The sequence below is a fragment of the Ruegeria sp. S263 genome (genome assembly GCF_056780525.1).
Genome location: NZ_CM165558.1, coordinates 57,672 through 112,884, shown reverse-complemented (window position 1 = coordinate 112,884; position 55,213 = coordinate 57,672). Strand labels below are relative to the sequence as shown.

Sequence of the window (55,213 nt, the reverse complement as noted above, 5' to 3'; positions counted from 1 at the left end):
TTCTTTTATGCGCCCGACCCTTCGTCGCAACTGGCCTGCGCGATTGCGGGGAATATTGCGATGAATTCAGGTGGGGCGCATTGTCTGAAATACGGCGTGACCACGAACAATCTGTTGGGCGTCACGATGGTCATGATGGATGGCAGCGTGGTCGAGATTGGCGGCGCGTATCTTGATGCGGGCGGGTTGGACCTGCTGGGTGTGGTCTGCGGGTCCGAGGGGCAATTGGGCGTCGTGACCGAGGCTACCCTGCGCATCCTGCGCAAGCCCGAGGGCGCGCGGCCTGTGCTGATGGGGTTCGATGATAACGAAGTCGCCGGGCAATGTGTGTCTGACATCATCAAATCGGGAATCCTGCCCGTGGCGATCGAGTTCATGGATACGCTCTGTATCAAGGCGTGCGAGAACTTTGCCCATGCCGGTTATCCCGATTGCCACGCCCTGCTGATCGTCGAGGTTGAAGGGTCCGAGGCCGAAATCGACTATCAACTGTCGAAGATCGTCGAGATCGCGAAGCGCCACAACCCCGTTGAGCTGCGCGAAAGCCAATCGGCCGAGGAAAGCGCCAAAATCTGGCTTGGGCGCAAATCGGCCTTTGGTGCGATGGGGCAGATGAACGATTACATGTGTCTTGACGGGACGATCCCTGTGTCTGCTCTTCCACAGGTGTTGCGCCGGATCGGAGAGCTGAGCACGGATTACGGATTGCCGGTAGGCAACGTGTTCCACGCGGGTGACGGGAATATGCATCCACTGATCCTGTTCGACGCCAACAAGCCCGGCGACCTTGAGAAATGCGAGGCGTTCGGGGCGGATATCCTCAAGCTGTGTGTGGATGTGGGGGGATGTCTGACCGGCGAACATGGCGTAGGGATCGAAAAGCGGGATTTGATGTCGCATCAATACGCGCCTGCGGACCTTGAGGCGCAGATGGCGGTAAAGGATGTGTTCGATCCAAACTGGCTTTTGAACCCGGCCAAAGTGTTCCCGCTGGATGTGTCCGAAGTTCGCAGGATCGCTGCTGAGTAGGGGCGCCGCCCCCATCGCGGCAGGCCGCGATTCCCCCGAAGTATTTTAAAACAGAAGAAGTGTCATGAGACCTGAAACAGAGGCCGAACTGGCCGAGATAGTGGCCGGACTGCAAGGGCCCGTGCGAATTGCCGGTGGTGGAACCCGAGGGATCGGCGGGCCGGATGACCTTGTTGAAACTAGCGGTTTGAGCGGGATTACCTTGTATGAGCCAGGCGCGCTGACGATCGTGGCGCAAGCCGGAACCCCCGTGACTGAGATCGAGGCCGCGCTGGACGCTGAAGGTCAACAATTGGCGTTCGAACCGATGGATCATCGCGGCCTGTTGGGTACCAATGGCACACCGACGATTGGTGGCGTCGTGGCCGCCAATATCTCGGGGCCCCGCCGGATTCAGGCGGGGGCGTGCCGCGATTTCCTGCTGGGCGTCCGTTACGTCGACGGTCGGGGTCAGATCGTAAAGAATGGCGGGCGGGTGATGAAAAACGTGACCGGGTATGACCTGGTCAAGTTGATGAGCGGTGCCTGGGGAACGCTGGGCGTGTTGACCGAGGTTTCGCTGAAAGTGCTGCCCAAGCCCGAGGCGATCGCAACGCTGCAAATCCCGGTCGCGGATGCAGGAACGGCAATTCAGGTGCTCTCTGCTGCATTGAAATCCCCGTTCGAGGTAAGCGGTGCGGCCTATGACCCGCAATCAGGCCGCGCGTTGCTGCGGCTGGAAGGATTTGCGGATTCGGTGGCTTACAGGGTGGAGCAGTTGAAATCCACACTGGCCGGTTTTGGCGCGCCAGAAGAGGTCGAGGGCTTGCCTGACTTGTGGCGCGACATTCGGGATGCCGCTGCGTTCCATGACAAGGAGGGCGATGTATGGCGTATCTCGGTCAAACCGACGGACGCGCCAGAGGTGTCCGCGCGTCTGGACGCAAGCCTGACTCTGTTTGATTGGGGCGGCGGATTGCTCTGGGCGCTTGTTCCCAAGGGCGTTGATCTGCGCGCACGTCTAGGTGCGTTCGACGGTCATGCGACGATTGTCCGAGCGGATACAGAAACCATCACAGCATTGGGCCGTTTCCAACCCGAAACAGCTGGTGTGGCGGCTCTAACACAAGGACTTCGGCAGAAATTTGATCCGCGTGGTTTGTTCAACCCGGGACTGATGGGATAGAAAAATGCAGACGACGTTTTCCGAAGAGCAACTGCGAGACCCGGGCATCAAACGCTCGAATGAAATCCTGCGCAATTGCGTGCACTGCGGGTTTTGCACTGCGACCTGTCCCACTTATCAGGTTCTTGGGGATGAGTTGGACAGCCCGCGGGGACGCATCTACCTGATCAAGGACATGCTGGAGAACGAGCGTGTTCCGGATGAAAAAACCGTCAAGCACATTGACCGCTGCTTGTCCTGTCTGGCGTGCATGACGACCTGTCCCTCGGGCGTGCACTACATGCATCTGGTGGATCATGCCCGCGAGTATATCGAACAGAATTACAAACGGCCCTTGTCAGATCGTGCATTGCGCTGGGTTCTGGCGCAAATCCTGCCCTATCCGATGCGGTTCCGCTGGGCGTTGATCGGTGCGAAACTCGGCAGGCCGTTCAAATTCCTGATGCCCGACGCGCGGCTGCGCGCAATGCTGGACATGGCACCGAAACATATCCCACCGGTGAGTCGTAACGATGATCCCCAAAGCTTTGCGCCGAAAGGTGCACGCAGAAAGCGCATCGCATTGATGACGGGTTGCGCGCAAAAGGCTCTGAATACGGATATCAACGATGCCACCATTCGTTTGTTGACCCGTATGGGCTGCGAAGTTGTCGTGGTTGATGGGGCCGGGTGCTGTGGTGCCCTGACTCATCACATGGGCAAATCAGACGACAGCCATAAGGCCGCTGCCGCGAATATCCGCGCCTGGACAGCCGAGATGGACAAAGACGGGCTGGATGCGATTGTCATCAATACCTCTGGCTGCGGCACGACCGTCAAGGATTATGGCCACATGTTCCGAAACGATGCATTGGCCGAAGACGCGGCGCGGGTGTCCTCTATCGCAATGGATATCAGCGAGCTGTTGGTGCAGCTTGACCTGCCGGACGGCACCGACAAGGACATGACCGTCGCCTATCATGCAGCATGTTCCCTGCAACACGGCCAAAAGATCAAGACGCACCCCAAAGACTTGTTGAAACACGCGGGTTTCACCGTGGTCGAGCCGGCGGACAGCCATTTGTGCTGTGGCAGCGCAGGCACCTATAACTTGATGCAACCTGAGATTTCTGGAAAACTTAAACAGCGCAAGGTCAGGACTCTTGAGGCGAAGAACCCTGATGTTATCGCCGCTGGCAACATTGGTTGCATGATGCAGATCGGTTCGGGCACCGACGTTCCGATCCTGCACACGGTGGAATTGCTGGACTGGGCAACCGGAGGTCCCGTGCCCCGAGCCATGCAACAGGATCGGAAGTCAGACCATGAGGTCCCGATCCTTAGATAGGTGTTGATGCGGCAACGCATCGGTTTCGGTCAGGAACCGCCTGTCATGTCAGCGCCCTATTTTCGCCTCACCCGGTGCGTAGGAAGATGCGTAGATAGCAACGCCGGAGAACCGCTTGCGAAACTGGATCAAGGCTCTAGTGCTGGCATGTTTGCCTATGACCGCCAACGCACAGGATTCCAGACTGAAAAGTCTGGACACCACCGATGCGGGGCGCGCTTGGATGGCTGTGGGTCGCCTCGATATTGGTGGCGCTGGGTTTTGCACGGGCACGCTGATATCCCCGACCTTGGTTTTAACTGCGGCCCACTGCCTATTCGACAAGGTCACAGGTCAACGTGTGGAACTGGCCCAGGTCGAGTTTCTGGCGGCTTGGCGGCTGGGGCGCGCGTCTGCATACCGCGCCGCACGCAGGGCCGTGATTCACCCTGACTACCAGTATGGCGAAGAAGCATCTGCTGCGCGTATCGGCAGTGATATTGCGCTGATCGAGCTTTGGCAGCCAATCCGCAATACGACCGTCATTCCCTTTGAAACAGGAAACCGCCCGGCAAAAGGCGAAGAGGTTGGCGTGGTGTCTTATGCCAAAGACCGGGCCGAGGCGCCTTCGTTGCAAGAAGTGTGCTCGGTCATGACCCGCAAATCCGATGTGTTGGTCATGTCCTGCGATGTCGAGTTCGGATCGTCTGGCGCCCCTGTCTTTTCCTTTGACGGGGATCGGCCCCGGATCGTGTCTGTTGTTGCGGCCAAGGCCGAACTCAACGGGCAGCGCGTGGCCGTTGGAACAGCGGTAGAAGAATCGCTGACCGTGTTGCAGGCTGAATTGTCGGCAGGGCGCGGGTTTATCGCCTCTACAAATTCGAACGGATCAGGCAACAACGTGGGCGCCCGTTTCATCAAACCATGATCCGCTTATTATTTTCTGTTCTTTGCCTTTTTTCTGTGACATTCGCCGCGTCTGCCCAAAGTGCGAAGCGCATACTGAATGATCGTGACGATCTTTATGGTTGGGAAGCTGTCGGTCGGTTGGATATTGATCAAGACGGGTTTTGCACAGGCACCTTGATCGCGCAGGACCTTGTGTTGACGGCGGCGCATTGCGCTTTGAACCGGGCTAGCGGGTCTCCTTATGAACCTGGTGAGGTTACTTTTCGCGCGGGGCTGAGTGATGGGAAGGCGCTGGCGGAGCGCAAGGTTGTCCAGATTGCTGTGCATCCCGATTACGCCCGACATCCGAACCTCTCGGCCGAGGCGGTTCGGGTCGACGTCGCGCTGATGAAGCTAGAGCAGCCGATCCCATACTCGGTTGCGGATCCTTTTGCATTGCACAGTGGCCGCGTTGCAGGAAACGAGGTGAGCATCGCCTCTTACGGGCGTGGTCGGTCCGAGGCGATCACGCGGGAACGCTCTTGCCGTATCCTCCAGCGTCGACAAGGGTTGATCACGTTCAACTGTGACATCACCTTCGGGTCGTCGGGATCGGCACTGTTGGCGCGAAACGGCCCGCGCTGGCAGATCCTCTCTGTCGTATCCGCAGTCGGGACAGATGGTCGCCAAAAAGTCGGGTTTGGCATGGAACTGTCTGGAATCGTGGCGGAATTGAAGTCGGTGCTGCGCCGTGACGCCCCTCAGCCCAAGGCTGCGATACGCCGTTTGCAGGTGGGTTCGGGAAAGTCCAGTTCAGGCGCTAAATTCATCAGCCCCGGCGGGGGTTGAACTCGGTCAAATCTCTACCCATGTGAACTGTATCGGGTCGCCACAAACGGGGCCTGATATCTCATCGCCCGTCCGAACTGGAGGGCACATCATAAATCGCTCAGACTTGAGGATATGACACATGCGTAGTTTTGACTTTGCACCGCTGCACCGCGCCACCATTGGTTTCGACCAGATCGCCGACATGATGGATCGCGTTCTGACAAATGACGTGGCCCAGCCCAGCTACCCGCCTTACAACATTGAAAAAACCGACGCCGACGCGTACCGGATCTCCGTCGCTGTCGCCGGTTTTGCCGAGGCCGATCTGTCGGTCGAAGTGAAGGAAAACGCCCTGATCGTGGCCGGCAAGAAAGCCGCCGAAGATAAGGACCGTTCCTACCTGCATCGCGGCATCGCCACCCGCGCGTTCGAGCGCCGCTTTGCCCTGGCCGATCACGTGCGCGTCACTGGCGCAAGCCATGAAAACGGTATGCTGAACATCGACCTGAAACGCGAGGTGCCCGAGGCGCTGAAACCACGCCGGATTCAGATTTCGTCCGGTCAGGCCATCGAAAAGGATGTGGTTGACGCCAAAGCCGTGAACTAAGGCGATCCGACCAAACAGCGATAATCGCGCCTCTCTCGATTATCGCACCATACGCCCCGCGTTCCTCCAGACGCGGGGCGTTGTTTTTGGATGGGGTTTCAACTTGGCATAATCCGCTGCGACCAAAGATACGTGTCGCTTGCGCCCTTGTTTCCCTTCATCCGTGGTGCCAAGGTGGAAACACAGGCTATTCCGCGATTTTTATGTTTCGTTGTTTCATCTCGACAGTGATTGTTCTTTGGCCGATCGTAACCAAGGCGGACGTTTTTCCTCCGGCCCTGAGCAGCGACTATTCCCATATGATTGCCACCGGTCCGACAACGAAAATCGGGCTTGTTCGAAACGGAAACTCTGCCGACAACACGCTTGGTGGAACACGTCTGGTGGACTCGTTTCGGGGTGCAGGGGGAAATGACGTTCTGATTGGGTACGACTCGGTTGATACCTACGCTTTTGAATTGGGCGACGGGGCAGATATTGTTGTCGATCACAGCGCTAACGGAAACAGGATAAAGTTCATTGATGTACCCGAAGGTGCGGTCCGGCGGTTCGAAACGCCCGGGCGTAACGGAGAAACCGACCTATTGATTACCTATGGAGACAATGATGCGATCCGCATTGTCGGGTGGTCGGAGTTGTCCGAGAACACGAAATCAGGCTGGGCTTTCGACCATGTCTTCCGCCCCAAACAAGAACCAGTCAAAGGCACGCCAAGCTCATTAGTTCTTATTTTGACGGATCCAATGTCGGCGCTAAAGCTGTTCTTGTTGCTTTTTCTAAGCTTTTTCCCGCTGGCCCGTGTTCTTTGGGTCCGGCGGCAGAAATCGAAGGAATAGTGTCCAGAGCGGCCTGTCTGACTGCCAGTCTCTTCAGCAAAGAGACCCTGCGCAACGGCTGCGCAGGGTCACTCTTTTAGGTTTTGACCTAGTTCCCAGCCGTCACCGACCCGATCGACCAGAACATCGTTTCGCCTGAGGCATCGTCGACGCCGTCATTGTCGGTCATCACAAACGCCTCGCCCGAGGGCAGGATCGCCAGGCCTTCGATTTTGTCCAGAACATAACCTCCGGTCGAGGTCAGGTCAGGCAGCAGGTCGCGGATCTCTTCTTTGCTGACGACGGGCAGGGGGTCGCCCAGCGGGGCCGGGGTCATCTCGGCCAGCGGGATGCGGTAGACCTTTTTGGTCACCGCGCGATGGTCGTGCTGATTGTCGCGCTCGATCACATAGACGTGGTCGCCGAAGGCCACGATTTCCGACAGGCCGACCCAACCGGTTTCCGGGTCTGCCTTGGGATAGTGCACGGCACCCCATTCTTTGGTCTCAAGGTTGTAGGCTACCAGTTTCACATAGTTTTCCGGATCGTCCTTCCATTCACGCTGAACGGCCATCCATAGGGTGTCGCCGACGCGGGTAATGCCTTCGAAGCCGAAACGTTTCTCGACCGCCATTAGTTCGGCAGGCAGGCCGATCTCACCCTTGCGGTCCTTGATCAGACCATCTGCGCTGACGTGATAGATCGCGTGCGGGATAACCCGGTCCGTGCGGCCTTCAGAGGCGACGTAGAAGCCACCCTTGCCGTCCAGCGTGATGCCCTCAAGGTCCAGCTTCTGCGCTGGGTTGCCATCCTGACGGTGGATGCGGATCACGTCCACGATGCGGGCGGGTTGCTGGCTGGGGTCGATCTTGAAGATCGACGGCTGGAAGCCATAAAAGCTGTCATTGACGGCATAGATCATGCCGTCCTCGTCCGCTACCAGACCGGACAGAGCACCCCATCCGATCAACTCATCCGCGCCTTCCGATGTCAGATGCGGGTAGGCGGCGGGGGCCTCTTGATATGCGAAGACCGACACATGCGCACGTGGGCCGCCATCTTCGATCAGATCTTTTTCGTTGGCCGAGATCAGCAGGTTCCGCTCAGGGATCGCCACATAGCCTTCCGGTCCAACGCCTGATGGCAACAGTTGTTTCAGAATCGGGTTCGCGGGGTCAGTGGCGTCATAGACACCCACGACCGAGGCGCGCTCCGCCCCGACAAAGATCATCGGCGTACCGCCAAAGGTGGCTGCGGTTACGCTTTCCGGCTCAACGCCTTTGCTGTCCGAGCGTTTGTCGGGGTAGTGCCCGATCTGGATGATCGCCTTCTCGAACTCGGTGCCGTTCTCATACACAACGGTGCCGTCCTTGTGGAAGATCGTCCAACCACGCGAGCCGCCCTCATAGTCGCCTTCATTGGCGGTGGCGAAGTGGTTGTCGTCGATCCATTTCACCGCGTCGGGTTCGCGCAGGCGACCCGGCTGGCTTTCGGTGAAGATCAGTGCGCCGCGCTCATCGGTGGCGTCGATGCCTTCCAAATCCACGCTTCCGGCCGAGAAATGGTTGAGCACGGTGCCATCTTTGGCAACAACCGCGATGTGGTTGTTTTCCTGCAGAGTGACGACGGTCTCGCCAAGGTTGTTGATGTCAACGAATTCGGGTTCGGGATCGGTGGGCGCAACCTCGGCCAGCCCGGTCAGAGAGGCCATGTCCATGCCCGAACAATCTAGCGCTCCATCTTTCAGCGGCACCAGTGCCAGTTCACCCGCAGGAAGCTGCGGGATGATGCCATCGTTCAGGTCTTCGTCCCGCTCGTTCTCAATCGCCACGGCGACAAAGCTGCCATCCGGCGCAATGGCAACGCTGTCGGGTTGACCGCCCAGATCGCAAGCACCAGTTTCCGCCTTGCCCGCAATATCGACCGAGATCAGCTTGCCCGATGGCGCAACATAGCTTTCCGAGGTGTTCACGCCGACAAAGGCGGTCGCGCCGACGATGCCCACGGACGTCGGTTCTCCACCCACGTCCATCGCACCCAAAGGCTCTGGGTTCGCCGGGTCGGTGATGTCGACCATGCCGATCAAGCCCAAAGGGCTGTCGGTATAGACCAGCGTCATGCCATCTGCGGTGGCCGCGATGATCTCGGGCGAGGTCTCGCGGGTCGTGTCCGCGCCGTCGGCCATGTTTTTCACCACGGGGAAGGACGCAATTCGGTTGAAATTCATTTCTGCCATGGCCTGACCGGCGGTCAGGGCAAAGGCAGATGTCAGGCAGACAGCGCGCAACGACATCGGTTGATTTCCTCTCACTGTTGGATGACAGGGGGATGAACCGGGATCGTTGCGGTGTTGTGACAGTTTGGCTTCAGTTTTGTGACAAACGCGGCCACCGCCGAAACGGTGGCCGACAAAGATCAGACCGACATGCAGATGTATTTCATCTCAAGGTAGTCTTCCATACCGTGATGGCTGCCTTCGCGGCCCAGACCAGATTGCTTGACGCCGCCGAACGGACCCAGCTCGGTTGAGATGATGCCGGTGTTCACGCCGACGATGCCATATTCCAGTGCCTCGGCCACTTTGTAGACGCGGCTCAGGTCCTTGGCATAGAAATACGAGGCCAGACCAAAGATCGTGTCATTGGCCATGGCGATCACGTCATCTTCGTCCTCGAACTTGAACAACGGGGCCAGCGGGCCAAAGGTTTCTTCCTGCGCGACCTTCATGTCCTGCGTCACGCCGGTGACGATGGTGGGTTGAAAGAAAGTGCCACCCAGATCATGCGGCAGGCCGCCTGTCACGACCTGCGCACCCTTTGCGGTGGCGTCCGCGATATGGTCCTGCACCTTGGCTACGGCTTTGTCATTGATCAGCGGCCCGGTGGTGACACCATCGGACAGGCCGTCCCCTACCGACAGGGCTTCGGTCGCGGCTTTCAGCTTTTCGGCAAAGGCATCATAGACACCGGCTTGTACATAGATTCGGTTGGCGCAGACACAGGTCTGACCGTTATTGCGGAATTTGCACATCATCGCGCCTTCGACGGCTGCATCCAGATCGGCGTCGTCAAACACGATGAAGGGCGCATTGCCGCCCAGTTCCATCGAACATTTCATGACCTGATCTGCGGCCTGCCGCAGCAGGATGCGCCCCACCTGGGTCGAACCGGTAAAGGTCAGCTTGCGCACGCCGGGGTTTTCGCAAAATTCCTTGCCAATCTCGCTGGCATTGAGGGACGGCAAAACGTTGAACACACCCGCCGGGATGCCCGCCTGATCGGCCAGAACCGCCAGAGCCAGCGCAGACAGGGGCGTTTCCTCGGACGGACGGGCGACAAAGGCGCAGCCCGCCGCAAGTGCCGGCGCAGCCTTGCGGGTGATCATCGCATTGGGGAAGTTCCACGGCGTGATCGAGGCCGCCACACCAATTGGCTGTTTCAGCACTGTGATCCGCTTATCGCGCTGATGGCCGGGAATGGTTTCGCCGTAAATCCGTTTCGCCTCTTCCCCGAAAAACTCGATGAACGATGCGCCATAGCCAATCTCTCCTACGGCTTCGGCCAGCGGTTTGCCTTGCTCGGCTGTCAGAATACGGCCCAGATCCTCGGCGTTTTCCATCATCAGGTCATACCAGCGGCGCAGGATCGCTGCGCGCTCTTTCCCGGTCAGCTTGGCCCATTCCTTTTGCGCGGCCTCGGCCTGTGCGATCGCCCCTGCCACCTGTGCACGGCTAAGGTCTGCAACTTCGGCTACCACATCACCGCGCGCGGGGTTGGTGACGGCAAAGTTGCCATTGTCGCCATCCACCCACTGCCCGCCAATATAGGCTTGGGTCGCCAGCAGATCGGGGTTCTTGAGGATAGATTTCAGGTCGGTCGTTGCGTCCAGCATAGGTCAGCCTCCGGCAGGAATTTCGGTCGTCGCACCCAAACAGGTGGTACGCAGAATGTCTATGTCCACTGTCCGTCGCAGATCAATCCAAATTTGATCAAAAACTCCGGCATTTGCTGCCCGTGTGGTGCCTATCTTTTTCAGGTGGAGTTTGCCAAAGTTCCGGGGAATTTTGGACGCAAGGGGATGTAAATGGCCATAACATTCCCTATCTTATTGGGTAATTGGACAAAAAAGGGGATAGTGCAGATGTCGAACCATCAATTTGACGCTTTGATCGAAGAGACGCAGGCGAAAGTGCGCGAAAGCCAGTCGCAGATTGAAGGGCTAACGTCGCGGATTGACGCCGCACGCGCCAAGATCGGCACAGCCGAGGCCGATATCGACATTGAAAACGCCACGCTTGAGGATGTGCATGCCCATACCGAGGTGATGAACGCCAATATCGCCGAACTGATTATGGGGCTGGACGACGTCACCAACGCGTTCTCCAAGGATTTCGACGAAATGCGCTCGAAGACAGGGTGGGAGTCTTTTGTCGGCATTTTCGCCAAGGCTAAATCCGAGTCGATGCGGCAGGAGCGGATGCGCACCGCCAATATCGACGACAAGTTGCAGGATTTGATCGCCAAATCCGATGTGATCGTAAAGCTGCTGGAAGGGCAGCTATCCGTGCTGGAAGAACAGCGCGTTAAGGTCGAGGACAACCTAACAGGCACGCTGGACGACCGCGAAGCGACCGTGGCCGAACTGGAAGCCTTGCGCGCTGAAATTCAGGATATGGACCCGACGATTATCACGCTGGAAAACAAGATCAGTGTCGAACAGGACGCCGCTGCGCGTACCCAACTGGAGACCGAACTGGCCGAGCTGAACAAGCAATACAACGCCAAGGTTCAGGACGAGCAAGTCAAGCTGGCCAAGTCCCAGACGCTGGAGCGCTATATCGAAAAAGGTAAGACCTGGGTCGATTCACTCCAGAACCAGGCGGCGACGCAGATGGTGCTGATCAACAAGCTGCAGACAGACACGCAACAACGGGTGGTGCTGTACGACGCCCTGACCAAATCGCTGAAAACCGCGCAGCAGCAGGACGTGGCCCACCGCATCAACGAGATCGGTGTGCAGACCGACCAGGAGGCCCAGACCGCCATGGCCGCAATCGGCACCGCGACCAACCAGAAAATGGCCGACATGCTTGAGGCGCACGAAGGCCACATGGTCTTTGCTCGTGACGTGCTGGAGAAAAAGGCCAAGGCGGATGAACGCTTTGCCCGCCGCTTTGCCTCGATTGTCGAGAAGCATGATAAGAATTTGTATGGGGGTTAAGTGCGTTTCGCTCACCAGCAATTCCTCTTGCTAGCTGCAAGTCTTGGACCGTTAGAGCTGCCGAGAATACTGGAGCGATTGGGTTTCATCGACGAGAAACCGGCTTATCCAGAAGTCGTCCAGACATTGATGATGATGGTCGTTGCAGCTTCGCTCATAAGGCTGCTGTGCTGGCTCAGTTGGGGCAGTGAGCGGGGGCGTCGGTTTCAACGCTCAGTTGGAATTAATCCCGAGGTGGTCCTGAATAGTATCGGTTCGCCCTTATACCGGTGGTGGTTCCACATCGACAAAAATGGGAAGGACTTGGACGCTCCAAGATGAACGATATTGACCCCACCCAAGACCATGTCGGCCTGACCGACACCTTCGCCTCGCGCCGCTATTTCCGCAAATTCGAGGTGATCACTGTCCACCTCCTGCGAGTGGCTGCGACGATGGAGGCTGAGGGTGCGATCAGCAAACAAGAGGTGCGGATCGTGTCGCGCTACCTCTCGGGGCTGCTCTACACCTTCCGGGCACTCAGCATGAAATACCTGCTGGTCGGGCGCGATACGGGGCGGTTCTTCGGCAGCCTTGCGATGGACAAGCGCGACAGTGGGTTTCCGGTGGCGGCCGAGTTGCTGACCATGGCCAATGACGCGCAGCAGGCGCAGGTGCATCTGGCGAATATGCCCTCGGAAGATGACTTAAAAACTGACATGGTACGCACAATAATTGGCGATCAGGAAATACCCACCAAGCTGCAATTCGCGCTGTCCCAAAGGCTCTATTATGAGGAATTGCTGAAAGGTCAGCTGTTCTGGGCCCGCAATGATCCCGAATGCCACTGGATCGGGAATGAGGGTGAACGGCGCAAGTTCATGATCCACTGGGCGGTCTATGACAGCCAGATCAACCTGCCGGTCATCTACCTGATGCAGTTGGAGGACAGCGGCAAGACGGCCCTGCCCAAGGATCAACGCCGCTGGCCGGAGGTGCAGGCGCATCTGATGGCGCAATCTCTGGGCGGGCTGAAACTGGTGACAATCGCCAAAGGCTTCGATCAGGATTTCGACGACCTGCACCCCAAACATCTGCGCCGCATCCACGTGGGGCCGATGTATTCTTCGGCCTATACCGAGCAATCCGGCCCCCTGCGGCAGGTGCTGGAGGACGCGCAGGCTCCCGAGGGTCAGGACTGGGCGCTGGCCTGGACCACGGAAGAGCTGAAAAGCGAAGAGGTGATCGAAGAACGCACCGGATGGTTCTCGACCGTTGAGCGTGAGGTGTTTGCGCTGGACCCGTTTGGCGGGCAGGGGGCCGAGACCGGGGCGACGCGGACGCAGCGCTCGATCATCCTGCCTCAGCGCCCGTTTCAGGTTCTGGCAGAGCGCGACCCGCCGGGGTTCGCCGATGTGCGCAAGTTTGTCGTCAGCAAGAGCGGGCAGGTGTTGAGGTATTGAAGCGGGTGGCGGGGCGAAACCCGCCCGACGAAGTTTGAGTAGGCCGGGCCTCAGCCCGGCATTGCGAGGAATAAGATGAGTTTGACGTCAGATCAGATGGAATTGCGCGAAGACGATATTCGCAAACATTATCCCGCAGCGACCGCCATGCTGAACGGGTTCGAACACGCGCCGCGGATTGCGAAACCAGTTGATGTGGCGGTCGAGCGCTCCTCGGGCGTGTCGACGGGGCGGCGTTTCCGGTCGACCACGCCGGGGCTGGTGACACGGCGCACCGCGCGCGCGGACGGAGTGCATCTGGTTGAACGGATCGAAGCCTCGGATGAGGGCGACACGTTGGTCTCGCCCCCTCAGGCCACTACGCAGCAGGCCATTCGGCGCGCCATCGCCATCGCTCTGGCCGTGGCAGAGACCTATGCCGAGCAGACTCCGTTGGCTGATCTGAAACGGGCCAATTTGGTGGGCGACCTGCCCGCTGCCCGCAAGACCGAGTTTTCCGAATTGTTGACGGCTGAAGCGTTGATCACCTCGCATACCTTCGGCAATGCCTTGGCTTATCTGATGTCTTCACATCTGGGTGAAACCACGGTTGATCTGGGCGAGATCGAAGAAGTTCTGACCGACAATGGCCAGCTTGCCCTGCACGGCGCGCTGTGGGAGCTGGACCAAACCCTTGCCAAACATGCCCCCGACGACGCCCATCTGATCGCCGCCACCAGCGCCTATGCCGAGCAATTGATGGACAAGGTCGCTCTGCGCGCGCAATCGGCTGGCCGTCTGGCCCCCTTCCAGAACGCCGCGTGGCATATCGAGGCGGATGACCTGACCATCCGGGGGTTTGACCCGGCGTCCAAGGCGAAATCCACCACCCTGACCATGACGTTCAAGAAACCGAATGAGGTGGTCGGCAACCATATCGCCAAATATCAGGCCATGAAGTTGGCCAAGATGGTTATGGCCTATGACTTCGACCGCCGCCTGAACCCGTTTGCGGAACTTGGCGGGTTCATCTTTACCTTCATGGGCGACGGCAAGCCGGGCACGGGGAAAACCACTCTGATCCAGATGATGGCCGGGCTGATCAACGACTATTGCCAGAACGCAGGCTATCCGTTCCGCTATCAGAACCTGAGCACCGACAATATCGACAGCTATCAGGGTAAATCCGGCCAGAATGCCAAGGCGTTTATCAACACGATTGTCGACCCCTCGGTCATCGGGTTCGGCACCATCGACGATATCGACCAACTGGCGGGCAAACGCGGCGACCGGCAGTCCTCGGCCGGGCAGCTGGAGATCACCGCCGTGCTGATGGAGAGCTTTGCGGGGGCCAACACCGTTGTGCGCGGCAACTGCACCTTTGGCATGTTTTCGAACTATCCCGAAAACGTAGACGACGCCCTGCGCCAGCGGGCGGGAGCTCGGTTCCTGGTGGACGGACCGCAGACGCGCGAGGATTACATCGACATCCTGCATTTGCTGATGGGCCGCAACCACGACATCCCGCTGGGCGAGCACGACGCCTATGCTGCGCAGGAAATCAAAAAGGCCGTCGCCGCCAGTTTCGAAAGCCACGCCCGCCCGCATGAGGATGCGCTTCTGCAGGTCTATGATCGGGTTTCGGGTCAGATCGGTCAGATGGATACGATCGCCAAGCTGGGCACCTACCTCAAGGCGATCCAGCAGGCGGATGAGCGGTTCACCGGCCGCGCCATCAAGAATATCACCGACGCGGTCAAAGTCCGTGCGATGGATTTCGAACTGCCGGATGAATGGATGGAGAACCCCGACCTATTCCTGTTCCGCGACTACGACACCAAGAAGGCCATGATCGAGGACCTGCGCCAGCCGATCACGGTCGAGATGGTAATTCAGGAAATCAACCGCTACGCCGACAGCGAATTCCGCTATGCCGACAAGAGCGACGAGGTCGCTATCGAGAACGCAGTGCGTGAGATGAGCCGGATGGAAGAGGCCAAGCGACGCTATCTGGATGGGAAGGGATGATGGGCAGGATTCACCCGTCTTCAAGAGAGCGGAAACCGTTGATTGACCTGCCTTCACATTTCCTTGTCCGGGCGTTGTTCTGGTTAGTGCTCGCGATGATTTTGTCCGCAGGTGCGTATGCAACAACGCATCGTCGGAAAAAGGAAGCAATGACATGACTTTAACGCTTGCAATCTCTGGTCTTTCCCTTGTTCTTGGCCTGATCCTGCCTCTGCGCTGGGGCGTCTTCGGGTTTCTGGGTGCCGTGGCGGTTTTGTTTCTGACACAGTTCGGTGTGAACACAGGCAGCGGGTTCGAGGGCACCACGTGGGAGGAAACGCTGATCCTGTTTGAAGGCAGTGTGGTGTCTTATATCGGGTTCAACCTGCAAATCACCGCGCGAGCTTTTGCGTTGCCGCTGTTGGTGTTGGCGGTTGTGGTTGTTGTTCGTCTTAACAGAATGGCGAGGTGACTAACTTGAGATTGATCATCTCAGCAGCCTTATTTGCAGCCCTTTTGGCTGTATTCATGACAGTCACAATTTGTGGTCGGCAAGGGCTACTGCCTGAGAATTTCGATTTCATTCGCACTTGTGGCGCTACCGATTCATCGCGCGAAGTTTTCTTTAGCTTCTTAATGCTGGGGTGCATGTTGGGCGCAATCTTAACATCTCTGCTTGTTGTTTGGCGGTGGGTATCGAAAAGGCGAATCTCATGATCCGCCTCATCGAAAAAGGCCTGATGTTCGGCAACCTCGTCCACATCTCCAGCCCGGCTTTGGTCGAGCGGTATAATCGCGCGTTGCAGCATCTGGCGGGCAAGACTACGGCCCTGACGGACTTCCATGTTGATATTTCGGGTTACTCGCCTGAGATCGGACAAGAGTTTGAAAACCCGCTCTACCTCAATCCAAACGGGGTGAACCGGCAGTTCATCCTGTTGACGACAGAACAGAAACGCGCGCCTTTGCTGAACGTCAAATTCTCGACCTCGCGCGATATCCTGCGTGAATTCATCGAGATGAACGAGGCGCAGCTTTTTGCCCTGACCGCCACGGATGCCGTGGCCGGAGAGTTGGTGAACTCTGTCTTTGAACTCAACACGCCTGCTGATCTGCTGAGCCTGCGCAGGATCGAGGTTGAGGCAGATACGGTCGGGGGCACCCTGCGCAAGGCTGAACAGTTGGCCGGTATGGTCGAGCGTTTCAAGTCCGAGGAAGACGCATGGTTTGACGATGTCCTGATCGCTCAGATGATCGAAACCGCACGGGACACCGGTGATGTGACCCGCAACCCGGTGCGCCTGCGCCACACGGCTTTTGATCAGCGCAATTTCTGGACGGCACATTTCGGCGGGCTGTATCTGTTTGCGGATGTGGATCATCCGGCGACGGTTTATATGGGCGACAGGCCGAATGGGTTGCCGATGGAGTATTTGCTTCACCAATCGCAACGCAACGGGATCGCGCAGTTTCTGGAAAATAACGCGTTGGTCGAAACGATCATCGAGGCTCGTGGGCTGAACTCGGCCGCTATCTTGCAACAGAAAATGGATTTCCTGACGATCGCTGCGGCGGCAGATGCCGGTGTCGATCTGACTGGGCTGGACCGCGGCGATATGCGGCGTTTGGCGCGCAACCACTCGGATCGCTTGCCTGAGGCGTATCATGGGCTTGCCGAATTGTTGCGTTGGGCGACAGATGGCGGGCCCTGGCCGCGCATCACCTCGGATCACCCGGCCTATTTCTACACGCTGCGCGCTGCGGACACGCCCAACCGCGATCTTGTGAACATGCTGCTGGCCGAACTGGCCCCGCTGGACCCGCGTCAATTGTTCATCTGCCACAAGGAACTGTTCTACAGCACCTACAAAACCTGGCCCGAAACCAAGAAAGCCTTTGTTGCCGACTTCCTCGCGCGCGAGTATCAGGTGGACAAAGCCGGTGCGCGCGCGGCTCTGTTCGGTCACGAACCGGATATGAGCGGCGAGGACCGGGTAAGTGATGATATCATCGCGCGCGTTGGCCCCTGGGGCGCAGTAGGAAGAGGTTGAATGTTCGTCGCTCTGCGATTTTTGATCCCTTTGCTGATCATTCTGACGGTGATCTATTTTGTTCTGTCGCTTTATTCCCGTTGGGTTCGACGCGGCAAATTGATTGCGCATTGGGAAAAGAAGGGAATTACCGGTGATCGTGAAGCCTTTTTGAAGCGGGGCATGAGGCAATATGACAGGTCTTTCCGCAAGAAACTGCTGCTGGGTGTCTATGTCGTCCCGCTTGGGGCAATCGCCCTGTTGTTATATATTACAAATTTCATGTGAGGGCCGGACAGATGGTCTATGTTAAATGGGCGTTTATCATACTCTTTTGGGGGTCTGTTGCGGCAGTACTGGAGTATACTTTGCCGCAACAGGACGTTGTCCGGGTCGTCAAGACCGAGGTGCGCCGGGTCGATTTTGGCGAGAATTCGATTTTCTGGGCGCAGCAGGATACTGGTCAGGAAGGCGCGCAAACTGTCAATCGTGATGTGCGGTTCGTTGAAACGTTCCGCCCTAACGGAACCCCGCGCGTTTACCGCAACGAGGATACCGGGTGGGGATGGCCGCCCTATTTCAAGCTCGACAGCTCTAATCTGCAGGCAGAGCTGACCAATCTGGTTTCAACAGCAGCAGATCCGCAATGGGTGGTGTTGCGCCACTATGGCTGGCGCAATCAGCTTATGTCGATCTTTCCCAATGTGGTGTCGGTGCGCCCGGTAGACAGCCCGGATGTGCGATTGATCCCGTGGTTCAATATCATTTTCCTGACAGTGTTCTTCTCGATCCTCTGGGCAATTTGGGTGCGGTGGCGCAGGTTTCGGCAACGCCGTATCGACCCGATGCTTGAGAACGTGGAAGATGGGTTTTATGCCGCTGGCGACGCAATCGAAGAAAAGAGCAGCAGCTTCAGGAAATGGCTGGATACTTGGAAATCGAAATAGGGGTCGTTGGGGCGCCGTGACCTTGGCCGTGTCTGGTAAACTCAACGGACGACGAATTCCGCATGCAGGGCACCCGCGGCCTTGATCGTTTTCAAGATGTCTATCATGTCGCGCGGCGACACCCCAAGTGCGTTCAGCCCTGCCACAACCTCGGACAGCGTCGTGGCTTCGGGTATCTCTGCTAGGCCGGTGCCTTCGTCTTCTTCGATGCCGGCGATGGTTCGGGGGACCACCACGGTTTCGCCGCGTGCGAATGGGTTGGGCTGAACGGCGATCGGGGCCTCTTCTACAGTAAGGGTTAGGTTGCCTTGAGAGACTGCAACCCGGGAAATCCTTACCTCTTGCCCCATGACAATCGTGCCCGAACGTTGGTCAACCACAACCCGAGCCTTGGCCTCGGGTTGCACCAGAATGTTTTCGATCCGACCCAGCGCATGTGCCGTAGAAAGAGACTGCGTGGCGGCGATGTTCAACTCGACTGTCCCGGAATCGCGCATGATGGCGACGGGGCGGTTGAATTCCCTGTTTATTGCCGTTTCGATCCGACCCGCCGTCGTGAAATCAGGTTCCCGCAGCGCCAGCCGCAACTGCGTCAGGGACGAAAGCTCAAAGTCAATTTCCCGCTCGACCCGCGCGCCTGATGGTATCACGCCCGAAGTCGGAACACCCCGGACTACCGATGCGGCTTCGCCTTCGGCCACAGCGCCGCCAGCCAGAACCGTTCCCTGGGCAACGGCGTAAATCTGACCATCTGCGGCGTTCAGAGGCGTCATGATCAGCGTCCCACCCAACAAACTCTTGGAGTCGCCAATTGCTGAAACGGTGACGTCGATCTGGCCACCGACCCGGGCAAAAGCGGGCAGGCTGGCAGTAACCAAAACGGCTGCCACGTTCTTGGGGCGAAAATCCTCACCCGTGACATTCACGCCGAGGCGCTCAAGAATGTTCGACATGATCTCTTCGGTGAAGGGGGAATTTCTGAGCCCGTCCCCGGTTCCGTTCAGGCCCACGACCAGCCCGTACCCGACCAGATCATTGCCACGTACTCCATCGAAATCCACCAGGTCCTTAAGGCGGATCGCGCCCGCGAACGACATGCTGGGCAAAAGGATCAGTAGAAAAGCAAGTATCTTCATCTCAGGAAGTTCACCAGCGACAGGTTCGCGTTGCGAACAGTTACAGAATACAGGCTCTCCAATTGAAACTGGACAGTCTGCAATTGCGCGACGGTCTGATATGGGTCTGCTGCGATAAGTTCGTTGCGACTGTATTCCAACGAGGTACGCGCTGCGCTGTTGCGCGTTGACGCCTGTTCAACCCGCGCCTGCGGACATGTCGCTGTCGATGGCCAGTTGTTTTCCGGGCATGCCATCCAGCGCAAACCGGGCGCCGACTTCGGCCATTCTTGCCGCGCCTTTGGTGATCACCATGAAATTCACGATCAGCAGAACGCCAAACACCACCAGCCCCAGAAAGATGCTGCCGCCCATGACGAAACTGGCGAACCCTTCAATCACGTCCCCAGCAGCATTTGGCCCGGTGTGCCCCTGACCGATGATCAGCTTGGTCGAGGACACATTTAACGACAATCGCAACATCAACGAGGCCAGCAGGATTGTCGGAAAAGACGAGAAATCCAGCGGCCGCTCGATAAACAGCGTCAGGGTAAAGATCAGGATGGCAAGCGCAAAGGACGTCGCCAATCCCACATCCAGCACCCATGCGGGCATCGGGAGGATCATCATCACGATGACCGCCATTAAAGCAAGCGCCAGCAAAACGGTCGGGGAAAACAGGGATCGGGCGTCAATTTTGGGCACGGTGCGCTCCTAGTTGAACGAGATAAAAGCGGCGGGAGCGCCATTTGTGGGAACTAAAGACCCAAGCGTGCTTGGTGCAGGGTTGCCAACAGGCGTCGGGATCAGCGGTGCCGCAGCGCCCAAGAGAGGATCGTTTGCTGCCAGAACGGTTTCCGGGTCGCCCTTTAGTTCGGCGCGCATTTTCCTGAACCGACCGGAATAGGCCGCGGCCAGATCAGGTGTGCGAGAATGATACGCCCCGGCTGCGGCAGTCCAGGATCCCAGTTCAGCGTATAAGTCCTTAAGGAAGCGGGCGGCGTAGTCGGCGTTTTCCTGGGGATCGAACATGGCGTCAATGGATCGGAACGCCTTGCCGTGCCAGCGATAGTTGATTTGGAAGCATCCGATATCAAAGCTGCGCTTGCCTGCTTTGAAGATGTTGAAAACGTAAGACTTCGCCTCAACCTCGGATTTGAACCAGAAACCCCGCCCTTCGACATTGATGGCCCATGGCCACGGGGCGAATTGACCGTCCAGTGTGCGTCCGGTTTCGACCCGAGTTATGGCGCGCAGGACGTCAATAGGGACATCGTGTGACAGCGCTGCGCGCAGCGCCGCCCGATCACAGAGCGCTGCCGTTTGGGGGAAGCTAAAGCTATCGCCGCTTGCGCGATGTACAACGCAAAAGCCAGTCCAAGGATCGTTCGATTGGGCATTCTGCCGGTCCGGGATTCTGATCAGTCCGGGCCAAGCTAGCTGTGCGAGGGTTTACAGACAGTTATCGGCTGTTCAGATTCGGTCGATCCTGCGCCCGAATACAACGCTGGTATTGGTCCGAAGGACGCCCGGAATCTTGGCGAGGTCATCGACCAGAATATCCAGATCCTCGATCCGGGGGGCCTCGGCCGACAGCAGCAGATCGAACTCGCCATTGATGGACAGGCAAAGTTTGACCTCAGGGTAGGCCTCCAGTCGCTTGATAATGCGCGTGGTTTCTTTCTGCTGCACCTCCAGCAAAACGACAACCTGAACGCGTGGGGCATCTTCGGGGGTATTTAGCACCACGGAGTACCCGGCGATCACGCCGCGTTCTTCCATGCGATTGATGCGCTCATGCACCGTGGTTCTTGCCACGCCAAGCTTCGCCGCGATCCGAGTGGTTGAATCGCGAGCGTTGTGTTGAAGGGCGGCGATGATGCGGCGGTCCAGTTGATCCATGGCTCAAAGGTGTAGTGCAGAGTTGCGCTGTTGCTCAAGGCTTGTGAAGGTGTTCTTTGGAAACGGCTTTCCTGTCTTCGGTGGGCCACAACAGAACCGCCAGTGCCAGTCCCAAAACCGCAGCGAACGCCATCCAGCCCAAGGCATGTGTTACTCCTTTGACCGTCATCAGCCAGCCCGCCAACGGATAAAGCACCAACCAGCAGGCATGGGATAGGGTGAACTGCGCGGCAAATACGGCCGGGCGGTCCTCGGGCGCAGCAGACCGTGTCAACAACCGGCCAGATGGCGTAAGAGTCGCCGAATATCCGAACCCGACGCAGACCCAAGTCAGGATCAGTGTCGGCAGCGTGATTTGGCCCCCAATGGACAACACTGCCCCCATCGCCATGGAAAAGGTGCCAAAGAAGGCTCCCGTCAGCATAACCCTGCGATCCCGGAACCTGTTCAGCAGCGTCGGCAGGACAAATGCGGCCAGCATCGAGCCGCCCCCGAATCCGGCAAGTGAAATGGCTACGGCGCTTTCCGATAAACCCAAATCGGCCCGGACGATCACGACCGTGTTCACGATAACCATCGCGCTTAGCGCGGCAGCTGCCCAGCTCAGCGCCAGTAACCCGCGCAGGCGGGGCGTCTCCAGATATAAACGGATACCGCGCGTCGTGCGGTCATAGACGCCACGGGGTCGTGTCGGTTCGGGCGAGGGCAGGACAACCGAAGTTACCAGAAGTGCCGATGCGACAAACCCAAGACCCGTTCCCCAGAACAGGCTGTCGAAACTTACGATTGTCAGCAATAGCGCGGCCAGGATCGGGCTTACCACGCTTTCAAGATCGTAAGCCAAACGCGAAAGCGACAGAGCTTTGGTATAATCCTGCTCATCCGTAAGAACGTCCGGAATCGTCGCCTGAAAGGTCGGTGTAAATCCGGCAGAGGCAGATTGAAGGACGAAGATCAGCAAGTAGACCTGCCAGATTTCCGTTACAAAGGGCAGGCACATCGCAACGGCAGCGCGCACCACGTCCAGGGCGACCAGCATTCGCCGCCGGTCCAGCTTTTCGGCGAAAGCGGCGGCAATCGGCGCAACCACCACATAAGCGACCATTTTGATGGTCAGGGCCGTGCCAAGCACCAAACCGGCGGCCTCACCGGCAAGCTCAAACGCCAAAAGACCCAAAGCAACGGTTGCCAATCCGGTTCCGGTCAGCGCCACGATCTGCGCGGCCAGTAAATGGCGGTAAACCCGGTTTCGCAGGATGCTGAGCATCTGCAATGCCTTTCTTTTGCGCCCAATTGCTCTGACGGTGATGTTGCCCGGTAAAGAACGCCATTTTCTAGTCAAAGGCGCAAGGGGCAAGAAACATGCGCATATTGGTCGCATTCCATGGATGGCGTTGAGTTTACGGGCCAAACCTCCTATCTCGGGGGCGATACGGCACAAAGGAAGACCCCCGTGGCAAACCATCTTTATAAAAACGACCTGCCAGACGGGTTGGATATGGGCCCTGTTGTGGCCATTGACTGTGAAACCATGGGATTGAACCCGCATCGTGACCGTCTGTGTGTCATCCAGATGTCCGGGGGGGATGGTGACAGCCATATTGTGCAGGTCGAAAAAGGCCAGACTGCTGCGCCAAACCTGTGCGCCATGCTGGAAAACACCGACGTGCTGAAACTGTTCCACTTTGGCCGCTTCGACATTGCCGCGCTGTTTCATACCTTTGGCGCGCTGGCCGCACCTGTCTATTGCACCAAGATCGCCAGCCGATTGGTGCGGACCTATACCGACCGCCACGGGCTGAAGAACCTGTGTCAGGAACTCATCGGTGTTGATATCTCAAAACAACAACAGATGAGCGACTGGGGCGCGGAAAACCTGACCGAGGCGCAGTTGGAATATGCGGCCTCGGATGTCCTGTACCTGCACCGCCTACGCGAGGCGCTGGACTGGCGTTTGGCCCGCGAAGGCCGGACCGAGATGGCCCAGGCCTGTTTTGACTTCCTGCCGATGCGTGCGAAACTCGACCTCGCCGGTTGGCCCGAAACGGATATATTTGCGCACTCATGACCGATACCGAAGCTTTCCTGAAAACCGCGCGGCAAGTCGTCACTGACGAAGCCCGCGCGTTGGATGTTCTGGCCGAAGGCCTGGACGATCAATTTGCCGATGCTGTGCAAATGATATTGCAGGCCAAAGGCCGCATCATCATCAGCGGCATCGGAAAATCGGGTCATATTGGCCATAAGATCGCGGCAACGCTGGCCAGCACCGGCACGCCCGCCTATTTCGTTCACCCTGCCGAGGCCAGCCATGGCGATCTGGGTATGGTGTCCAAAGGCGACGTGGTTCTGGCCATCTCGAACTCGGGTGAAGCGCCCGAACTTGCGAACCTGCTGGCCTTTACACGCCGTTTTGGTATCCCGCTGATAGGTCTGTCCAGCAAACCCGAAAGTACCTTGATGACACAGGCGGATGTGCATCTGCTGATCCCGTCGATGGGCGAGGCCTGCGGGTTCGGCATGGTGCCTTCGATCTCGACCACGCTGACGCTGGCGATGGGTGATGCGCTGGCGATTGCGCTGATGAAGCATCGCGATTTCAAACCCGAGGATTTCCGCGCGTTTCATCCTGGTGGCAAATTGGGCGCCCAGTTGTCCACCGTGCGCGATTTGATGCACTCAGGCGACGCGCTGCCTCTGGTGGCGGCTGACACCGCGATGAGCGAGGCGTTGATCGTGATCAGCCAGAAAGGGTTCGGCGTCGCTGGCGTTACAGATGCGCAAGGTCAACTGACCGGTATCATCACGGATGGTGACTTGAGGCGTCACATGGACGGGCTTCTGGACAAGACCACCGCCGAAGTCATGACGGAAAGCCCGACCACAATCAGCCCCGATGCACTGGCGGAAGAAGCTGTTGCGATCATGAATGACCACAAGATCACTTCTTTGTTCGTGGTTTCGCCTGACTCCGACGGCTCAGCCGAGGGGCTCCTGCACATTCACGACTGCCTGCGCGTCGGGCTGGGATAAGAGGGCGGATCTGTGGACAGTCATTCGCGCATGGTGCAATTCCTCAAGGTGTTGCTGCCACTGGCGGCTATCGTGCTGCTGTCCACCGTTTTCCTTTTGTCGCGCAGTATCGAAACCAACGTAACGGTGCCCTTTACGCAAAGAGATATCGAGGAACGGCTGGCAGATCAGATCGTGACCTTGCCGAATTATCGCGGCACCACCCGCAAGGGCGAAGAGGTTCAGATCGAAGCGACAAAGGCGACGCAGGGGACCAAAAACTCGGTTCCGACAGCGTCTGATTTCAAGGGGCGGCTTGGTCTTTCGGATGGGGGTGTGATCACGCTGGACTCAAATTCCGGGATGATCCGCCCGGACAAGAACACCGCGACCTTTGTTGGCGATGTGGTTATAATTACAACAGACGGTATCAAGGTTACGACGGACCTTTTGAATACGGCGTTGGACGAAATCCGTGGTGATACACCGGGTCAGGTCGACGGAACGGGCATAATTGGCAACTTTTCCGCGGGCCGGATGACATTTGGGACTGAAAAAAAGGACGGGCCGGTCCATATTATTTTTACAGATGGCGTCAAGTTGGTGTATGAGCCGGAAAAAGCAGAAAGATAACCTGTGTTCGATTTTCGTTTAGCCATTGCGTGTTTTGCCCTTGTAGCCGGTGCTGTTTCAGCGACTGCGCAAGAAACACAGGTCGCGTTCGGGGCCGTCAAGGCAGACCCCAGCCTGCCGGTTGAGGTGACGTCAGAAACGCTCAACGTGAATCAGGAAAACGGATCGGCCGAGTTTCAGGGCAATGTGATCGTAATCCAGGGCGAAATGCGCCTGACAGCCGAACGTGTTCTGGTCATCTACAACGAAGATCGGTCCGCGATTGAACGCATGGAGGCGACCGAGGATGTCGTTCTGGTCAGCCCGCCGGACGCTGCGGAAGGTGACTGGGCGGAATACACCATCGACTCGGGCGTGATCGTCATGAAGGGCAATGTTCTGCTGACGCAGGGGCCAAGTACGATCAGTGGCGACCAGATGAACGCGAACCTTACTACCGGTACAGCGACGATGACGGGCAACGTCAAAACCATTCTGCAGCAGGGGGCCAATTGATGGCCGGTCCGAGCCTGACTGTTGCCGAGGGCAACTCGGGCCTCAGAATTGAAAAACTGCGCAAGTCTTATCGTAAGAAAACGGTGATCCGGGACGTTTCCATGACGTTGGACCGGTCCGAAGTGGTCGCTCTGTTGGGGCCGAACGGATCAGGCAAGACGACGACATTCTATTCTGTGGCCGGTTTGGTGTTCCCCGAAGCGGGGACCGTCACGATTGACGGGCAGGTGGTCACGACTTTGCCGATGTACCGTCGCGCGCGTCTTGGGATCGGCTATCTGCCGCAGGAAATGTCGATTTTCCGTGGGATGAGTGTTGAGGACAACATCGCCTCGGTGCTGGATATCACTGTCAGTCACGCGCATCGCCGCAAGGAACGGCTGGAAGAGCTGCTGTCGGACTTTTCGATCGAACATCTGCGCCGTGCGCCCGCGCTGGCCCTGTCAGGTGGTGAGCGTCGTCGCGTCGAAATCGCGCGCTGCCTTGCAGCAGACCCCAAATACCTGCTGCTGGATGAACCCTTTGCGGGCGTTGACCCGATCAGTGTGGGGGATATCCGTCATCTGGTCGCGGATCTGAAGAAACGTGGAATCGGCGTTTTGATTACCGACCACAATGTCCGCGAAACCCTCGAGATCGTGGATCGCGCCTATATTCTGCATGACGGCCAGGTCCTTATGTCCGGCACGCCGGACGAGGTGGTCGAAAATGAAAACGTGCGCCGCGTCTATTTGGGCGAAAATTTCCGAATTTCATAGGTTTGCGCAGGTCTGTGCCGACTGCATGGCGGAAATCGCGTATATACACATCTGTTTTGATTGACTCTTCCGCCGTCTCTTGCCTCAATTGGGGTATGGCATTTCTACGGTTCAATTCTGGATCACGATGCCCCTTCCCTGAAGGGTGCGCGGTTCGGTTACTGCGGAAATTGTCGATACCCCCCACCCGATAATCAACAAGCGCGTCGCGATTTGCGGCGTCAGAATGGGTGTGAATTGTGAAGGAGATCACATGCGTTACCAAATTAGCGGAAAACAGATCGACATCGGTGAAGCACTTCAGACCCATGTGCAGACCGAACTTGGCGAGGTGGTGGGTAAATATGCCCAGCGTCCGACCGATGCCAATGTCGTCTTTTCCCGTTCTGCGCATGAATATGTGTGCGAAACTACCGTGCATCTTTCCACCGGCCTGACGGCTCAGGCCAAAGCCCACGCAACTGAAATCTACGCAGCTTTTGAGGCTTGCTGCGACAAGATGGAAACACAATTGCGCCGTTACAAGCGCCGTTTGAAGGACCACCACAAGGATCGGGCCGAGCCGGTTGAACTCTTTGGAGCATCCTCTTATATCCTCGCCTCTGACGAATCGGAGTCGGCTGACGAACCCGAATCTCTGCAGCCGATGATCGTGGCTGAGATGGAGACCAAGATCCCATCGCTGAGTGTTGGTGAAGCCGTAATGCAGATGGAACTGGCTGGTGCCCCGGTGCTGGTGTTCCGGAATGAAAACAAGGACGGATTGAACGTCGTGTACCGTCGGGACGACGGGAATATCGGCTGGATCGATCCGTAACAGGCAAGAATAGCAAGGCTAGCCCCTGCATTAGCGGGGGCATTGCCGTGGAGCGTGATCATGGAGCTTTCGAGCATACTAAAGCCCGAAGCAGTACGTGTTTTGTCCGCCGCTTCCAGTAAGAAGCGGTTGTTTCAGGAAATCGGCGATATTGCCGCCGGGATTCTGGGACTTGAAGCGCAAACTGTTGTAGACAGTTTGCTGGAACGTGAAAGCCTTGGGCCGACGGGTGTTGGGCATGGTGTTGCGTTGCCGCATGCTCGTCTGAACGAAGTCGAAGAGGTGTCCGGGGCTTTTGTCATGCTGGAAAAGCCGATTGATTTTGGCTCGGTCGACCGGCAGCCCGTCGATATCGCCTTCGCACTTTTTGCGCCGGAAGAGGCCGGTGTCGATCACCTGAAGGCCCTTGCTCTGGTGTCTAGAACGCTGCGGGACACTGCGGTTTGCGCCAAGCTTCGGGCCAATCCCGATCCGGTCAAGATTTATGCGATCTTGACCGAGGCGCAGTCGATGCAAGCGGCATAAGCCACTGACAAACAACAAAAAAGCCCCCGATTTTCGGGGCTTTCTTTTTTGGATGGATTGGCGTCTTAGCCGCCGGTTCCCATTTCCAGAGTCCACCAGATTTTGCCGCCATTTTCCTGATGCCAGGCAAAGCCCATCTGTGTGGCTTTCGGGTCCATGATCACGGACCGCGGACCCGGCTCCTGCATCCATGCGGCCAGTGTCTCGGTCTCGGTCTCGTAGGTCTCCGAGATCGCTTCGCCCAGGAAAGTACCGAAATACCCCACGCGTGCGGCGCGGTCGATTGGCGATGAACCGTCTGATCCGAAGTGCCATGGCCGGTTCTGGCGCGCCATGTCCTTGGAATGAGTCGCCGCAGCAGCGTTGAGCTGCGAGTTCAACTGCACAGATTGCAGCCCCGACGCCTGACGCAGCGCGTTCACCGAATCAAGCATCCGGAACTGCAACTTTTCCGGGTTTCCGCGAATCTTGTAAACCGTCGGCAGCGGGCGACCATCCGACCCATAGGTTGGGGTGCTGCTGGGGGTGCACGCTGCCAGCGCAACGAAGCAAACGAAAAGTAATGAAATAATACGCGTCATGGCCGACCTGATGATTGTGATGCCTTACGGCATAGCGCGCCCGACTGACTTGGGCAAACCTGCAAAAGCTGATTCTCGCGTGATTCTGCCGGTTTGATTTGCGAATGAGGTATTCTGGCAATAAAATGCGTTAGATTTTCAACTTTGGTTTAGCAAAGGACCGCCTGATATGGTCAAGAAGCTCATTCCCTCGACGACCCGCCGTGGATTTTTAACCGGCGCTTCGGCTGTTTTAGCCTCGCCCGCGATCGCGCAGTACATCCCCGGTGATCCGCTCCGCCCTGCGCCGGAACCTGAACCGCAGGTCCGTAGAAACGTTTCGGGCTTCCGTGCGCTGGATTGGCAGCCTTATTTCTCGAACACGCGGAACGGGGCCATTCTGGTCGATACGGTATCACGCGCGCTGCATTATTGGTCAGATGATCAATCGGTCTACAAACTCTACCCGTCTTCGGTGCCACTGACCGAGGAATTAACGCGCCGTGGCCGCACAAGTGTCATCCGCAAGGTTGAAGGACCAAGCTGGTCGCCAACGCCATCCATGAAGAAAAGAAATCCGGAATGGCCGGACTATATCCCTCCGGGGCCGGATAACCCGTTGGGAACGCACGCTTTGTATCTAAGCTGGAAGTACTATCGGATTCACGGCACACATGACACACGTAAAATCGGGCGTAGATCATCCAACGGATGCATCGGTCTGTTTAACGAGGATATTGCCGAGTTGTTTTCAATGGCGAACGTAGGTACGCAAGTGTTGCTTATTTGACGACATTTCCGCGCACGAACCCGCTTTTTGAGCAAGTTCCATTTGCATTCCAGTCGGATAGCTGATTAGAAAAAAACACGAGGTAAGTCTTGGGTGTGCGGTTTCAATATATGAAACCGTGCGTATTCTGGAGGTTAATATGAAGAAACTCGTTCTCGCCGCTGCACTGACCGCTGCTGCATCGACCGCTTATGCTGGCAACCTGGAAGAGCCGGTTGTTGAAGCACCTGTTGTTGTCGAAGAAACTCAGGGTTCGTCGCAGGGCATCATCCTGCCGCTGGTCCTGCTGGTTGTGGTTGCCGCAGCTGTTGCAGCAAGCTAATTCGACGAGCGCAATACAAAGAAAAGGCGGTGGAGTTTTCCACCGCCTTTTTTTATGCCCAAGGGCCGGGGCGAATTAGTCCAACCAGCCTTTCAGATTGTCTTCGATCACTTTGCCAAGCGCAGCGATGTGCGAATCGTCATCGTTCAGGCAGGGTATATAGGTAAAGGTCTCGCCGCCGGCCTCTTCAAAGCTTTCTTTGATCTCTTCGTTGATCTCCTCCAGCGTTTCGATGCAATCGGCGGAAAACGCCGGAGCGATGACGGCAATATTCTTCTTACCCTGCCGCACCAACTCAGCAACATGATCGACTGTATAGGGTTTCAGCCATTCTTCCGGCCCGAACCGGGATTGGAATGTCGAGACAAGCTGGTCATCCTGCCATCCCAGACGCTCTTTCAAAAGCCGGGTCGTTTTCGCGCATTGGCAGTGATACGGATCGCCCTGCTGCAGATAGCGTTCCGGCATCCCGTGGTAGGAACAGACCAGAATATCTGGTTTGGTTTCCATCGCGGCATAGGCGTTCTGGACTGAACCGGCCAAGGCGTCGATATAGGCGGGTTCGTCGAAATAGGCGGGAACGGTGCGTGACGCAGGCTGCCACGCTTCTTCCATCAGCGCGCGAAAGAACTGATCGTTTGCCGTGGCGGTCGTCGCGCCTGCATATTGCGGATAGAGCGGGAAGAACAGGATGCGGTCACAGCCTGCCGCCGCCATCTCATGCACCTTGGACTTGGTCGAAGGGTTGCCGTAGCGCATGCAGAAATCCACCATCACCTGATCGCCATAACGTGCCTGCATCGCCTCGCGCAGCTTGGCCGTCTGATCCTTGGTGATCGTCATCAGCGGGCTTTCACCCTTGTCGTGGTTCCAGATCGACTTGTACGCCTCACCCGAGCTAAAAGGCCGCTTGGTCAGGATGATACCTTGCAGGATCGGCTGCCATTTCCATCTCGGATAGTCGATGACGCGCTGATCCGACAGGAACTCGTTCAAATAGCGACGCATTGGCCAATAGCCGTAATCGTCCGGGGTGCCCAGATTGGCCAAAAGAATACCGACGCGGCCCATTTTGACCTTCGGGTGGTCGTCGGGGGCATGAGCGGGGCGGGTGGCGTCAAACATGGGATGCTTCCTGAAATCGTCGTGTTTCGGGCTGAGATAAACGGAATTAGCCCGCCGTCAATCGGACAGTTTGCCTTCTTTTGTTCCCAGCGCGTCGGCAAGGCGCGCTTGTGCCGATCCGGGGCGCAGGGGTTTTTGCTGGCTTTCATCGGGCGACCAGCCGGTCAAGCAGATCAATTCGAAAGTTGTCGCCAGACGACCCTGCGGGGTTGCGAAGTTTTCGGCATAGATGTCTTGCGCCCGTCCAAAGACCTGCCGTCGGGTGGGGTGCTTTAACCTCTCGGACAGGCTGTTGGTCTCGCCCATCGCGCGCAGATCGTGCATCAGGTGGACTATGTCGCGGTATTCCGCAGTCAGGCGCGCGGTATCGGCGACAGGCAGAGCGAAACCCGCCCGTTGCAGCAATCCGCCCAGATCGCGCAACTCACCCATCGGGGCTATGCGCGGGCTGAGGCCGCCGGTGACCTCGATCTCGGCCTGCCCCAGGGCTGTGCGCAACTCGTTCAAGGTTTCCCCACCCAGACACGCAACCAGCAACAGCCCGTCGGGTTTAAGCGCGCGATGGCACTGAATCAGTTGCCCGACCGGATCGTTAGCCCAGTGCAACGCCATTGCGTGTACCACCAGATCGTGCGCGCCGGGCGTCAGCCGCAAAACATCTTCATCGGCAACGATATGCGCTTTGGGCAACACACCCTGCCAAACATGCGCAAAGGGCGTCACGATCGCCGGGGCGGTAAAGCTTTTGTTAACCATGGAGAGGCGATCCTGCACCTCGTCAATCGCGGCGCGGTGCAAAAACAATGCGTCGTCTTGCGCGCGGGCGCGATGCTTTGTCAGGGCAAAGCGGTCAAACAAAGAGGGTGCATTGGAGTCAGGCAGCTTCATAAGGCGCAATTATCGCATCTGGCCGCGGATTCAAACCGCCGTCCAATTGATCTATCCGCCGCGCTGTCTGGGATGCGGCGCGCTGACAGAATCGGACTTTGCCCTGTGCGGACCCTGCTGGAGCGACACGCCATTTATCGGGGGCACCGTCTGCGAAAGCTGCGGCGTCCCCTTGCCCGGTGATCCGGACGGGCACCGGATTGAATGCGATGACTGCATGAAGGTTTCCCGGCCGTGGCGGGATGGGCGTTCCGCTCTTTTATACAAAGGCAGGGCGCGGGCGCTGATATTGGCGCTGAAACATGGTGACCGCTCGGAACTGGCGCGCCCGGCGGCGCGATGGATGGTGCAGGCAGGGCGTGACTTGTTTCGTGACAACATGCTGCTCGCTCCGGTGCCGCTGCATTGGACCAGATTGTTAAAACGGCAATACAACCAATCCGCTTTGTTGGCGCACCACGTGGGGCGGGAAACCGGATTTCAGGTGTGTCCCGACCTTTTGGTTCGGCCCGTCCGAACTCCGATTCTGGATGGAAAAACTGCAGCGGAACGCGCGCGGACATTGGAAGACGTGATTGTTGCGCATCCCAAGCGGCGGCACCGGATGCAGGGGCGGGATGTCCTGCTGGTCGACGACGTGATGACGTCCGGCGCGACGCTGTCCGCTTGTGCAAGTGTCTGCCTTGCATCTGGCGCAAATCATATTTTCGTGTTGACCCTAGCGCGCGTTGCCAAGGATGCCTAATTCGTCGAAGATTACGTGAAACCCCAAGGGACGGATTATGAAACCTGTTGAAATCTATACCTCTCCGCTATGCGGCTTTTGCCACGCGGCCAAACGACTGCTGAAACAGAAAGGCGTTGAGTTCAAAGAAGTCGATGTTTTGATACACCCCAAACGCAAGCCCGAGATGATCAAGCGCGCTGGTGGTAAACGCACCGTGCCACAGATTTTCATCGGTACGAAGCACGTGGGCGGCTGCGACGATCTTTATGAGCTGGAGCGTCAGGGTAAACTGGACCGGCTTCTGGCCGCGTGATGCTGACTGCGCTGCTGCAGGTCACCTCGTCGGATGATCCGTCCGAAAATCTGAACATGGTGCGCGCCCTGATGACCGAGGCGGCCGGACAGGGCGCGCAGTTCATCCTCACCCCTGAGGTGACGAACTGCGTCTCGACCTCGACAACGCGGCAGCGCGAAGTTTTGCAGTACGAAGAAGATGACCTGACGCTGGCCGGACTACGCGATCACGCGCAGGCGCTGGGCATATGGCTGTTGATCGGCTCGCTGGCGGTCAAAACTCATGACGCGGACGGGCGTTTTGCCAACCGTTCCATAATGATCGACCCGCAGGGGCAGATCGTTGCGCGGTATGACAAGATCCACATGTTTGACGTGCAGGTCACAGAGACCGAGATTTTTCGGGAATCTCGAAACTACCGCCCCGGTGACCGGGCCGTGATTGCCGAGACAGACTTCGGCAAAGTTGGCCTGACCGTTTGCTACGATATCCGCTTTCCCCACCTCTATGCGGCGCTGGCTCAGGCTGGTGCGCGCATCTTGACTGTTCCTGCGGCGTTTTCCCCAGTTACGGGGGCTGCACATTGGGAATCGCTGTTGCGTGCCCGGGCGATTGAAAACGGCGCTTGGGTGCTGGCACCGGCCCAAACCGGAGAGCATCCCAAAACCCGTGGCAGAACGCGCTATACCTACGGTCACAGCATGGTCGTCGCCCCGTGGGGAGAGGTCATCATCGACGCAGGTACCGATCCGGGCATTCACATTTTTGATTTGGATGATAGTTCTGTGTCAGAGGCGCGCCGCCGCGTGCCTTCATTGACGCACCTGCGGGCTTTTGACGGCCCCTGACCCAGAGCCGGACCCAATGACGGACGACACCAATGCCCTTGCGGTCACGCTGTTCAGCGAGATCCTGACCGCCGACCAGCTATTGCGCAACCGGCTTAGCCGGGTGCTGCCCAAGGGCATGGAAATCTCACATTTCTCGGTGCTGAATCATCTGGTTTTCGTGGGGGATGAACGCACGCCCGCACAACTGGCCAGCACTTTCCACGTCACGCGCGGGGCGATGACCAACACATTGGCCAAGCTGGAATGGGCCGGATACATCCACATCCGCCCCGATTGGGACGACGCCCGCCGCAAAATGGTCGCGATCAGCCCCGCCGGCCGTCGCGCCCGCGATCAGGCGATTTCGTCCATCGCCCCGTTGATTAACCGTGTGGTAGGAGAGCTGGGGTTGGAGCGTGTCCGCAGCACGCTGCCCGTGTTGAGGGATTTGCGGTTGCAGTTGGAAGGGGAGTAAGCTCAGCCCGCCTTCACACTCGCCGTCACATAATTCACGCTCAAATCCCGGTCCGAGATCGACCAGCTCCACAGGATCGGGTTGAAGACGAAGCCCTTGCGGTCGACTGGGTCCAGCCCGGCTTGGCGCAACAGGTCGAACAGCTCATCCGGGGTGATGAACTTGTTCCATTCATGCGTGCCGCGCGGAAGCCAGCGCATGACGACCTCGGCCCCGAAAATGGCCATCGCATAGGATTTCGGGTTGCGGTTGATGGTCGAGCAGATCAGCAACCCACCCGGTTTCAGCAGTTGTTGCGAGGCGGTCAGGAAGCCCAATGGATCGGCTACGTGCTCGACCACTTCCATGTTCAACACGACGTCGAATTGTTCGCCCGCAGCGGCCATGTCCTCGGCTGTGGTGTGGCGATAGTCGATCTCAAGTCCCGATTGCTCGGCATGGATACGGGCGACGGGCAGGTTGCCCTCGGCGGCGTCGGCGCCCACGACCGTCGCGCCCAAACGCGCCATCGGCTCGCTTAAAAGCCCGCCGCCGCAGCCGATATCCAGCAGGCGCAGGCCTTCGAATGGTTTCGCGGTCGTCAGGTCACGGTCAAATTCACCCGCAATCTGTTGTGTGATATAATCCAGACGGCACGGATTCAGCATGTGCAGCGGTTTGAATTTCCCATGGGGATCCCACCATTCAGCCGCCATCGCCTCGAATTTTGCGATCTCGGACGGGTCCACCGTGTTCGGATGCGCTTGCATTCCTGTCTCCGTGTGCTCTTTTACGTTTAAAGACTATATAGGGCCCTAATGGATAAGTACCCGGACCAAAAGCGCGCAGTTCAATTTCTGTACCCGCCGATCGACCCGTTCGATCAGCGGATGGTCGATGTCGGCGATGGGCACCGTATTTATGTGGAACAATGCGGCAATCCCGAGGGGTTACCGGTTGTGGTTCTGCATGGCGGACCGGGCGGCGGCTGCAGCCCGGCGATGCGGCGGTATTTCGATCCGCGCGTGTTTCGGGTGATTCTGTTTGATCAGCGCGGGTGCGGTCGGTCGCGGCCTCATGCCTCGGTGCTGGATAACACGACGTGGGACCTGGTGGATGATATCGAACGCCTGCGAACGCTGTTGGATATCGACGACTGGACGGTGTTCGGCGGCAGTTGGGGCGCGACTTTGGCGCTGGTTTATGCGCAAGCGCATCCAGACCGGGTGAACCGTCTGGTACTGCGCGGTGTGTTTCTGGCCACGCAGGCCGAACTGGATTGGTTCTATGGCGGCGGCGCGGGCAAGTTCTGGCCCGAGCAATGGGCGAAATTCACTGCTCTGCTGACCGAGGATGAGTTGTCGGACACGATAGGTGCCTATCACAAACGCTTGTTCTCGGGCGATCGGGCGACGGAAATCCTGTATGCGCGGGCGTGGTCGGCGTGGGAGAACGCGCTGGCCTCGATCCATTCGCACGGGTCGACGGGTGAAAGCCCCGGCGAATACGCGCGCGCCTTTGCACGGCTTGAGAATCACTATTTCACGCACAGTGCCTTTCTTGAGAAGGACGGGCAGATTCTGGATCAGATGGACCGGATCGCCCATATCCCCGGCCATATCGTTCAGGGGCGGTATGACATGATTTGCCCGCCACAGGCCGCATGGTCTTTGGCCGAGCGCTGGCCCAATGCCGAGCTCAAGATGGTGCGACAGGCAGGTCATGCCCTGTCCGAGCCGGGCATCAGCGCTGAGTTGGTGCGTATCATGGACCGCGTGGCGGAGGGCATCGCATGACCCGCATGGACCGTCGTGCCTTGTTTGCTTCGGGTGCAGCAGCGGCTCTGCTGGCAGCAACCGGCGCGTCATTGGCCAACACGCCCAAGTCCGGCGGAACGCTGCGATTGGCCGTGCCCCGGGACGAAAGCCTTGAACAGGTGGCGCGTGGCGCAGTGTTCGACACGCTGACCGAGATCGCGCCGGATGGCACGTTGCGCGCGGAATTGGCGACAGGCTGGCAAACTGATGCGAACGCGCGGGTTTGGCGTTTCGATCTGCGCCCCGGTGTTCTGTTCCATGATGAGGCCCCGTTGGACGTTGCCGACGTTCTTGCCGTGCTGGAACAAGTCGGGCGTGTTGAGGCCACCTCGCCCTTATCCCTGCGGCTGGAACTGGCGGAAGCTAATCCGGGCCTGCCGTTTCTGCTGGCAGACAGTCGATTTGTCATAACGCGCAATGGGCAAGACGTAACGCCATTGCGCGCGGCCAACGGCACCGGATGTTACCGGGTCGAGCGCGCCGAAGACGGGCGGCATTTCTTGGGGCGCAAAGTCGCCGGTCACTATAAAAGCGGTCAGGCGGGCTGGGTCGATGCGCTGGAAGTTATCGTGATCCCTGATGCGCGTGTTCGGGCTGAGGCTTTGCGGGATGGCTATGTGGATGTCGCCGCTCTGCCCGCGCAGGACGATTTAAGGGGGCAACGCGGTCTGCGCTTTTTCCCAAGCGAGACGGATATGGCGCTGGCCGTGGCCGCTCGTGTCGGAATGCCGGGTCAGGTCGGACAGGCGCGTGCGCTGGACGATGGCCGCATCGCCGAGCGGTGGTGGCTGGCTTAATTCCCGCCGGGGGTTGCAGACTCGGGAAACCCTGCGTATATGCAGTTCCAACAGCGGCGCGTTGGACTTCTGGTTCAAAGCTCCACCGGAAAATACGACGGGCCGCGCGCCCGTTTTTTTGTGCCCGATTGAAGGGTAGAGACCCGAATGACAAACGACCTGATAGCCAAAGCAGCCATCGACCGGCGACTGGCCGAGATCATAACCCCCGTGATCGAGGATCTGGGGTATGAGTTGGTCCGCATCCGTTTGATGAGCGGTAAGTTGACCACGCTGCAGATCATGGCGGACAAGCCCGATGGCGGCATCGAAGTGGATGATTGCGCCGAGATTTCCAACGCGGTCAGCGCCACGCTGGACGTCGAGGACCCGATCCTTGACGCTTATACGCTTGAGGTGTCCAGCCCCGGCATCGACCGCCCTCTGACCCGTCTGAAGGATTTTGAGACCTTCGAAGGGTATGAGGCCAAGATCGAGACCGCTGAACTGATCGACGGCCGCCGCCGGTTTAAGGGCGAATTGGCCGGGATCGAAGGGGATGAGGTTCTGATCAATATCCCCGAAGGGTCCGAGACAATCACCATTGGTCTGCAATTCGACTGGCTGAGCGATGCCAAACTGGTCCTGACCGATGATCTGATCAAGGAAATGCTGCGCCAGCGCAAAGACGCCGGTGCCCTGAACGAAAACGCTTTCGACGAGATTGAGACCGAAGGGTCCGAAGAGGAGACGAACTGATGGCAATCACCTCAGCCAACCAGCTGGAGCTGCTGCAGACCGCCGAGGCCGTGGCCCGCGAAAAGATGATCGACCCCGGTCTGGTTGTCGAAGCGATGGAAGAATCGCTCGCCCGTGCCGCCAAGAGCCGCTACGGCGCTGAGATGGACATCCGCGTGTCGATCGACCGCAAGACCGGCAAGGCGACCTTTACCCGCGTCCGCACCGTGGTCGAGGATGAAGAGCTGGAAAACTATCAGGCCGAGTTCACTGTCGAGCAAGCCAAGCAATACATGGAAAACCCTGAGGTCGGTGACGTCTTCGTCGAAGAAGTCCCGCCGGTTGAAATGGGCCGGATCGCGGCGCAATCTGCCAAGCAGGTGATCCTGCAAAAGGTCCGCGAAGCCGAGCGTGACCGTCAGTACGAAGAATTCAAGGATCGCGCAGGCACCATCATCAACGGTGCGGTCAAGCGCGAGGAATTCGGCAATGTCATCGTCGATCTGGGTGGGGCCGAGGCCGTTCTGCGCCGCAATGACAAGATCGGCCGTGAAAGCTATCGTCCCAACGACCGCGTGCGCGCCTACATCAAAGAGGTTCGCCGCGAGGTCCGTGGCCACCAGATCTTCCTGTCGCGCACCGCGCCGGAATTCATGGCTGAGCTGTTCAAGATGGAAGTGCCGGAAATCTATGACGGCATCATCGAAGTCAAAGCTGTGGCCCGTGACCCCGGTTCGCGCGCCAAGATTGCCGTGATTTCGTATGACGGTTCGATCGACCCAGTCGGTGCCTGCGTTGGTATGCGCGGCAGCCGCGTGCAAGCAGTTGTGAACGAGCTGCAGGGCGAAAAGATCGACATCATCCCGTGGAATGAAGATCAGCCGACCTTCCTGGTGAACGCGCTGCAGCCCGCCGAGGTTTCCAAGGTGGTTCTGGACGAAGAAGCCGGCAAGATCGAAGTGGTTGTGCCCGAGGAACAGCTGTCTCTGGCTATCGGCCGTCGCGGTCAGAACGTGCGTCTGGCCAGCCAGCTGACCGGCCTGGACATCGACATCATGACCGAGGCCGAAGAATTGGCGCGTCGTCAGAAAGAATTCGAAGCCCGCACCCAGTTGTTCATGGACAGCCTGGATCTGGACGAATTCTTCGCGCAGTTGCTGGTCTCTGAAGGGTTCACAAACCTCGAAGAAGTTGCCTATGTCGAGCTGGACGAGCTGCTGGTCATCGATGGTGTTGACGAAGGCACCGCGCAGGAACTGCAGACCCGGGCTCGTGAATTCCTGGAAGCACAGGCCAAGGCGGCGTTGGATGCTGCCCGTGCGCTGGGTGCCGAGGACAGCCTTATTGAATTCGAAGGCCTCACACCCCAGATGGTAGAAGCGCTGGCCAAGGATGACGTGAAGACGTTGGAAGACTTCGCCACCTGCGCCGACTGGGAACTGGCCGGTGGCTGGACCACGGTCGACGGCGAGCGCATCAAGGATGACGGTGTTCTGGAACCTTTTGGCATTACGCTGGAAGAAGCGCAGGATTTGGTCATGACCGCCCGCATCATGCTGGGCTGGGTCGATCCGGCCGAGCTGGAGCAGGCCGAAGAAGAGGTCGAAGGCGAAGCTGACGAGGAGGCCGAGGCCTGATCTCAGGGCCTCGGGGTGGCGTGAATGGGTCGCGGTGGCGTCCATAAGGATCGGTCGGAAGGCCCCGAGCGCAAGTGCATCGCCACGGGCGAGGTTCAGCCAAAATACGGGTTGATCCGCTTTGTGATGGGGCCGGATGGTCAGGTCTTTCCCGATGTTGCGGCAAAATTGCCGGGGCGTGGGGTCTATGTAGCGGCGGATCGCGCCGCGCTGGATAAGGCCGTCGGCAAAAAGCTGTTCTCGCGCGGGTTCAAGGCGCAGGCAACGGCGCAGACGGACCTGGCTGACGAGGTTGAAAAACAAGTCGCGCGGCGGGTGATCGAACTGATCAGCCTGGCGCGTAAGTCCGGCGACGCAGTCGCGGGATATGAAAAGGTCAAGACGTGGCTGGACCGGGAAGAGGCTCAGGTACTGATTCAGGCCTCTGATGGATCGGGGCGCGGCAAGTCGAAACTCAGCACGCCGCACTTCGGAAAATACATCGGTTGGCTGACAGCGGATGAATTAGGGGCGGCATTTGGGCGCCAAACCGTGATTCATGCGGCGCTGGCCTCTGGCGGACTCGCCAAACGTGTTGTAGAGGAAGCGCAGCGCCTGCGTGGCTTGCGCGAAACGGATGACGGCGGCAAGGGCCGCTCGGAAGGGTAAGAAGCTTTATGAGCGATAGTGACGGCAAAAAGACATTGGGTCTTCGTGGCGGGGCACGCCCCGGAAATGTGAAACAGAGTTTCAGCCACGGACGCACCAAGAATGTCGTGGTGGAAACCAAACGCAAACGCGTGGTGGTCCCCAAGCCGGGTGCCGGAAAGCCGGGTGGCGGTGCAACGCCCTCGGGTGATCCGTCGCGCCGTCCTGCCGGGATTTCCGACGCGGAAATGGCACGCCGGATGAAGGCGCTGCAAGCTGCCAAGGCGCGTGAGGCTGAAGAAGCCGCCGCTCGCGAAGCGCAGGAAAAGGCGCGTGAAGAAGAACGCGCCCGCCGCCGTGCCGAACAGGAGGCCAAGGAACGCGAACAGCGCGAGGCCGAAGAACGTGCCCGCGCCAAGGCCGAGGAAGAAGAGCGCAAGCGCAAAGAGGCGGAAGAAGCCGCCAAGCGCGCTGCTGCCGCCCCCGCGCCCGAAGAACCCAAAGCCGCGCGCAGCCCGGCCAGCAAGCCTGCGCCTGCTGCCGCTCCGCGCAAGCAAGACCACGAACGCGAACAGCGCGGTCGTGGCAAGGGCCGTGACGATAACCGCCGCTCGGGCAAGCTGACACTGGGTCAGGCCACCGGCGGCGAAGGCAACCGTCAACGCTCGATGGCGTCGATGAAGCGCAAGCAGGAGCGCGCGCGTCAGAAAGCCATGGGTGCCCCGGTCGAGCGGGAAAAGGTGATCCGCGACGTACAGTTGCCCGAGGCGATCATGGTTTCGGAATTGGCCAACCGTATGGCCGAGCGTGTGGCGGATGTAGTCAAATCGCTGATGCAGATGGGCATGATGGTCACGCAGAACCAGACCATCGACGCCGATACTGCCGAGCTGATCATCGAAGAATTTGGCCATAAGGTCACCCGTGTCTCTGATTCGGATGTTGAAGACGTCATCAAAGAGGTCGAAGACAGCGATGACGAACTGCAGCCGCGTCCGCCGGTCATCACCATCATGGGTCACGTTGACCACGGCAAAACCTCGCTGTTGGACGCGATCCGTGACGCACGCGTTGTGGCGGGTGAGGCCGGGGGCATCACCCAGCACATCGGCGCCTATCAAGTGAAAACCGATGGCGGCACCACGCTAACCTTCCTGGATACGCCGGGCCACGCGGCCTTTACCTCGATGCGTTCGCGCGGGGCTCAGGTCACGGATATCGTGGTTCTGGTGGTCGCTGCCGACGACGCGGTGATGCCGCAGACCATCGAGGCGATCAACCACGCCAAGGCCGCCGAAGTGCCGATGATCGTGGCGATCAACAAGATCGACAAGCCCGAAGCCAACCCCGACAAAGTGCGCACCGACCTGCTGCAGCATGAGGTGATCGTCGAGAAGATGTCGGGTGAGGTTCAGGATGTTGAGGTCTCGGCCGTCACCGGTCAGGGCCTGGACGAACTGCTGGAAGCCATCGCGCTGCAGGCCGAGATTCTGGAATTGAAAGCCAACCCCGATCGCGCCGCCCAGGGTGCCGTGATCGAGGCGCAGTTGGACGTGGGCCGTGGCCCCGTCGCCACCGTTCTGGTTCAGAACGGCACGCTGCGTCAGGGTGATATCTTCGTTGTGGGTGAGCAATACGGTAAGGTCCGTGCGCTGATCAACGACAAGGGCGACCGCGTGAAAGAGGCCGGCCCCTCGGTTCCGGTCGAGGTTCTGGGTCTGAATGGTACGCCCGAAGCTGGTGACGTTCTGAACGTGACCGAGACCGAAGCGCAAGCGCGTGAGATCGCGGAATACCGTGAGCAAGCCGCCAAGGACAAACGCGCCGCCGCTGGTGCTGCGACCACCCTTGAGCAACTGATGCAGAAGGCGAAAGAAGACGAGAACGTGGCCGAGTTGCCGATCCTCGTCAAAGCTGACGTGCAGGGTTCTGCCGAGGCCATCGTTCAGGCGATGGAGAAAATCGGCAACGACGAAGTCCGCGTGCGCGTTCTGCACTCGGGCGTGGGTGCGATCACCGAAACGGATATCGGCCTGGCCGAAGCCTCGGGTGCCCCTGTCATGGGCTTCAACGTCCGTGCCAACGCATCAGCGCGGAACACCGCGAACCAGAAGGGTGTCGAGATTCGCTATTACTCGGTGATCTATGACCTGGTAGACGACGTGAAAGCCGCCGCATCGGGCCTGCTGAGCGCCGAGATCCGCGAGAAGTTCATCGGCTACGCCGAGATCCGCGAAGTCTTCAAGGTCACCGGTGTCGGCAAGGTTGCCGGCTGTCTGGTCACCGAAGGTGTGGCGCGTCGTTCGGCAGGCGTGCGCCTGCTGCGCGACAACGTGGTGATCCACGAAGGCACGCTGAAAACGCTGAAGCGCTTCAAGGACGAAGTGGCCGAGGTTCAGTCGGGTCAGGAATGCGGTATGGCGTTCGAAAACTACGACGATATCCGCGCCGGCGACGTGATCGAAATCTTCGAGCGCGAAGAGGTCACGCGGACGCTGGATTGATCCGAGTGCTATGAGAAAAATAAAAGCGGTCCCATTGGGCCGCTTTTTTTGGCATTTGTTAAATTTCAATGACTACTATGCGGGGCAAACGGGCATTTATGGGATGTCAAATGTGCCTCTCGAATGAGGAACTAAAGCCTTTTCCTCGAGTACCTTTCGTTCAATTCCTCAACACTCGCCGAATTGCGCAAATACTCTTCCGAATATCCTAGTCGCGTACCAACCTCGATTACCGCTTCAACGAGCTGAGAGTTCGGTTCCCGTATCTGGGCGGGTAACTTACGATGGACCGAATCCACTGCTCTGGCATTTAGGTCATACTGTGCTTTCGAAACGAGTTGGTCCAGAAGGACAGTCACGGTTGGGTGCTGGCCCTCGTACAACTCTTCAAATCGAAAAACACCGACAAAGCCTTCCCGTTCGTGCTGCTCAATCATAAACTCGTTCAATTCCAACCAGTGGAACAAGTTGCGTTCAAACGGTGTAAACCCTTCTGCCACCGCAGCGAACTTCGAATACTTAACTCGTGGGTCGTCCACATGAATCATGGCGATTCTTTCCCAACGCCTTCCGGCACGGATTTCAGGGTTGAACAAGCCATGCGTTGTGAGTGATGCGGCAACATGGAACGGATTCCTTACCAAATGCGCAAATCTTAACCGGCTTGAAAACCTCTTAGAAAAATATGGTAACCAAGCATAGCACGGCCAGCCGACATCGAGATAACGCGTTCCTTGTGTGATCATATCTTCGATTTCAATAAGCTTACGCTGCAAAGGAACGTGGGAACCGAGGACCTGAGCGAACTTTCCGGGGCGCCGATAAACTCTCCTTGAAAAATATTCTGAACCAAGACCCTCATGTTCAACCTTAGCATCTGGATGTGCTCTTCCAGCAATCGCCGCAATATTTTCTGTTGATGTCCGGCCGGTCGACAGGATGAAGCTGCAAGTTGTCATGAAAATGCCTGCTCCTTTACTTTAGTTTATCAACTTTTTGTTAAAGGCAATCTTTAGGCATGCAAACATAGTTGTCGATGCACCAAAACTAAAAATGGTAGGCGAAAAAACTTCTGCTCGTCTAAAAAGTTGGCGACTTGGCAAGCGATAGGAAGACCGCTAAGGGCTCGAACCAGACGTTCCTGGCGTCGCAGAAAATGCCGTTGGCTATTTTGTCGCCGCCAAAAACGTCCCCGGATGCATAACGATATCGAAATGATGCACCCCTTTTTGCAGGTCAAAACTCACCGAGTGCCCGGCCTTTCGCAAAAGTTCTGCGTAGTGTCGGCTTTGGCGGATGAATTCGGGGGTGTCGCGCTCACCTACGGTCACGCGATAGCGCGGGCCGGGGGCCGGAAGGCGCCGGATGGGCGACAGGTCGTGGACCTCGACCGGGGTTAGTTGCAGCGGGTCGTTGACGGGTGTCAGGCTGATCGGCTCCAGATCATAAACCCCGCTGATCAAGATCACGTCGCGCACGCGCAGTCCTGCGCGCGCCAGAGCGTCGGCGGACGTTGCCATGACCATGCTGGCCAGATGCGCCCCGGCGCTGTGGCCGGACAGTGTCACGCGGGAAGGGTCATAGCCTAAACTGGTGGCGTTCGCGGCCAGCCAGAGTATGGCAGCGCGGCATTCCTCGATCATGTCGCCGATCCGCGCGTTCGGAGCCAGCGTATAGTTCAGGGTCGCAAAGGACTGCTCAGCCTCGATCAGGGCCGGGGCCATCATCGCGGATTCGCGCTGGCTGATCGCTTGCCAATAGCCGCCGTGGATAAACACGTGCAGCGGTGCGCCAGTGCCTTTTGCCGGAAAGAAATCCAGAACCTGCGACGGGCTGTCGCCGTAAGCGAGGTTCTCGTGGCATTCCATCTGCGCCCGATGCTGCGCGCTGAGTGCAGCCCAACTGTCGACATAGGGCGTCAGGTCGCCACCGATCATCGAACGGGGTGAATATTCCTGATCCAGTTCTTCCTGTGTGAAACCCCGGTACAGCATCACTTACTCCTGCTCGGCATACATCAGTTCGGTACGTACATCGTAGAGATCATGGAAAAACCGCAAATCCAAGGCCTTGCGTAGAAAGGACACACCGCTGGAGCCACCAGTGCCGGGTTGGTTGCCGATTACGCGCTCAACTGCGGTGACATGGTCAAAACGCCAGCGTTGAAACAGGGATTCCACATCCATCAGCTTTTCGGCCAGCGCATAGAGGTCCCAATACGTGTTCGTGTCGCGGAAGACCTGCACCCACAGCTTCACGATGCGCGAGTCACCGGAGTATGGCTGCGCATAGTCGCGGTTCAGCAAGTCGTCAGGCACATCGAACCCTTGCCGTGCCATCATGTGAAGGACTTCGTCATAGAGCGACGGTTTGGTCAGGGCGGCGGATAGCATTTCCATCACTTCGGGGTCATGAGCGTGCACTTTAAGGGTCGCGGCGTCCTTGTTGCCCAGAATAAACTCGATCTGACGGTAACCATAGCTTTGGAAGCCGGACGAGCTGCCCAAGGCCTGCCGAAACGCCATGTAATCGGCAGGGGTCATAGTCAGAAGCGTTTCCCACGACGCGATCAACTGTCGCTGGATGGCTTTTACCCGGTCAAGGTTCTTCATCGCGGGGCCAAATTCGTCCTGCTGCAGAAACCTTCGTACCTCGACCAGTTGGTGATGCATCAGTTTCAGCCACAATTCACTGACCTGATGGATGATGATGAATAGCATCTCATCGGGCTGGGCTGGATCCTGAAAGGTCTTTTGCAGGTTCAGCAGGGTCTTGAGCTGCAGGAAATCCCCGTAACTCTTGCGGTGGGTTTCCGCGAAATCGGTGACCAGAGAGTCCTCGATCCCGCGTTCCAGATACCTGTCATTGTCGCTCATGTGCTCCTCCAACCGCCGGGTCCGCCCTATGTTTAGGGTCAAATTTCGTGCGGTGCCAGAGCGTCAGGTCCAGTCCAGCACCACCTTGCCGGATTGCCCGGATTTCATGGCGGCAAACCCTTGGGCAAAGTCGTCGACCTTGAACCGATGCGTGATGACCCGGCTGACGTCCAATCCGTTCTGCAGCATGGCGATCATCTTGTACCATGTCTCGAACATCTCGCGGCCATAGACACCCTTGATGGTGATGGCCTTGAACACGATGCGTGACCAGTCCACAGGCGACTTGCCGGGCGGTATCCCCAGCAGAGCGATTTTGCCGCCCATCACCAATGCCTCGACCATCTGATCCAGCGCGGCTTGCGAGCCTGACATTTCCAGGCCCACATCAAACCCCTGCGTCATGCCAAGGTCTGAAATGACGTCCTGTAGGTCCTCGTGGGAAACATCGACTGTTCGCACGGTGGGAACCACATGTTCCGCCAGTTTCAGGCGGTCGGGGTTGATGTCGGTGATCACTACGTGTCGCGCACCGGCATGGCGGGCGACAGCGGCCGCCATGATCCCGATTGGCCCTGCGCCGGTGATCAGAACATCCTCGCCCAGCAAATCAAAGCTGAGCGCGGTGTGAACAGCGTTTCCCAGCGGGTCGAGAATGGCCCCGATTTCGTCTGGCACGTCGTCAGGCAGAGGGACCACGTTGAAGGCAGGCAGCTTAAGATACTGCGCAAAGGCCCCCTGCTCATTCACACCGATACCGCGCGTGCCGGGGTCCAGATGGAACTTTCCGGCGCGGCTTTGTCGGCTGTCATTGGTGATCAGATGGCCCTCGCCCGAGCATCTTTGACCAACCTCAAGCCCAGCCACATTGCGCCCGATCTCGACGATCTCGCCGGCGAATTCGTGGCCGGTGATCATGGGCACTGGAACGGTTGCTGCGGCCCATTCGTCCCAGTTCCAGATGTGAATGTCTGTACCACAGATGCCCGTCTTGTTGACACGAATCAGAACCTCGTCCGGGCCGATCTCGGGGACCGGGGCTTGCACCATCCAAAGACCTTCTTCAGGTTTTGATTTCTCGAGTGCTTTCATGGTGTTGGGCCGCATCAGATCACTCCCAATTCGCTACCAACCTTGCCAAAGGCGGCCAAGGCGCGGTCCAACTCGTCACGGGTCAGCGCGGCGTTCATCTGGGTTCTGATCCGGGCCTGTCCGCGTGGGACGACCGGGAAGAAAAAGCCCGAGACATAGACGCCCTCATCAAATAGTCGCGCGGCCATATCTTGTGCCAGCGTCGCTTCGCCCAGCATTACCGGGATGATCGGGTGTTCACCGGGCAGCAGGTCAAACCCCAGTTTTTCCAGACCGGCCCGCCAGTAGTTTGCGTTTTCGAACAGCCGGGTGCGTAGGTCTGCGCCGTCGTTGACAAGGCGAATGGCCGCTAGCCCAGCGGCCACAATGGAGGGCGGCAGCGAGTTTGAGAACAGATAGGGCCGCGCCCGCTGCCGCAGCAGGTCGATCACTGGCTGCGGCCCAGCGATGTAACCGCCGATTGCCCCCCCAAGTGCCTTGCCCAAGGTTCCTGTCAGAATATCCACGTCGACGCCGAAATGATCCGGCGTACCCGCCCCGTTTGGCCCCATGAACCCGGTGGCGTGGCAATCGTCGACCATGACGATGGCGTCGTACTTGTCGGCTAGTTCGCGGATCTTCGGAAGGTTGGCCAGATAACCATCCATCGAGAACACGCCGTCCGTGGCAATCATGATATGCCGCGCCCCATCCGCGCGCGCCTGTTTCAGCCAGGCCTCAAGATCGTTCATGTCGTTGTTCATGTACCGATAGCGTTTCGCCTTACACAGGCGCACCCCGTCGATGATTGAGGCATGGTTCAGACTGTCCGAGATAATCGCGTCCTCCGGGCCCAGAAGGGGTTCAAACAACCCGCCATTTGCGTCGAAACAAGCGGCAAACAGGATCGCATCATCCTTGTTCAGGAACTGTGCCAGCTTCTGCTCCAATTCGCGGTGAATATCCTGCGTGCCACAGATAAACCGGACCGAGGCCATGCCGAACCCTTTGGGCTCCATCGCGCCTTTGGCCGCGTCGATCAATGCCGGGTGATCGGCCAGCCCCAGATAATTGTTGGCACACAGGTTGATGACCTGCTTGCCACCTACCGTGATCTCTCCGCCCTGAGGCGAAGTGATCATGCGCTCGCGTTTATACAGACCTTCCGCTTCGATCTGCGCGAGGGTGTCCGTGATATGGGACAGGAACGTGTCAGCCATGGCGATCTCCTTGCTTTGAGTCGCGTATCTAACATAGCGGATGAAATTCCCAAATAGGGGATTGGCATAATGACGGAAAAATTTCCGTGAAGGCGGATTTTTGCCAGTTCAGGCGTTTTTGACGATCAGAAAAACTCTGGCGGTACTTTCGGCGGTGATCGAATGGGCAACGTCCGCGGCATATCGCGCCGTGTCACCCTGTTTCAGATCGCGGGTGGCGGACCCGGATGTGATGCGAACCGCGCCTTCCAGCACTGTCAGTTGTTCGCGCGCGCCCCGCGCGTGGGGCTGGCTGGTCAGCCCGCCATCTTGCTCAAAGTAGATATCATAGACCTCGTGGCCGCCTGCTTCTTCGGGCGGAGAGAGGATGCGAATACGGCAGTTCTGGCCCATATTGTCGATGCTGGGCACCTCTGCGCTGCGCAGAACTTCGATTTGATCGGCGTTGTCGGATTCCTCCAATAAACCTGCAAAATCTACCTGAAGGGCCCGGGTCAAATTCCACAGGGTCGATATTGTTGGGCTGCTCTCGCCCCGTTCGATCTGACTGACCATGGACCGGGACACACCGCTGAGATTGGCGACCGCTTCGAGGGACAGGCCCTTGGCGCGGCGCGCTTCTTTCAGGCGTGTGGGCAGTCGTGTCAGGATATCGTCTGATTTTTCCGTCATGGCGGAATCTGATGCGCTTTTCAGGATGGCTTGTCAATTCTGCTTGTGACGGTACGTCCTATGGGACAGCCTTGTGCTGCAGATGCATAGTGGCGCCAATTCCAAGAGGAGAAGACACATGAAAGATATCGTCATTCTGGATGGGGCCCGTACCGCTGTTGGGACGTTCGGCGGAGCATTGTCCTCGACCGCGCCAATTGATCTGGCAACTGTTGTGACCGAAGCCGCGATGGAGAAGTCGGGCGTTGAGGGCGGCCAAATCGGTAACGTGGTTTTCGGCCATGTGATCAACACTGAACCGCGCGATATGTATCTGTCTCGTGCGGCGGCGAAACAGGCAGGTATCCCGGTTGAAACTCCGGCGATGAACGTGAACCGTCTGTGTGGTTCGGGTGCTCAGGCGATTGTGTCGGCGGTGCAGTCGCTGATGCTGGGCGATGCCGAATTCGCGGTTGCTGGTGGTGCCGAGAGCATGTCGCGCAGCCCCTACATCGTTCCGCAGGCACGTTGGGGCGCGAAAATGGGCGACGTTACATCGCTGGACATGATGCTGGGTGCGCTGAACTGCCCGTTTGGTACTGGCCACATGGGTGTGACAGCCGAGAACGTCGCGGACGAGCATCAGGTTACACGCGAACAGATGGATGCGTTTGCCCTGACCAGCCAGACCCGCGCCGCTGCTGCGATTGAGGCTGGGTATTTCCAAAGCCAGATCACACCGGTTCAGGTCAAGGTCAAGCGCGATATGGTGGACTTCATGGTCGATGAGCATCCCAAGGCGACCTCGATCGAGGCGCTGGCCGGGTTGCGTCCGGCGTTCAAGAAGGACGGCCGTGTGACGGCAGGCAATGCCTCGGGTATCAATGACGGTGCAGCCGCGATGGTTCTGGCGACGGCGGAGGCGGCTGAGAAAGCCGGTCTGAAGCCGAAAGCGCGTATTCTGGGCTATGGCCACGCGGGTGTGCGGCCCGAAGTGATGGGCATCGGTCCGGTGCCTGCGGTGCAGAACCTGCTGGCGCGCACTGGCTTGACGGTCGAGGATTTCGACGTGATCGAAAGCAACGAAGCCTTTGCGTCCCAGGCAATTGCCGTCAACAACGAACTGGGGCTGGATACTGCCAAGGTTAACCCGAACGGCGGCGCGATTGCATTGGGTCACCCTGTCGGGGCGACCGGTGCGATCATCACGCTGAAAGCGCTGTACGAACTGGAGCGGATCGGTGGGTCCAAAGGTCTGGTGACGATGTGCATCGGCGGTGGTCAGGGAATCGCCATTGCCTTTGAACTGCTCTGATTTGAGACGTTGTTGGGGGGGCTGTCTGCCCCCCATCGCGCCTTTGGGCGCGATTCCCCCCGAGGATATTTTGGGCCAGATGAAGGGGCAGATCGGTTTTAGCTGAGCGCCGCAACGATCAAAACGAGAACTGCGCCTGCGGCTGCACCGATGGTCGCCGGGAGCGCCATTGACCAAAAGCGGGTGTTTCGTGGTTCGTCCTTCTGGGTTTGTGCGATCAGCGCGTTTTCCACCAGGGCGGGCAGGCGAGGGCCAAAGCGGGCCAGAACCATGGCCGTTTTTCCGAAATCGCGCAGGGCCGCGCGCGGGCCGATGGATTGCTTGATGTAGTCCTCGACCACGGGGCGGGCGACTTCCCAGATGTTGACTTGTGGGTCCAGCGAGCGCGCGACACCTTCGACCACCACCATTGTGCGCTGCAACAGGATCAATTCGGTGCGGGTTTCCATGCCGAACCGTTCGGTGACTTCGAACAGGTAATTCAGCAGGCGGCCCATCGAAATATGGGTGGCGTCCATGCCAAAGATGGGCTCTCCTACCGCGCGCAGGGCGCGTGCGAATTCGTCGACATCCCTGTCGGCAGGGACGTAGCCCGCTTCGAAATGGACCTCGGCCACGCGTTTGTAGTCGCGACGGATGAAGCCGAAGAGGATCTCTGCATAGACCCGACGAGTGTATTCGTCGATATGGCCCATGATGCCGTAGTCATAGGCAATGATATCACCATTGGCGGCGACCTTGAGGTTGCCCTGATGCATATCGGCGTGAAAAAAACCGTCGCGCAGAGCGTGCAGCAGGAACAGACGCAATACGCGCTCGCCCAGATCGCGGCGGTTATGATTGGCCGCATCCAGCGCGTCATTGTCGCCCAAGGGGATGCCGTCTGCCCAGCTGAGGGTCATCACCCGCCGCGCGGACAGGGACCAGACCACAGGCGGCAGCCAAAACCCGGCATCGTCCTTGGTGTTGGCTGCGTATTCCGAAGCGGCGGCGCTTTCGAGACGTAGATCAAGTTCACCTCGCACAACGCCGTCGAAGTGTTCGATCACTTCCATCGGTCTCAGGCGACGCGCGCCGGGGGCAAACAGTTGCACGATGCGTGCCGCGAAATAGAAGGCGTCGACGTCCTTGCGGAAGGCACGCTCGATCCCGGGGCGTAGGACTTTGACGGCGACATCTTCGCCTGTGCTGGTCAGCTTTGCCTTGTGGACCTGGGCGATGGATGCGGCAGCGATGGGTTCGCTGAATTCGTCGAATATATTCGAAACGGGTTGTCCCAATTCCTTTTCGACTTCGGCCATGGCCTCGGCTTTGGGAAAGGGGGGCAGTTTGTCCTGCAGGACGCGCAGTTGTGCGGCCAATTCGTTGCCGACGACATCGGGGCGGGTCGAGAGAACCTGGCCAAATTTGATGTATGCCGGACCCAGCGCCGTGAGTGCGCGGGTGGCCGGGGGCATCGACGGATCGCCCTTATACCCGAGCCACTGGAATGGTTTGCCCAATGTATGCGCAAGGAGGCGCAAAGCTTTTGGCGCCTCGAATGCGTCAAGCACCACGTTCATCGCGCCGGTGCGTTCGAATGTAGCGCCTGTGCGGATCAGGCGGATAATGTTGTGGGGACCGCGCATCAGATTTTCCAGCCGGAGTGTAGCGCGGCGATACCCATGCTCAGGTTGCGGTATTTCGCGTTCTCGAACCCTGCGGCGCGGACCATGCCCAGAAAGGTTTCCTGATCGGGGAAGTTGCGGATGGATTCCACCAGGTACTGATAGCTGTCGTAATCGTTGGCGATCAGCTTGCCCATGCGCGGGATGACGTTGAAACTGTAGAGATCATACAGTTTTTGCAGCCCGTCATTGGGCAGCTGGCTGAATTCCAGAACTATCAGGCGGCCACCGGGTTTCAGCACGCGGTAGGCTTCGTTCAGCGCCTCTTGCGGGCGGGTCACGTTACGGATGCCGAACGAAATCGTGTAGACGTCGAACGTGTTGTCTTCGAACGGCAGGGACATGGCGTCGCCAACCACCCAATTCAGGCTGTCGGCCATCTGATCGGCTTCGGCGCGCTGTCGGCCTTCGACCAGCATCGGCTCGGTCAGGTCCAGAACGGTGGCGTGGCCGTGGCCCGCACGTTTGAGGAAGCGGAAGGAAATGTCTCCGGTCCCGCCTGCCACGTCCAGAAGGCGCTGACCGGGGCGCGGGGCCAGCCAATCCATCATCGCGTCTTTCCAGACCCGGTGGATTCCCATCGACATGACATCGTTCATCACGTCATATTTCGAGGCGACCGAGTTAAACACGCCCTGCACGCGCCCGGCCTTTTCAGCCTCGCGCACGGTTTCGAATCCGAAATGTGTGGTCTTGTCGTTGGTGTCGGACATTTGCCTTGCCGTTTGTCGAATTTCGCCTCTGTTATAGGGCCATTGGTATCGGGCACAATGCGGCCCTTTGGAATAGGAGCCAAGTAATGCCCGAATTGCCCGAGGTCGAGACAGTAAAACGCGGTTTGGCCCCGGCGATGGAGGGTGTCGTTATCGAACGCGCCGATGTAAACCGCCCCGATCTGCGTTGGCCTTTTCCCGAACGGATGGCCGAACGGTTGACCGGGCAGCGGGTGGATGGGCTGCGAAGACGTTCGAAATACATCCTGGCGGATCTTAGCAGCGGTGAGACCTTGCTGATTCATCTGGGCATGTCCGGCCGGATGATGGTGTCGGGCGATCCGCTGGGGCAGTTCGTGCATGATCATCCGATGCCGGAAAAGCACGACCACGTGGTATTTCACATGGCAAATGGCGCGCGGATTACCTTCAACGACCCGCGCAGATTCGGTGCGATGGACTTGCTGCCCACGGCCACCGCTGAAGAACACAAGTTGCTGTCTGTTCTTGGACCCGAGCCGTTGGGCAATGACTTTCATGAACAACACCTGATCGACGCATTCAAAGGCCGGAACACTCCTGTCAAATCCGCGCTGCTGGATCAGGGAATCGTTGCCGGATTGGGAAATATCTACGTTTGTGAGGCGCTTTATCGCGCCAGAGTGTCCCCACGTCGAAAAGCTGGTCAAATTTCTGCGCAGCGTGTCGGTGCCATGGTTCCCATCATTCGTCAGGTGCTTCGGGACGCGATTGATGCGGGTGGTTCATCGCTGCGTGATTTCCGCCAAGCCGATGGAGAACTTGGATATTTTCAGCACAGCTTTGATGTCTATGGCCGCGAGGGTGGCCCCTGCCGCACCGAAGGATGCGATGCTGCCATAAAAAGAATCACCCAGTCCGGTCGCTCATCCTTCTATTGCACGCAATGCCAAAGATAACTTGATCCAAGGTTTTCGCGTGATAATGAATCGTTACTGAACGGAACAACCGGAAGCTTACACCTCATGGCTTTTGAGACGATCATCGTCGAAATCGAAGACCACGTCGCCCTTATCAAGCTTGATAGACCAGATGCTCTGAATGCACTGAACTCGCAGTTGACGCAGGAATTGTGCACAGCGCTGGAAGAGGCGGATCAAAACGACAAGGTGCGCTGCATCATCATCACCGGCTCGGAAAAGGCTTTTGCCGCCGGCGCGGACATCAAAGAGATGTCCGAGATGGGTTTTGTCGATGTCTACACCAGAAACCTGTTCGGTGATGTGAATGACCGGATAACGGCCATACGCAAACCGATCATCGCCGCAGTCGCAGGTTACGCGCTGGGCGGTGGATGCGAATTGGCGATGATGTGCGATTTCATAATCGCCGCAGATTCGGCCAAGTTCGGTCAACCGGAAATCAATCTCGGAGTCATCGCGGGTCTGGGTGGCACGCAGCGTCTGACCCGGTTTGTCGGCAAGTCCAAATCAATGGACATGAATCTGACCGGGCGTTTCATGGATGCCGAAGAAGCAGAACGGGCGGGCTTGGTCAGCCGGGTTGTCCCTGCAAAGAAACTGTTGGATGAGGCGACGGCCGCAGCCCAGAAGATAGCCGAAAAATCTCAGTTGAGCGCAATAGCCGCGAAAGAGGCTGTGAATCGCAGCTATGAATTGCCGCTGAACGAGGGGATGTTGTTTGAACGTCGGGTGTTCCATTCGATGTTTGCAAGCGAAGATCAAAAAGAAGGCATGGCTGCCTTTCTTGAAAAGCGCGCGGCCCAGTTCCGCGATAAGTAAACGACCTTTCAGATCGGATCAGGCGGGTACATGCCGCCTTTTTCATACCTGCCTTGCAGCAATAAGAATCTGCTTGGCAAACCCTTCCAACTTGGATAGTAAGCGCCGCTATACATGCGCGTGCGGCCCGCTTTGGCCCGACTCACACTCGTGATTTCTGATCCGGTGCGGATTACCCGTGGCGCGCAATTCATAGAACCGTACCGTACAAAGGTCAGAGACACATGGCTAACTCGCCCCAGGCAAAAAAACGCGCTCGTCAGAACGAGAAGCGTTTCGCAATCAACAAAGCACGTCGTTCGCGCATCCGCACCTACCTGCGCAAGGTCGAAGAAGCGATCGCATCCGGCGACAAGGACGCAGCAACCGCCGCTCTGCGCGCGGCCCAGCCCGAGCTGATGCGCGGCGTCACCAAAGGCGTTTTCCACAAGAACACCGCAGCGCGTAAAATGTCGCGCCTGTCCTCGCGCGTGAAGGCGCTGGGCTGAGTCTTTCGCTGACCCCAGGTCACGTAAGAAAGGCTGAACTATTTTGAAGGGCGTCGCGCATCGCGGCGCCCTTTTTGCTGTTGCCAGAATACCGCGCTTCACCAAGCCAAGAGATTCTTTCGCGCTCAGAGGCGAGTCAATATCAGAGTTTCGTTGCCGGGGACCTCGCCATCTTGTTACCACTGAATCAGCGATTCACTCGCTTGGGGGGACAGGCTGTTCCAGGGATCAAACTGACGGGCATCAGGGCGATCGGGGACGAATGTTGGCAACCGGGACTGCTGGTTTGCTGATCTGCTTTGGGACCTGATGCATTCAGGACTCCTAGCCCTGTCTAAAAAAAGAAGATTGCGACACGCAACCCGGTTTCCGGGGCGGTTCCGTTATTTGGAATGCCTTTGTGCCAGGTAGTGTCGACATTCAAAAACAAGGCGTCAGGCTATTTCAGTTTGGCGGATGGGTACCCTTTTGCGTGTGAGTGCGCGTACCGGGCGACCGGGACTTAGTAATAAGGCCGACAGGCCAATAAAGAATGGGATGCGTGAGGCGCTTAATGACACAAGAAAAATGGGGACTACTGCGTAACAAACTGCTCAAGGCTATTGGAAAAAATAACTACACCACCTGGATCGAACCTCTGGAGTTCCAAGAGGTTCAGGATGGGGTAGCTGTGTTTTCAGTGCCTACGAATTTTATGGGCAATTACGTCAGCCAAAATTTTGCAGATCTCATCTTGTATGAGTTGAATACGTCAGGTGAGCCCGTTCAACGCCTTGCGTTCCGGGTCGCGGCAAATTCACCGACGCGCCCGTCTGTCGAGGCAGAGTCGGCGCAAGCACCAGCGCCAGAGGCCGCTGTGCCCCATTTGACCGAAGTTGCAAATGATGCGTTGGAATCCTTGCAGGCCGCGCCTCTGGATGCCCGCTTCATATTTGACACTTTTGTGGTTGGTAAGCCCAACGAATTGGCCCATGCCGCTGCGCGTCGCGTGTCCGAAGGTGGCCCCGTGACCTTCAATCCGCTGGTTCTGTACGGTGGAGTTGGTCTGGGTAAAACGCACCTGATGCACGCTATTGCATGGGAACTGAAAACCAAACGGCCCGATCTGAACGTGCTTTACCTGTCAGCGGAACAGTTCATGTATCGGTTTGTGCAGGCTCTGCGCGAACGCCGCATGATGGATTTCAAACACCTGTTCCGTTCGGTCGATGTGCTGATGGTAGACGACGTGCAATTCATCGCAGGTAAGGACTCCACGCAGGAAGAATTCTTTCACACATTCAATGCGCTGGTGGATCAGAACAAACAGATCATCATCTCGGCGGACCGCGCACCGGGTGAGATCAAGGATCTGGAAGACCGTGTGAAATCGCGCCTGCAATGTGGTCTTGTCGTGGATTTGCACCCGACTGACTATGAACTGCGTCTGGGTATTCTTCAGAACAAGGTGCAACAGTACAGCAGCACCTATCCTGACCTGACAATTGCAGACGGCGTGCTGGAGTTTCTGGCCCATCGCATCTCGACCAATGTTCGTGTGCTGGAAGGCGCGCTGACCCGTCTGTTCGCCTTTGCCTCGCTGGTGGGGCGCGAGATAGACATGGAACTGACGCAGGACTGTCTGGCCGACGTGCTGCGCGCATCCGAGCGCAAGATCACCGTCGAAGAGATTCAGCGCAAGGTTTCAGAATACTACAACATCCGCCTGTCCGACATCATCGGCCCCAAGCGCCTGCGGTCTTATGCACGTCCGCGCCAGGTGGCGATGTATCTGTGCAAGCAACTCACCAGCCGGTCCTTGCCCGAGATCGGGCGTCG

At 58.1% G+C, this 55,213-nt stretch carries 56 protein-coding genes and 1 pseudogene (2 of these 57 only partly in view); 38 read left to right on the top strand and 19 right to left on the bottom strand.

Features of this window, described 5'->3' with window-relative positions:
* The 7 genes from ACT2B1_RS00590 to ACT2B1_RS00560 form a co-directional block, all read left to right on the top strand.
* Positions 1–1,029, top strand: partial view of an FAD-linked oxidase C-terminal domain-containing protein gene (locus tag ACT2B1_RS00590; protein WP_171125886.1) — the 3' portion only. Its footprint begins 411 nt before the window's first position; only the last 1,029 of its 1,440 coding nucleotides appear in the window; its start codon lies off the left edge, out of view; its stop codon occupies positions 1,027–1,029.
* Between the two features lie 64 nt (positions 1,030–1,093).
* Positions 1,094–2,194 carry an FAD-binding protein gene (locus ACT2B1_RS00585; protein ID WP_481668373.1) on the top strand — a complete coding sequence of 367 codons (1,101 nt, stop codon included), beginning with the start codon at positions 1,094–1,096 and terminating at the stop codon, positions 2,192–2,194.
* A 4-nt stretch (positions 2,195–2,198) separates the two neighbouring features.
* Complete coding sequence (glcF, locus tag ACT2B1_RS00580; protein ID WP_481668372.1) at positions 2,199–3,521, top strand: glycolate oxidase subunit GlcF; 1,323 nt, start codon at positions 2,199–2,201, stop codon at positions 3,519–3,521.
* A gap of 157 nt (positions 3,522–3,678) precedes the next feature.
* A complete protein-coding gene (locus ACT2B1_RS00575) occupies positions 3,679–4,428 on the top strand; it encodes a trypsin-like peptidase domain-containing protein (protein ID WP_171241194.1) in 750 nt (249 codons plus the stop codon).
* 119 nt (positions 4,429–4,547) lie between these two features.
* Entirely contained in the window at positions 4,548–5,237 is a 690-nt protein-coding gene (locus tag ACT2B1_RS00570; protein WP_481668371.1) for a trypsin-like serine peptidase, read from the top strand.
* A 121-nt stretch (positions 5,238–5,358) separates the two neighbouring features.
* Positions 5,359–5,826, top strand: a complete 468-nt coding sequence (locus ACT2B1_RS00565) for an Hsp20 family protein (RefSeq protein WP_171126658.1) — start codon at positions 5,359–5,361, stop codon at positions 5,824–5,826.
* Between the two features lie 203 nt (positions 5,827–6,029).
* The gene (locus ACT2B1_RS00560) at positions 6,030–6,662 is read left to right on the top strand and encodes a hypothetical protein (protein WP_171241149.1); all 633 of its coding nucleotides are present in this window, start codon (positions 6,030–6,032) and stop codon (positions 6,660–6,662) included.
* Positions 6,663–6,750: 88 nt separating this feature from the next.
* Here ACT2B1_RS00560 and ACT2B1_RS00555 read toward each other — a convergent pair whose 3' ends face one another.
* Together ACT2B1_RS00555 and ACT2B1_RS00550 are read right to left on the bottom strand one after the other, a co-directional pair.
* A complete protein-coding gene (locus ACT2B1_RS00555; RefSeq protein WP_481668370.1) occupies positions 6,751–8,934 on the bottom strand; it encodes an esterase-like activity of phytase family protein in 2,184 nt (727 codons plus the stop codon).
* Between the two features lie 122 nt (positions 8,935–9,056).
* A complete protein-coding gene (locus ACT2B1_RS00550; protein WP_171126661.1) occupies positions 9,057–10,532 on the bottom strand; it encodes an NAD-dependent succinate-semialdehyde dehydrogenase in 1,476 nt (491 codons plus the stop codon).
* Between the two features lie 249 nt (positions 10,533–10,781).
* Between ACT2B1_RS00550 and ACT2B1_RS00545 the strand changes: the two genes are divergently transcribed.
* The 7 genes from ACT2B1_RS00545 (at position 10,782) to ACT2B1_RS00515 (ending at position 18,266) form a co-directional block, all read left to right on the top strand.
* Positions 10,782–11,861: a coiled-coil domain-containing protein gene (locus ACT2B1_RS00545; protein WP_171126662.1), complete on the top strand. Its 1,080-nt coding sequence runs from the start codon at positions 10,782–10,784 to the stop codon at positions 11,859–11,861.
* Positions 11,862–12,178: 317 nt separating this feature from the next.
* Positions 12,179–13,303: a hypothetical protein gene (locus ACT2B1_RS00540; RefSeq protein WP_481668369.1), complete on the top strand. Its 1,125-nt coding sequence runs from the start codon at positions 12,179–12,181 to the stop codon at positions 13,301–13,303.
* A 75-nt stretch (positions 13,304–13,378) separates the two neighbouring features.
* Complete coding sequence (locus tag ACT2B1_RS00535; protein ID WP_171241146.1) at positions 13,379–15,310, top strand: AAA family ATPase; 1,932 nt, start codon at positions 13,379–13,381, stop codon at positions 15,308–15,310.
* Between the two features lie 154 nt (positions 15,311–15,464).
* Positions 15,465–15,761 (top strand): hypothetical protein, encoded by a 297-nt coding sequence (locus ACT2B1_RS00530; protein ID WP_171241145.1) that lies wholly within the window; start codon positions 15,465–15,467, stop codon positions 15,759–15,761.
* 241 nt (positions 15,762–16,002) lie between these two features.
* Positions 16,003–17,340 (top strand): DUF6638 family protein, encoded by a 1,338-nt coding sequence (locus ACT2B1_RS00525; RefSeq protein WP_481668368.1) that lies wholly within the window; start codon positions 16,003–16,005, stop codon positions 17,338–17,340.
* On the top strand, positions 17,341–17,607 hold the full coding sequence (locus tag ACT2B1_RS00520) for a hypothetical protein (protein ID WP_171125914.1): 267 nt from the start codon (positions 17,341–17,343) through the stop codon (positions 17,605–17,607).
* Positions 17,608–17,618: 11 nt separating this feature from the next.
* Positions 17,619–18,266 carry a DUF1523 family protein gene (locus ACT2B1_RS00515; protein WP_171125916.1) on the top strand — a complete coding sequence of 216 codons (648 nt, stop codon included), beginning with the start codon at positions 17,619–17,621 and terminating at the stop codon, positions 18,264–18,266.
* 41 nt (positions 18,267–18,307) lie between these two features.
* Here ACT2B1_RS00515 and ACT2B1_RS00510 read toward each other — a convergent pair whose 3' ends face one another.
* The 5 genes and pseudogenes from ACT2B1_RS00510 to ACT2B1_RS00490 form a co-directional block, all read right to left on the bottom strand.
* Positions 18,308–19,402 carry a flagellar basal body P-ring protein FlgI gene (locus tag ACT2B1_RS00510; protein ID WP_171241143.1) on the bottom strand — a complete coding sequence of 365 codons (1,095 nt, stop codon included), beginning with the start codon at positions 19,400–19,402 and terminating at the stop codon, positions 18,308–18,310.
* Positions 19,403–19,585: 183 nt separating this feature from the next.
* Positions 19,586–20,086, bottom strand: a pseudogene (locus tag ACT2B1_RS00505) (FHIPEP family type III secretion protein); the annotation flags it as partial.
* Between the two features lie 9 nt (positions 20,087–20,095).
* The gene (locus ACT2B1_RS00500) at positions 20,096–20,458 is read right to left on the bottom strand and encodes a transglycosylase SLT domain-containing protein (protein WP_481668992.1); all 363 of its coding nucleotides are present in this window, start codon (positions 20,456–20,458) and stop codon (positions 20,096–20,098) included.
* A 396-nt stretch (positions 20,459–20,854) separates the two neighbouring features.
* Positions 20,855–21,283, bottom strand: coding sequence for an Lrp/AsnC family transcriptional regulator (locus tag ACT2B1_RS00495; protein WP_171125918.1), 429 nt, complete (start codon positions 21,281–21,283; stop codon positions 20,855–20,857).
* Between the two features lie 34 nt (positions 21,284–21,317).
* Positions 21,318–22,550 (bottom strand): MFS transporter, encoded by a 1,233-nt coding sequence (locus tag ACT2B1_RS00490; protein ID WP_481668367.1) that lies wholly within the window; start codon positions 22,548–22,550, stop codon positions 21,318–21,320.
* Positions 22,551–22,736: 186 nt separating this feature from the next.
* Between ACT2B1_RS00490 and ACT2B1_RS00485 the strand changes: the two genes are divergently transcribed.
* The 7 genes from ACT2B1_RS00485 (at position 22,737) to ACT2B1_RS00455 (ending at position 27,523) form a co-directional block, all read left to right on the top strand.
* Positions 22,737–23,351, top strand: a complete 615-nt coding sequence (locus tag ACT2B1_RS00485) for a ribonuclease D (RefSeq protein WP_171241139.1) — start codon at positions 22,737–22,739, stop codon at positions 23,349–23,351.
* Entirely contained in the window at positions 23,348–24,316 is a 969-nt protein-coding gene (locus ACT2B1_RS00480) for a KpsF/GutQ family sugar-phosphate isomerase (RefSeq protein ID WP_171241138.1), read from the top strand. Before ACT2B1_RS00485 ends, ACT2B1_RS00480 begins: the two co-directional genes overlap by 4 nt.
* Positions 24,317–24,328: 12 nt before the next feature.
* Positions 24,329–24,928, top strand: a complete 600-nt coding sequence (lptC, locus tag ACT2B1_RS00475; RefSeq protein WP_171125926.1) for an LPS export ABC transporter periplasmic protein LptC — start codon at positions 24,329–24,331, stop codon at positions 24,926–24,928.
* Positions 24,929–24,931: 3 nt separating this feature from the next.
* On the top strand, positions 24,932–25,423 hold the full coding sequence (locus tag ACT2B1_RS00470) for an LptA/OstA family protein (RefSeq protein ID WP_481668366.1): 492 nt from the start codon (positions 24,932–24,934) through the stop codon (positions 25,421–25,423).
* Positions 25,423–26,181 (top strand): LPS export ABC transporter ATP-binding protein, encoded by a 759-nt coding sequence (gene lptB, locus ACT2B1_RS00465; protein WP_171125929.1) that lies wholly within the window; start codon positions 25,423–25,425, stop codon positions 26,179–26,181. The genes ACT2B1_RS00470 and lptB overlap by 1 nt, the downstream gene beginning before the upstream one ends.
* A gap of 253 nt (positions 26,182–26,434) precedes the next feature.
* A complete protein-coding gene (hpf, locus tag ACT2B1_RS00460; protein ID WP_171125931.1) occupies positions 26,435–26,998 on the top strand; it encodes a ribosome hibernation-promoting factor, HPF/YfiA family in 564 nt (187 codons plus the stop codon).
* 60 nt (positions 26,999–27,058) lie between these two features.
* Positions 27,059–27,523 (top strand): PTS sugar transporter subunit IIA, encoded by a 465-nt coding sequence (locus ACT2B1_RS00455; RefSeq protein ID WP_481668365.1) that lies wholly within the window; start codon positions 27,059–27,061, stop codon positions 27,521–27,523.
* 65 nt (positions 27,524–27,588) lie between these two features.
* Here ACT2B1_RS00455 and dalA read toward each other — a convergent pair whose 3' ends face one another.
* Positions 27,589–28,104, bottom strand: a complete 516-nt coding sequence (dalA, locus tag ACT2B1_RS00450) for a divisome-associated lipoprotein DalA (RefSeq protein ID WP_171125935.1) — start codon at positions 28,102–28,104, stop codon at positions 27,589–27,591.
* Positions 28,105–28,273: 169 nt separating this feature from the next.
* On the opposite strand from dalA, the gene ACT2B1_RS00445 reads away from it, so the two are divergent.
* Together ACT2B1_RS00445 and ACT2B1_RS00440 are read left to right on the top strand one after the other, a co-directional pair.
* Positions 28,274–28,873, top strand: coding sequence for a L,D-transpeptidase (locus ACT2B1_RS00445; RefSeq protein ID WP_171125937.1), 600 nt, complete (start codon positions 28,274–28,276; stop codon positions 28,871–28,873).
* A 139-nt stretch (positions 28,874–29,012) separates the two neighbouring features.
* A complete protein-coding gene (locus tag ACT2B1_RS00440) occupies positions 29,013–29,195 on the top strand; it encodes a hypothetical protein (protein ID WP_108861641.1) in 183 nt (60 codons plus the stop codon).
* 75 nt (positions 29,196–29,270) lie between these two features.
* Here ACT2B1_RS00440 and hemH read toward each other — a convergent pair whose 3' ends face one another.
* Positions 29,271–30,320 carry a ferrochelatase gene (gene hemH / locus ACT2B1_RS00435; protein ID WP_481668364.1) on the bottom strand — a complete coding sequence of 350 codons (1,050 nt, stop codon included), beginning with the start codon at positions 30,318–30,320 and terminating at the stop codon, positions 29,271–29,273.
* 57 nt (positions 30,321–30,377) lie between these two features.
* Positions 30,378–31,208: a methyltransferase domain-containing protein gene (locus ACT2B1_RS00430; RefSeq protein ID WP_171241135.1), complete on the bottom strand. Its 831-nt coding sequence runs from the start codon at positions 31,206–31,208 to the stop codon at positions 30,378–30,380.
* Here ACT2B1_RS00430 and ACT2B1_RS00425 point away from each other — a divergent pair.
* From ACT2B1_RS00425 to ACT2B1_RS00410, 4 genes are read left to right on the top strand one after another with little or no spacing between them, the layout of a single operon-like run.
* Positions 31,189–31,953 carry a ComF family protein gene (locus ACT2B1_RS00425; RefSeq protein WP_481668363.1) on the top strand — a complete coding sequence of 255 codons (765 nt, stop codon included), beginning with the start codon at positions 31,189–31,191 and terminating at the stop codon, positions 31,951–31,953. The genes ACT2B1_RS00430 and ACT2B1_RS00425 overlap by 20 nt on opposite strands.
* Positions 31,954–31,990: 37 nt before the next feature.
* Positions 31,991–32,248: a glutaredoxin 3 gene (gene grxC / locus ACT2B1_RS00420; protein ID WP_171241134.1), complete on the top strand. Its 258-nt coding sequence runs from the start codon at positions 31,991–31,993 to the stop codon at positions 32,246–32,248.
* Positions 32,248–33,078 carry a carbon-nitrogen hydrolase family protein gene (locus ACT2B1_RS00415; protein ID WP_171241133.1) on the top strand — a complete coding sequence of 277 codons (831 nt, stop codon included), beginning with the start codon at positions 32,248–32,250 and terminating at the stop codon, positions 33,076–33,078. The genes grxC and ACT2B1_RS00415 overlap by 1 nt, the downstream gene beginning before the upstream one ends.
* 16 nt (positions 33,079–33,094) lie before the next feature.
* Complete coding sequence (locus ACT2B1_RS00410) at positions 33,095–33,535, top strand: MarR family winged helix-turn-helix transcriptional regulator (protein WP_170353764.1); 441 nt, start codon at positions 33,095–33,097, stop codon at positions 33,533–33,535.
* A gap of 2 nt (positions 33,536–33,537) precedes the next feature.
* Here ACT2B1_RS00410 and ubiG read toward each other — a convergent pair whose 3' ends face one another.
* Positions 33,538–34,284 carry a bifunctional 2-polyprenyl-6-hydroxyphenol methylase/3-demethylubiquinol 3-O-methyltransferase UbiG gene (gene ubiG / locus ACT2B1_RS00405; RefSeq protein WP_481668362.1) on the bottom strand — a complete coding sequence of 249 codons (747 nt, stop codon included), beginning with the start codon at positions 34,282–34,284 and terminating at the stop codon, positions 33,538–33,540.
* 48 nt (positions 34,285–34,332) lie between these two features.
* On the opposite strand from ubiG, the gene pip reads away from it, so the two are divergent.
* The 6 genes from pip (at position 34,333) to infB (ending at position 41,613) form a co-directional block, all read left to right on the top strand.
* Positions 34,333–35,310: a prolyl aminopeptidase gene (gene pip / locus ACT2B1_RS00400; protein WP_171241131.1), complete on the top strand. Its 978-nt coding sequence runs from the start codon at positions 34,333–34,335 to the stop codon at positions 35,308–35,310.
* Positions 35,307–36,128 (top strand): ABC transporter substrate-binding protein, encoded by an 822-nt coding sequence (locus ACT2B1_RS00395; RefSeq protein WP_171125952.1) that lies wholly within the window; start codon positions 35,307–35,309, stop codon positions 36,126–36,128. The genes pip and ACT2B1_RS00395 overlap by 4 nt, the downstream gene beginning before the upstream one ends.
* Positions 36,129–36,275: 147 nt before the next feature.
* On the top strand, positions 36,276–36,866 hold the full coding sequence (gene rimP / locus ACT2B1_RS00390; protein WP_171126679.1) for a ribosome maturation factor RimP: 591 nt from the start codon (positions 36,276–36,278) through the stop codon (positions 36,864–36,866).
* Complete coding sequence (gene nusA, locus ACT2B1_RS00385; RefSeq protein WP_481668361.1) at positions 36,866–38,482, top strand: transcription termination factor NusA; 1,617 nt, start codon at positions 36,866–36,868, stop codon at positions 38,480–38,482. The genes rimP and nusA overlap by 1 nt, the downstream gene beginning before the upstream one ends.
* Positions 38,483–38,506: 24 nt before the next feature.
* Positions 38,507–39,130 carry an RNA-binding protein gene (locus ACT2B1_RS00380; RefSeq protein ID WP_171125958.1) on the top strand — a complete coding sequence of 208 codons (624 nt, stop codon included), beginning with the start codon at positions 38,507–38,509 and terminating at the stop codon, positions 39,128–39,130.
* Between the two features lie 8 nt (positions 39,131–39,138).
* A complete protein-coding gene (gene infB, locus ACT2B1_RS00375) occupies positions 39,139–41,613 on the top strand; it encodes a translation initiation factor IF-2 (RefSeq protein WP_481668360.1) in 2,475 nt (824 codons plus the stop codon).
* Positions 41,614–41,744: 131 nt separating this feature from the next.
* Here infB and ACT2B1_RS00370 read toward each other — a convergent pair whose 3' ends face one another.
* The 6 genes from ACT2B1_RS00370 to ACT2B1_RS00345 form a co-directional block, all read right to left on the bottom strand.
* Positions 41,745–42,572, bottom strand: coding sequence for a hypothetical protein (locus ACT2B1_RS00370; protein WP_171125962.1), 828 nt, complete (start codon positions 42,570–42,572; stop codon positions 41,745–41,747).
* Between the two features lie 207 nt (positions 42,573–42,779).
* Positions 42,780–43,607, bottom strand: a complete 828-nt coding sequence (locus ACT2B1_RS00365; RefSeq protein WP_171241128.1) for an alpha/beta hydrolase — start codon at positions 43,605–43,607, stop codon at positions 42,780–42,782.
* A gap of 3 nt (positions 43,608–43,610) precedes the next feature.
* The gene (locus tag ACT2B1_RS00360; protein WP_171241127.1) at positions 43,611–44,489 is read right to left on the bottom strand and encodes a tryptophan 2,3-dioxygenase; all 879 of its coding nucleotides are present in this window, start codon (positions 44,487–44,489) and stop codon (positions 43,611–43,613) included.
* A 63-nt stretch (positions 44,490–44,552) separates the two neighbouring features.
* Positions 44,553–45,581: an L-threonine 3-dehydrogenase gene (tdh, locus tag ACT2B1_RS00355; protein WP_171126006.1), complete on the bottom strand. Its 1,029-nt coding sequence runs from the start codon at positions 45,579–45,581 to the stop codon at positions 44,553–44,555.
* Positions 45,582–45,595: 14 nt separating this feature from the next.
* Positions 45,596–46,780 carry a glycine C-acetyltransferase gene (locus ACT2B1_RS00350; protein ID WP_171126685.1) on the bottom strand — a complete coding sequence of 395 codons (1,185 nt, stop codon included), beginning with the start codon at positions 46,778–46,780 and terminating at the stop codon, positions 45,596–45,598.
* 108 nt (positions 46,781–46,888) lie between these two features.
* Positions 46,889–47,452, bottom strand: a complete 564-nt coding sequence (locus ACT2B1_RS00345; RefSeq protein WP_171212487.1) for a helix-turn-helix domain-containing protein — start codon at positions 47,450–47,452, stop codon at positions 46,889–46,891.
* A 118-nt stretch (positions 47,453–47,570) separates the two neighbouring features.
* Here ACT2B1_RS00345 and ACT2B1_RS00340 point away from each other — a divergent pair, with 118 nt between their 5' ends.
* Positions 47,571–48,746 carry an acetyl-CoA C-acyltransferase family protein gene (locus ACT2B1_RS00340; protein ID WP_171125971.1) on the top strand — a complete coding sequence of 392 codons (1,176 nt, stop codon included), beginning with the start codon at positions 47,571–47,573 and terminating at the stop codon, positions 48,744–48,746.
* A gap of 98 nt (positions 48,747–48,844) precedes the next feature.
* Here the strand turns inward: ACT2B1_RS00340 and ubiB are convergent, their stop codons facing one another.
* The gene (gene ubiB / locus ACT2B1_RS00335) at positions 48,845–50,374 is read right to left on the bottom strand and encodes a 2-polyprenylphenol 6-hydroxylase (RefSeq protein WP_171125973.1); all 1,530 of its coding nucleotides are present in this window, start codon (positions 50,372–50,374) and stop codon (positions 48,845–48,847) included.
* Positions 50,374–51,126 (bottom strand): bifunctional demethylmenaquinone methyltransferase/2-methoxy-6-polyprenyl-1,4-benzoquinol methylase UbiE, encoded by a 753-nt coding sequence (gene ubiE / locus ACT2B1_RS00330; protein ID WP_481668359.1) that lies wholly within the window; start codon positions 51,124–51,126, stop codon positions 50,374–50,376. Before ubiE ends, ubiB begins: the two co-directional genes overlap by 1 nt.
* Before the next feature lie 86 nt (positions 51,127–51,212).
* Between ubiE and mutM the strand changes: the two genes are divergently transcribed.
* The 4 genes from mutM to dnaA form a co-directional block, all read left to right on the top strand.
* On the top strand, positions 51,213–52,064 hold the full coding sequence (gene mutM, locus ACT2B1_RS00325) for a bifunctional DNA-formamidopyrimidine glycosylase/DNA-(apurinic or apyrimidinic site) lyase (protein ID WP_171125977.1): 852 nt from the start codon (positions 51,213–51,215) through the stop codon (positions 52,062–52,064).
* A 66-nt stretch (positions 52,065–52,130) separates the two neighbouring features.
* Positions 52,131–52,907, top strand: coding sequence for an enoyl-CoA hydratase (locus tag ACT2B1_RS00320; RefSeq protein WP_171125979.1), 777 nt, complete (start codon positions 52,131–52,133; stop codon positions 52,905–52,907).
* 224 nt (positions 52,908–53,131) lie between these two features.
* Complete coding sequence (gene rpsT / locus ACT2B1_RS00315) at positions 53,132–53,395, top strand: 30S ribosomal protein S20 (protein WP_152459792.1); 264 nt, start codon at positions 53,132–53,134, stop codon at positions 53,393–53,395.
* Between the two features lie 553 nt (positions 53,396–53,948).
* Positions 53,949–55,213, top strand: partial view of a chromosomal replication initiator protein DnaA gene (dnaA, locus tag ACT2B1_RS00310; RefSeq protein ID WP_481668358.1) — the 5' portion only. Its footprint extends 121 nt past the window's final position; the window shows 1,265 of its 1,386 coding nt (coding positions 1–1,265); it begins with the start codon at positions 53,949–53,951; its stop codon lies off the right edge, out of view.

What these genes read in the sequence shown, in the direction of transcription:
- ACT2B1_RS00430 (WP_171241135.1), bottom strand. Translation starts at nt 31,208, where the DNA reads ATGAAGCTGCCTGACTCCAATGCACCCTCTTTGTTTGACCGCTTTGCC.
- ACT2B1_RS00560 (WP_171241149.1), top strand. Translation starts at nt 6,030, where the DNA reads ATGTTTCGTTGTTTCATCTCGACAGTGATTGTTCTTTGGCCGATCGTA.
- mutM (WP_171125977.1), top strand. Translation starts at nt 51,213, where the DNA reads ATGCCCGAATTGCCCGAGGTCGAGACAGTAAAACGCGGTTTGGCCCCG.
- grxC (WP_171241134.1), top strand. Translation starts at nt 31,991, where the DNA reads ATGAAACCTGTTGAAATCTATACCTCTCCGCTATGCGGCTTTTGCCAC.
- ACT2B1_RS00410 (WP_170353764.1), top strand. Translation starts at nt 33,095, where the DNA reads ATGACGGACGACACCAATGCCCTTGCGGTCACGCTGTTCAGCGAGATC.
- ACT2B1_RS00395 (WP_171125952.1), top strand. Translation starts at nt 35,307, where the DNA reads ATGACCCGCATGGACCGTCGTGCCTTGTTTGCTTCGGGTGCAGCAGCG.
- ACT2B1_RS00380 (WP_171125958.1), top strand. Translation starts at nt 38,507, where the DNA reads ATGGGTCGCGGTGGCGTCCATAAGGATCGGTCGGAAGGCCCCGAGCGC.
- ACT2B1_RS00565 (WP_171126658.1), top strand. Translation starts at nt 5,359, where the DNA reads ATGCGTAGTTTTGACTTTGCACCGCTGCACCGCGCCACCATTGGTTTC.
- ACT2B1_RS00535 (WP_171241146.1), top strand. Translation starts at nt 13,379, where the DNA reads ATGAGTTTGACGTCAGATCAGATGGAATTGCGCGAAGACGATATTCGC.
- hemH (WP_481668364.1), bottom strand. Translation starts at nt 30,320, where the DNA reads ATGTTTGACGCCACCCGCCCCGCTCATGCCCCCGACGACCACCCGAAG.
- ACT2B1_RS00510 (WP_171241143.1), bottom strand. Translation starts at nt 19,402, where the DNA reads ATGAAGATACTTGCTTTTCTACTGATCCTTTTGCCCAGCATGTCGTTC.
- ACT2B1_RS00585 (WP_481668373.1), top strand. Translation starts at nt 1,094, where the DNA reads ATGAGACCTGAAACAGAGGCCGAACTGGCCGAGATAGTGGCCGGACTG.
- ACT2B1_RS00415 (WP_171241133.1), top strand. Translation starts at nt 32,248, where the DNA reads ATGCTGACTGCGCTGCTGCAGGTCACCTCGTCGGATGATCCGTCCGAA.
- ACT2B1_RS00545 (WP_171126662.1), top strand. Translation starts at nt 10,782, where the DNA reads ATGTCGAACCATCAATTTGACGCTTTGATCGAAGAGACGCAGGCGAAA.
- ACT2B1_RS00320 (WP_171125979.1), top strand. Translation starts at nt 52,131, where the DNA reads ATGGCTTTTGAGACGATCATCGTCGAAATCGAAGACCACGTCGCCCTT.
- hpf (WP_171125931.1), top strand. Translation starts at nt 26,435, where the DNA reads ATGCGTTACCAAATTAGCGGAAAACAGATCGACATCGGTGAAGCACTT.
- ACT2B1_RS00370 (WP_171125962.1), bottom strand. Translation starts at nt 42,572, where the DNA reads ATGACAACTTGCAGCTTCATCCTGTCGACCGGCCGGACATCAACAGAA.
- ACT2B1_RS00345 (WP_171212487.1), bottom strand. Translation starts at nt 47,452, where the DNA reads ATGACGGAAAAATCAGACGATATCCTGACACGACTGCCCACACGCCTG.
- ACT2B1_RS00555 (WP_481668370.1), bottom strand. Translation starts at nt 8,934, where the DNA reads ATGTCGTTGCGCGCTGTCTGCCTGACATCTGCCTTTGCCCTGACCGCC.
- ACT2B1_RS00550 (WP_171126661.1), bottom strand. Translation starts at nt 10,532, where the DNA reads ATGCTGGACGCAACGACCGACCTGAAATCTATCCTCAAGAACCCCGAT.
- ACT2B1_RS00440 (WP_108861641.1), top strand. Translation starts at nt 29,013, where the DNA reads ATGAAGAAACTCGTTCTCGCCGCTGCACTGACCGCTGCTGCATCGACC.
- ACT2B1_RS00360 (WP_171241127.1), bottom strand. Translation starts at nt 44,489, where the DNA reads ATGAGCGACAATGACAGGTATCTGGAACGCGGGATCGAGGACTCTCTG.
- ACT2B1_RS00575 (WP_171241194.1), top strand. Translation starts at nt 3,679, where the DNA reads ATGACCGCCAACGCACAGGATTCCAGACTGAAAAGTCTGGACACCACC.
- ubiB (WP_171125973.1), bottom strand. Translation starts at nt 50,374, where the DNA reads ATGCGCGGTCCCCACAACATTATCCGCCTGATCCGCACAGGCGCTACA.
- rimP (WP_171126679.1), top strand. Translation starts at nt 36,276, where the DNA reads ATGACAAACGACCTGATAGCCAAAGCAGCCATCGACCGGCGACTGGCC.
- pip (WP_171241131.1), top strand. Translation starts at nt 34,333, where the DNA reads ATGGATAAGTACCCGGACCAAAAGCGCGCAGTTCAATTTCTGTACCCG.
- ACT2B1_RS00515 (WP_171125916.1), top strand. Translation starts at nt 17,619, where the DNA reads ATGGTCTATGTTAAATGGGCGTTTATCATACTCTTTTGGGGGTCTGTT.
- ACT2B1_RS00480 (WP_171241138.1), top strand. Translation starts at nt 23,348, where the DNA reads ATGACCGATACCGAAGCTTTCCTGAAAACCGCGCGGCAAGTCGTCACT.
- rpsT (WP_152459792.1), top strand. Translation starts at nt 53,132, where the DNA reads ATGGCTAACTCGCCCCAGGCAAAAAAACGCGCTCGTCAGAACGAGAAG.
- ACT2B1_RS00365 (WP_171241128.1), bottom strand. Translation starts at nt 43,607, where the DNA reads ATGCTGTACCGGGGTTTCACACAGGAAGAACTGGATCAGGAATATTCA.
- ACT2B1_RS00455 (WP_481668365.1), top strand. Translation starts at nt 27,059, where the DNA reads ATGGAGCTTTCGAGCATACTAAAGCCCGAAGCAGTACGTGTTTTGTCC.
- ACT2B1_RS00530 (WP_171241145.1), top strand. Translation starts at nt 15,465, where the DNA reads ATGACTTTAACGCTTGCAATCTCTGGTCTTTCCCTTGTTCTTGGCCTG.
- nusA (WP_481668361.1), top strand. Translation starts at nt 36,866, where the DNA reads ATGGCAATCACCTCAGCCAACCAGCTGGAGCTGCTGCAGACCGCCGAG.
- ACT2B1_RS00540 (WP_481668369.1), top strand. Translation starts at nt 12,179, where the DNA reads ATGAACGATATTGACCCCACCCAAGACCATGTCGGCCTGACCGACACC.
- lptB (WP_171125929.1), top strand. Translation starts at nt 25,423, where the DNA reads ATGGCCGGTCCGAGCCTGACTGTTGCCGAGGGCAACTCGGGCCTCAGA.
- glcF (WP_481668372.1), top strand. Translation starts at nt 2,199, where the DNA reads ATGCAGACGACGTTTTCCGAAGAGCAACTGCGAGACCCGGGCATCAAA.
- ubiE (WP_481668359.1), bottom strand. Translation starts at nt 51,126, where the DNA reads ATGTCCGACACCAACGACAAGACCACACATTTCGGATTCGAAACCGTG.
- ACT2B1_RS00525 (WP_481668368.1), top strand. Translation starts at nt 16,003, where the DNA reads ATGATCCGCCTCATCGAAAAAGGCCTGATGTTCGGCAACCTCGTCCAC.
- tdh (WP_171126006.1), bottom strand. Translation starts at nt 45,581, where the DNA reads ATGAAAGCACTCGAGAAATCAAAACCTGAAGAAGGTCTTTGGATGGTG.
- infB (WP_481668360.1), top strand. Translation starts at nt 39,139, where the DNA reads ATGAGCGATAGTGACGGCAAAAAGACATTGGGTCTTCGTGGCGGGGCA.
- ubiG (WP_481668362.1), bottom strand. Translation starts at nt 34,284, where the DNA reads ATGCAAGCGCATCCGAACACGGTGGACCCGTCCGAGATCGCAAAATTC.
- ACT2B1_RS00445 (WP_171125937.1), top strand. Translation starts at nt 28,274, where the DNA reads ATGGTCAAGAAGCTCATTCCCTCGACGACCCGCCGTGGATTTTTAACC.
- ACT2B1_RS00340 (WP_171125971.1), top strand. Translation starts at nt 47,571, where the DNA reads ATGAAAGATATCGTCATTCTGGATGGGGCCCGTACCGCTGTTGGGACG.
- dalA (WP_171125935.1), bottom strand. Translation starts at nt 28,104, where the DNA reads ATGACGCGTATTATTTCATTACTTTTCGTTTGCTTCGTTGCGCTGGCA.
- ACT2B1_RS00350 (WP_171126685.1), bottom strand. Translation starts at nt 46,780, where the DNA reads ATGGCTGACACGTTCCTGTCCCATATCACGGACACCCTCGCGCAGATC.
- ACT2B1_RS00495 (WP_171125918.1), bottom strand. Translation starts at nt 21,283, where the DNA reads ATGGATCAACTGGACCGCCGCATCATCGCCGCCCTTCAACACAACGCT.
- ACT2B1_RS00490 (WP_481668367.1), bottom strand. Translation starts at nt 22,550, where the DNA reads ATGCTCAGCATCCTGCGAAACCGGGTTTACCGCCATTTACTGGCCGCG.
- ACT2B1_RS00520 (WP_171125914.1), top strand. Translation starts at nt 17,341, where the DNA reads ATGTTCGTCGCTCTGCGATTTTTGATCCCTTTGCTGATCATTCTGACG.